The following is a 50,195-nucleotide window of genomic DNA, read 5'->3' as shown; positions in this document are numbered from 1 at the left end:
GTTTACGCTTGCGTAGGGTGACGGTGTCAGTGAGAGAAAAAGCTTGCTGAATGAGGTCAGGAGACAGGAGGTCAGCGAGGCTTTGAACTTCATCGGGGGCAGTGAGATTGATAATACCGAGAGCTTGTGAAAGTTCCATTTAAAAAGGGTCCATGATGAGCATGAACCCTTTTTACACGAGCCACCGGATCGGTCAACTGATCCTTAAACGATCGGCATTAGGCCATCTGGCCCCTTTGTCATCTTTGCTGCAAACCTAAACCGGTCATTTACGGATAGAGAAGGTCACTGCCAGACGCGCTGGCGCGGCATGCGTAGAGGTGTGTGTATGGGAAACTTGCGCCGTTTCAACGCACACCATGGTTTTATATCCGTCATCCGGCATATCAGCCATGCTCACCGACAGTGCAGAACCCGGATTCCAGGCCACCACATCGGCGTTATTTTCATGTGCGACAACCAGCGTACGTTTCAGAACCGGATCAACGATTTCGCTGGTGGCTTGCGGCTGGGTGTAGATGCGGTCAGTCTGGCCCGTGAAGGTCAGATCACCGTCTTCCTGCTTGGCTTTTGCGCCATCGACTTTATCAATAAAGCTGTTGCCCAGGCCTTTAATAGTGACATCGGCGATGTCGCCAATGTTGAAATAGGTGTGCAGGGCGCTGTTGGCTTCGAAATCACCGGTTGATTCCAGCTCGATGTGGCAGGTTGCGCCGAGCGTGAAGCGTGCCGTCAGCGTGAATGCATGCGGCCATAATTCCAGTGTTTCAGGGGAGCTTTTCAGCGTTAAGGTCAGTACCACATTTTCGTCAGTTTCTTTGTGGTCAGTCAGTTCCCAGGCAACGTTGCGTGCAAAACCGTGTGAGGGTTTGCCCGCCGGACCAAACCACGGCCAGCAGATAGGGATACCGCCACGAATCGCAACGCCTTCTTTGAACGCGCTGGCGCTGCTCATCCATAGCACCGGCTCTTCGCCTTCAGGCTGCCATGCCAACAGATGTGCACCTTGCAGGGCAATGGCAGCACGTACTTTCGGATGAGTCACCACGAGTACCGGCAGTTCGTCCACAAGACGCTGGCTGACGGAGGTAGAGATTTGGTTTACGATCGGAAGAGAAAAGAGTTGTTCTGTCATTATCTAAAATCCTGTCAGGGTTAAACAATTACGATTTTGAACCAAGACTACACATGAACCAAACCCGTCTGTTTGATCGCACTCATGTGCTGATAAAAAAGTGCATCCGACAGAAAGCAAAAGGGCGACTTGCGTCGCCCTTCAATCAGTTCATTCACATAACCAATTATTTGGAAACGTGAGCGATCAGATCCAATACTTTGTTTGAATAGCCAGTTTCGTTGTCGTACCAGGAAACCAGTTTCACAAAGTTGTCGTTCAGCGCGATACCTGCTTTCGCATCGAATACGGAAGTCAGTTTTTCGCCGTTGAAGTCGGTAGATACTACGTCGTCTTCGGTGTAGCCCAGAACGCCTTTCAGATCGCCTGCTTCAGAAGCTGCTTTGATTACTGCGCAGATTTCTTTGTAAGACGCTGGTTTTTCCAGACGTGCAGTCAGGTCAACAACAGAAACGTTAGGAGTAGGAACGCGGAACGCCATACCCGTCAGTTTACCGTTCAGAGCTGGGATAACTTTACCTACTGCTTTAGCAGCACCGGTAGAAGAAGGGATGATGTTCTGGGATGCGCCGCGGCCGCCGCGCCAGTCTTTGTGAGACGGGCCATCAACGGTTTTCTGAGTTGCGGTAGTTGCATGAACAGTGGTCATCAGTGCTTCAACGATACCGAAGTTGTCGTTGATAACTTTAGCCAGTGGTGCCAGGCAGTTAGTGGTGCAAGATGCGTTAGAAACGATTTCCTGACCTGCGTATTCTTTATGGTTAACACCCATAACGAACATTGGGGTGTTGTCTTTAGAAGGACCAGTCAGAACAACTTTCTTAGCGCCTGCAGTGATGTGCTTACGAGCAGTCGCATCATCCAGGAACAGACCAGTAGCTTCAGCTACAACGTCAACGTTAACTTCATTCCATTTCAGGTTAGCTGGGTCACGCTCAGCGGTAACACGGATGGTTTTGCCGTTAACAACCAGGTGACCGTCTTTAACTTCAACAGTACCGTTGAAACGACCATGAGTTGAGTCGTACTTCAGCATGTATGCCATGTAGTCCGCGTCCAACAGATCGTTGATTGCTACGATCTCAATGTCAGAACGTTCTTGAGCAGCACGGAAAACAATGCGACCGATACGGCCAAAACCGTTGATACCTACTTTGATAGTCATATATTCCACCAGCTATTTTTTTAGTGAATAAAAGGTTGGTTGTAAAATTACAAAAACCTTGCTGAGCGTCAAGCGGAATCGTGTCAATTATTGCTGTAAGTCAAAGCGACGACCTACTCTTGCTCGCTTATTGCACGTTCCGTTTTTAAATCGGCTCACAACCACATGGGGGCGAAAAACAGAATATAAAGAGCCGGAAGATCAGGAGTGTGATCGCCATCACAAGTTGCAAGCTGGCTAACGCTGATGCCATACAGTTTAGGACAAAACGGGCAGACTCGTTGTTAATTTTTTGTTATTATAAACTGTTATTTAAGTTGATTTTTATATTCGTCAGAGAACGAGAATCATGAGCATTGAAGCCAAATCTTCCCCTACACTTGACCAACTCACTGAAATTCAACGTTATGTCACGCAGGAGCACGGAACAGAACCTCCGTTCTCCGGAAAGTTGCTGCACAACCGCCGCGAAGGGATTTATCATTGCGTGGTCTGTGAGTCAGCGCTGTTCTACTCCGATACCAAATACGATTCCGGCTGTGGCTGGCCAAGTTTTTATCAGCCAGTTAACCCTGATGCGATCAAATATCTCACTGATAATTCGCATAAAATGGCGCGTGTCGAAATCCGCTGCTCCCGCTGTGAAGCTCATCTGGGGCATGTTTTCCCGGATGGCCCGAAACCGACAGGTGAACGTTACTGCATAAACTCTGCCTCAATGAGCTTTACTGATGGCAAAAGTGGCAATAAAACCCGCGGTTAGTTCGCAAGAAAATGGTGATGTAATTTTACCGACAAAATCGATTCAGCTATTATTCAAAACCGTTTGAATAATACAGATGAACACAAGGTGCTCAGATGGAAATTAATCAACTTATTGATGTAATGACGCCGGAAATTTACGCACGTCTCGCGCAGGCAGTTGAACTCGGAAAGTGGCCGGACGGTGTCGCGCTGACGCCGGAACAGAAAGAGCACAGCCTGCAGGCCGTGATGCTGTATCAGTCGCGTCACAATGTTGATGCCCAGCACATGAGCATTGGCACGGACGGGCAGATTGTCACCAAAAGCAAGCAGGAACTGAAACAGCAATTTACGCAGGATACGCTGATTAAACTGAAGCCGGAGTAAGTGGGCGGGTTGCGAAAGTGCTGTTTGCTGATAAAGGCGCTGAAGCGCCTTTATCAGGTCAGACGGGAAGACAAATTCAGCCTGTTACTGCCTCAGAGGTACTGATTTTTGCCCCTGCTTTACGCATCGCTTCAACCGCTTCAGCACTGTCTTCGGGTTGCAGATTGACGCCACGGCAACCGTCGGTCAGCAGTGTCACCTGATAACCTTGCTCCAGCGCATCCAGCACCGTGAATTTCACACAGTAATCCGTCGCCAGCCCCATCACATACACATGTGTAATCTGCGCCGCTTTCAGCCAGTCATTGAGCATCGTAGCAGCACGATGTCCGTTATCGAAAAACGCACTGTAACTGTCGATGTCAGGATTGGTGCCTTTCTGCACCACAAAATCCACCTGCGGCAGATTCAGCCCCGGGTGAAATTCAGCGCCCGGTTCACGCTGAACGCAGTGAACCGGCCACCAGACTTGAGGCAGACCGTTCAGTTCGCCCGACGTCCAGGGCTCCGCGTGGGAATTCACCGCAAAGCTGCGATGTCCCGCCGGATGCCAGTCCTGCGATGCCACCACGGCGATGTCATGGCTTTTACACCATGTCATCATCTTATTGGCAACCGCAATCGTGGCGTCGCCGTCAGTCACGGCCAGCGCGCCGCTGCGACAAAAATCATTTTGCAGATCGACCAGCAACAAAGCAGATTTCATATCGCCCTCTTATTTATTCGGTGAGTTCGCCGCGCAGGTTTTGCTGCATCAGTTCGCGGATTTCCTCGGGAGTGTGTGACTGGCTGAGCAGATAATGCAACTTGGTCAGTGCCGCTTCCACGGTCATATCAAAGCCGCTGATCACACCGGAATGGGCGAGGGCGTTGCCGGTGGCATAGCCGCCCATGTTGACGCGCCCTGAAATACATTGCGTCAGATTAACCACCACAATGCCGCGCTCAGATGCGTCTTTCAGCACTTTCAGCAGGTCGCCTTTTTGCGGGGCGTTACCGACACCGTAGGAGCGCAGGATCAGCGCTTTTACCGGTTGCATCAGGAAGTTTTGTACCACTTCGGCGGAAATGCCCGGGTAGATCGTTACCACGCCGATCGGTTGTGGCGTGATGTGATGCACTTTCAGCTTCGCCGCAGGCACTTCAGGCAGTGACGGCGTGGAAAGTCGGCGGATGTGGATCCCGGCTTCCAGCAGCGGCGAAAGGTTCGGTGAGGCAAAGGCATCGAAACCATCTGCGTGCGCTTTGGTGCTGCGGTTGCCGCGATACAGACGGTTGTTGAAGAACAGGGTGACTTCGTTGACCGGATGATTCGCGGCGATATACAGCGAGTTCAGCAGGTTGATCTGACCATCAGAACGCAACGCTTCAAGCGGAATCTGTGACCCTGTCACAATCACCGGTTTGCTCAGATTTTCCAGCATGAACGACAGTGCAGAAGCGGTGAATGCCATGGTGTCGGTGCCGTGCAGGATAACAAAACCGTCGTAGTCGTCGTAATGCGCCTGAATATCGTCGGCGATGTGCTGCCAGTCTTCCGGCGTCATGTCGGAGGAATCCATCAGAGGCGCGTATTCCTGAATGGTAAATTCAGGCATCTCAGGGCGATGGAATTCAGGCATCAGCGCCAGCTGACGTTGTAAATGGCCGGACACCGGAATGTAACCCTGTTCAGAACGCTGCATACCGATTGTGCCGCCGGTATAGGCAACGTAAATAGATTTTTTAGTCATCGAAGATGTTCTTTTTTAGAAAGGTGAAAGCAACTGCGCTAAGTATAAAGGCTTCGTGGCTGACGTCCCACCCTAAAAAAGCCCGGAGTTCTCAGCAAGAAGCTCCGGGCTGTGCATTAAGGCGATTCTTTATCCCACATTATCCCAAAACGGAACGTTACTTCACATCACCACAGGTCAGGCAGAGTGCGTAACGGTTCTGCGGATCGTTCATGTTGCTGAACAGGTCAGCCTGTGATTTCAGCGCCATGGCCATTTTGCTCACCGGCGCAGGCAGATACGCCTGGATTGCCGCTGGCAACATAGCGTGGACCGATGCGCTGACCTGCGAGAATACCAGGTCGCTCAGGCTTGGCTCGCTGACATACCAGTTCAGTTGCCATTTTGGCAGTTTGGCCAGTTCAGCGGCTTTCTTCACAGCGTCATCGAAATCACCCAGCTCATCAACCAGGCCATTGGCTTTGGCATCTGAACCGATCCACACGTGGCCCTGGGCGATCTGGTCGATCTGCTCAGGCGTTTTGTGGCGTGAATCGGCAACCAGACCGAGGAAGGTTTTATAACCGTTCTCGATATTGAGTTGCATCATCTGCGAGAACTCCGGCGGCAGCGCTTTGGTGGAAGCGATATCCGCCAGCGGTGACGTTGCCACGCCGTCGGTATGCACACCCGCGTAATCGAGCGTGTTCTGGTACGTGTTGATTACACCAAAGATACCGATGGAGCCGGTGAGAGTGCTCGGGCTGGCGATGATGTAGTTGGCTGGTGTTGAAATCCAGTAACCGCCGGATGCCGCCATACCGCCCATTGAAACCACAACCGGTTTACCTGCGGCTTTCGCAGCCGCGAGTTCGGAACGGATCACTTCAGAAGCGCTGACGCTGCCGCCCGGGCTGTTAACGCGCAAGACAATCGCTTTCACTTTCGGATCCAGACGGGCATCACGAATTTGCTGTGCCGTGGTGTCGCCACCGACTGCGCCCGGTTGTTCTTCACCGTCGTTAATTGCACCGGTGGCAAAGATCACCGCGATTTGCGGATCGTTGTTGTCCGGTTTTGGCTTCGGCGAATAATCGTAAATGCTGGTGTAATTAAAGTCTTTGGTGTCTTTGTTCCAGCCAAAGGCTTTCACCATCTCGTTGTCGGCTTCGGTGCGTGACGCCAGTGCATCAACCAGCTTGGCTTTCAGCGCATATTGCGCCATATCACCGCCGGTTGCCTGCATACCCGCCAGCACGCCCGCCGCACCCGGGAACAGTTGTTCGGGCGTGATCTGACGGTTGGCTGACACGGTATTGAGATAGTTGGTCCACAATCCGCCAATCCAGCGGCTGTCTGCCTCACGGGCGTCAGGAGACATATCATCACGGATCAATGGCTCAACGGCAGATTTATAGGTTCCGACGCGGAAGATATTGGTGGTGACTTTCAGCTTATCCAGCAGGGATTTGTAATACAGATTGTTAGTGGCAAAACCGTGAAGATCGACCGCGCCCTGCGGCGACAGATAGATTTTGTTGGCGTAACTGGCCAGATAATATTGTGACTGGTTATAGCTGTCGCCGATGGCGTAAACCGGTTTGCCTGCATCGCGGAATTCACGCAGCGCTTTACCGATGTACTGCAGTGAAGACTGGTCGGTGCCGGTGAAATCGGTCAGCTGTAACACAATCCCGGTAACGTTTTTGTCGTCTTTAGCGGAGCGGATGGTCTCGACGAGATCAAACAGCGAGTTCTCCTGCAAGCGGCTGCTCGACGTGCCCAGCAATTCGCGGCCCCACTGACGGACTTTATTATTGACGGAAGGCTTGTCGACCACTGAGCCGCTGAGATCAACCAGCAGTGCACCTTGGGTCGTTTCGACAGGCTTGTCCTGCACGGCATACCAGATGCCAACACCAGCCAGAATAATGAGAATAAGGAATACGTTGAGAATGAATTCTCTGACGAAATTAAGAAGACGCCAGGTCCACTTAAAAAAACCGGCGATAATTCGCCACAATGTGCGCATGGTCTCTCCAACAAGACAGATAAGTCCCGCTATCCTAATGACCCGCCAGAAAAATGTCAGCTTTAAATCATGTCAGAGTTTGGCAGTGATGCATTATCTGAAAGCCAGTTGACCGTTGGAAAAAGGCGTTACGATTATGTTAACGTAATTCAAATAGCAATTATTCTCAGGAGAATATCATGGACGCTTTGGACTTATTACTTAACCGCCGTTCTGCTTCCCGCCTGGCTGCACCGGCACCGGCCGGTGAAGCGCTGCAAAACATCATCCATGCGGGTATGCGCGCCCCGGATCACGGTGCCCTGCAACCCTGGCGTTTTGTCATTGCTGAAAACGACGGCCTGACCCGTTTCAGTGAGGTGCTGCGCGCGGCCGCCATAAAAGACGGCGCGGATGAAAAAGCCATTGAGAAAGCCACGCAGGCGCCATTGCGCGCACCGCAAATTATTACCGTGATTGCCGTGTGCAAAGAAAGTCCTAAAGTACCGCAATGGGAACAGTTGCTTTCCGCCGGTTGTGCGGTTCATGCCATGCAGATGGCTGCACTGGCGCAGGGTTTTAACGGCATCTGGCGTACCGGCGCGTGGACTGATCATCCGGACGTACGCAAGGCATTCAAATGTGGTGAAAACGATAAAATCGTCGGTTTCCTGTATCTCGGTACACCGCAACTGAAAGCCAGTTTGCAGGTGATCCCGGCCGACAGCACGCCATTCGTCACGCATTTGTAAAATCAGACCGCTCACTTATCAACCGGTTTTGATCGGCCTTTTCCGATTAAACCGGTTTTTTGCTGCCTAAATGAGCGACCGCCGTCGCGGATCCTTGTAACCATCTTACTAATTACGCCGTCAGCGGCTAACATAGCCACTCTGCATGATGAGGACGTAGTGAAATGAAGGGTGGGATAATGGAAATCTTTGTCGCGATTACACCGCAAACAGGTGCCTGTTGATGCGTCTGTTCATTGCCGAAAAACCCAGCCTTGCCCGCGCGATTGCGGATGTCCTGCCGAAACCTCATCGCCGGGGCGATGGTTATATTGCCTGTGGCAACGATCAGGTGGTGACCTGGTGCGTCGGCCACTTACTCGAACAGGCGCAGCCCGATGCCTACGACAGCCGCTTTGCGCGCTGGTCGCTCGCCGATTTGCCGATCATTCCTGAAAAGTGGCAGCTTCAGCCGCGTTCTTCCGTCGCCAAACAACTCAACGTGATTAAACGCTTATTGCTCGAGGCCTCGCAGGTTGTCCACGCCGGTGACCCGGATCGCGAAGGGCAGTTGCTGGTGGATGAAGTGCTGGATTATCTCGAACTGACGCCGGAAAAACGTCACGCGACCCAGCGCTGCCTGATTAACGATCTCAACCCGCAGGCCGTCGAGCGTGCTATTGAGCGGTTGCGCGACAACCGTGATTTTATTCCGCTGTGTGTTTCCGCGCTGGCCCGCGCCCGTGCCGACTGGCTTTACGGCATCAATATGACCCGCGCCTACACCATTCTGGGGCGCAACGCCGGTTACAACGGCGTGCTCTCCGTCGGACGCGTACAGACCCCGGTTCTCGGGCTGGTGGTCCGTCGCGATGAAGATATCGAAAACTTCGTGCCGAAAGATTTCTTTGAAGTAAAAGCGCATATCGTCACGCCTGCCGAAGAGCGTTTTGTGGCGCTGTGGCAGCCCAGTGATTCCTGCGAGCCGTATCAGGATGAAGAAGGGCGATTACTGCACCGTCCGCTGGCCGATCATGTCGTGGCGCGTATTGCCGGACAACCGGCGATGGTCACCGGCTATAATGACAAGCGTGAGAATGATATTGCGCCGCTGCCGTTTTCACTCTCCACATTGCAGATTGAAGGCTCTAAAGCCTTCGGGCTGAGTGCTCAGCAAATTCTTGATATCTGTCAGAAATTGTATGAAACGCACAAATTGATTACGTATCCGCGTTCGGATTGCCGATATCTGCCAGAAGAGCATTTTGCCGGGCGTCATGCCGTGCTGAATGCCATTGGCGTTCACCGGCCTGACCTGATGCCACAACCGGCAGTGGATACCGATTTACGTAACCGTTGCTGGGATGACAAAAAGGTTGATGCGCACCATGCGATTATCCCGACGGCGCGCAGCAGTAACGTCAACCTGACGGATGACGAACGCAAAATTTACGGTCTGGTGGCGCGCCAGTATCTGATGCAGTTCTGCCCGGATGCGGTTTACCGCAAATGTGTTATCGACCTGGATATCGCGGGCGGTAAATTTATCGCCAAAGCGCGTTTTCTGGCCGAGGCGGGCTGGCGCACGTTGCTGGGCAGTAAAGAACGCGACGAGGAAAACGAAGGCACGCCGCTGCCGGTGGTGGCCAAAGGTGACGAACTGTTGTGCGAGCGCGGAGAAGTGGTTGAACGCCAGACCCAGCCGCCGCGGCCTTTTACCGATGCTACATTGCTTTCCGCCATGACCGGGATTGCGCGTTTTGTGCAGGATAAAGAACTGAAAAAAATCCTGCGTGCGACAGATGGATTAGGTACGGAAGCAACGCGTGCCGGGATTATCGAGCTGCTGTTCCGCCGCGAATTTTTGTATAAGAAAGGGCGCTATATTCATTCCAGCGATACCGGCCGCGCGCTGATCCACTCGCTGCCGGACATCGCCGCCCGCCCGGATATGACCGCTGACTGGGAATCCACGCTGACGCGTATCAGTGAAAAGAGCTGCCGTTATCAGGATTTCATGCAACCGCTGGTCGCGACGTTGCAGAATCTCATCATGCAGGCCAAAACGAACCGGGTGTCTTCGGCATTCCGCAGTCTGCCTTCCAAACCGGCGGGCGCTGTGGCGAAAGGCAAAAGCGCCCCTAAACGCCGCAAAGCGAGTACCAAAGGGAAGGAAGCAAACAGTGATGAATAATGTTTTTATCCGTAAAGTTCTGATGGCAGCGCTGATCAGTTCCGCGTTGCTGGCTGCACCGGCGATGGCGAACCGCAGCAATATCGGCAACGGTACGGATGTCGTTGTGCCATTGCCGCCGCAAATCTGGCAGAACAGCGGCAACAACAATAACAGCGCGCCAACCTGCCACAATTGCTGTATCTACAACAACCAGAGTTACAGCGAGGGGGCCGTTGTCACGGCAGACAGCGTGGTCCTGCAGTGTTCCCGTGATCCGAATGTGGTGGGCACCAACGAACTCAAATGGCAAGTGTTGAAGAAATAACGCTTTCTTAAAATGTTCAGACAAAAAAGGCGCGAAACTGGCAACAGTCCGCGCCTTTTTATTTGCCATGATCGCTAACCGGCAAATTTTGCCAGATAAGCTTGTGCCAGCGGGATATCCGCCGGTGCCAGTTCAAACGACAGCACCTCATCCGGCGTTACCCAACAGATTTCAGAGTGACACTGTAACCTAATCTCGCCGGTAAACCCGCTGACCCGCCAGCCATGCAAACGAATTAACCGTTCAGACTGTTGCACAACGCTGGTGGCGATGAAATCTTCCACCGTGGCAGTGATGCCCATTTCTTCCTGCAACTCGCGCACTAATGCAGCAGGCTGGCTTTCCCCGGCTTCGACTTTGCCGCCGGGAAATTCCCACAAACCGGCCTGATCGCCGGACGCATCCCGACGGGCAAGCAGCAATTTGCCCTCGCGCTCAATCAGGGCGGCGACCACATCAATCGTTTTCATGGTCATTACTTCAGGTCGAACGTCGCCCAGATTGGCGCATGGTCAGACGGCCTTTCCATCCCGCGGATATCGTAATCAATCCCGGTGGCGATACAACGCGCGGCCAGCGGCGTGCTCGCCATGATCAGATCAATACGCAGACCACGGTTTTCATCAAAGCCGCGTGAACGGTAATCAAACCACGAGAATTTATCAGCGGTGTCGGGGTTGGCGGCACGGAAGGTGTCGATCAGACCCCAACCTTTCAGGCGATCCATCCACTCACGTTCTTCCGGCAGAAACGAACATTTACCGGTGCGCAGCCAGCGTTTGCGACTGTCTTCGCCGATACCAATGTCCAGATCGGTCGGGCTGATATTCACATCGCCCATCACCACGACCGGATTGTTCACCGACAAACTGGCGGTCAGGTAATCCTGCAAATCACGGTAAAACTTCTCTTTTGCCGGGAATTTAGTCGGGTGGTCGCGGCTTTCACCCTGCGGGAAGTAACCGTTGATGACCGTCAGAATGCCTTGTGGCGTTTCGATATCGGTCATGATGATGCGGCGCTGAGATTCTTCATCATCACCGGGGAAACCACGGCGTACAGCGACGGGTTCTTGCTTGGTCAGCATGGCAACGCCGTAATGGCCTTTTTGCCCGTGATAAAACACGTGATACCCGTGCTGGCTGACTTCTTCCAGCGGGAACATATCGTCATGCACCTTGGTTTCTTGTAAACCAATAACGTCAGGCTGGTGCTGTTCGATTATTGCCGCAAGCTGATGTGGACGTGCGCGCAATCCATTGATATTAAAGGAGACGAACTTCATAGTCGGGAACCATTTGGCGATGAAATCAGAAGGGCGATAGTAGCAGAAAAAGGCGGGATGGCGAAACCAACATGTGCCGGATGCTGTCAGCAGAAATCACTATGAAAGCAAAATCCTTACCCGATCATCATGGCAGTCAGATGTCATTCAGCGAATTATTTTGTCAACTTTTCGTGACAGTCTCTTCTTCCGGTGTACATGAAAGAGTATTATGCCTGCAGCGATTTCCGCACCGGCAGAAAAAGGTCAACACTGATGCGTCTGGAAGTTTTTTGCGAAGACCGCCTGGGTCTCACCCGTGAACTCCTCGATTTACTGGTTTTACGCAGTATTGATTTACGCGGTATCGAGATTGCCTCGATTGGCCGTATTTACCTGAATTTTTCCCAACTGGATTTTGATACTTTTCGCGCCCTGATGGCTGAAATCCGCCGCATCGACGGCGTGACGGACGTCCGTACCGTGTCGTTCATGCCTTCCGAACGGGAGCATCGTGCGTTACGCGCTTTACTGGTTTCCATGCCGGAACCGGTTTTTTCCATTGATATGAAAGGCAAGGTCGAGCAGGCCAATCCGTCGGCGATGGCATTGTTTGAACTTGATGAAGACAAAATCCGCAATGTGACAGCAGCGAATCTGATCACCGGTTACAACGTCACGCGCTGGCTGGAAAGCGAAAATGCCCAGCCACACACCGAACGTATTGTGATCCGCAGCCAGGATTTCCTGATGGATCTCACGCCAATACATGTGGATGACGAAGACGAAAAAGGCGGAATTGCCGGCGCCGTCGTCATGCTCAAATCGGCTGCCCGCATGGGACGTCAGTTGCAGGATCTGACTGTTAACGATGACAGTGAGTTTGACCACATCGTCGCAGTCAGCACCAAAATGCGTCACGTTTTGGATCAGGCGCGTAAACTTGCCATGCTGGATGCGCCGCTGCTGATTGTCGGTGATACCGGCACCGGTAAAGATTTACTGGCGCATGCCTGCCATCTGCGCAGTGCACGCGGCAAAAAACCTTTCCTCGGTCTGAACTGTGCGTCGCTGCCGGATGACGTCGTAGAAAGTGAGCTGTTTGGCTACGCGGCAGGCGCTTATCCGAATGCGCTGGAAGGCAAAAAAGGCTTCTTTGAACAGGCTAACGGCGGCTCCGTGCTGCTCGATGAGATCGGTGAAATGTCGCCGAGAATGCAGATCAAACTGCTGCGCTTCCTCAATGACGGTACGTTCCGTCGCGTGGGTGAAGAGCACGAAGTGAAAGTGGATGTCCGCGTGATGTGCGCCACTCAGAAAAACCTGGTGGAACTGGTGCAGCGCGGCGAGTTCCGTGAGGATCTGTATTACCGTCTGAACGTGCTGAGCCTGACACTGCCACCGCTGCGTGACCGTCCTGCGGATGTGATGCCGCTGACTGAACTGTTCGTGGCGCGTTTCTCGGATGAACAGGGGATGCCGCGTCCGAAACTGTCTTCACAGCTGGCGAATTACCTGACGCACTACGGCTGGCCGGGCAACGTCCGCCAGTTGAAAAATGCCATTTATCGTGCGCTGACGCAACTGGAAGGCGGAGAGCTACGCCCGCAGGACATCGTTCTGCCGGACTTTGACGCTGAAGTGACGATAGGTGAGGAAGCACTGAACGGTTCGCTTGACGACATCAGCAAACGTTTCGAACGCTCCGTGCTGACCCGGCTTTACCGCACTTATCCGAGCACGCGTAAACTGGCGAAACGTCTGGGCGTCTCACACACGGCTATTGCTAACAAACTGCGCGAATATGGCCTCAGCAGTCGTCGTGGCGAAACGGGCGACAGCGACGAGTAATTCCCGGTTCAGAAATTATGCACAATAAAAAAGCAACGGATTACGCCGTTGCTTTTTTTTATCTGCTAAGAAGTGATTATTTCAGCACAGCCAGCGCAGATTCATAGTCAGGCTCAGTGGTGATTTCATTCACCAGCTCGCTGTACAACACGTTATCCTGACCATCCAGCACCACAACCGCACGGGCAGTCAGACCGGACAACGCGCCATCGGTAATGCCCACGCCGTATTCGGATTTGAAATCACCGCCACGCAGGGTGGACAGGGTAATCACGTTGGACAGGCCTTCCGCGCCGCAGAAACGGGACTGTGCGAAGGGCAGATCAGCAGAAATGCACAGCACCACAGTGTTGTCGATGTCAGCCGCCAGTTGGTTGAATTTGCGGACGGACGTGGCGCAAACGCCGGTATCGATGCTTGGGAAAATGTTCAGGACTTTACGTTTGCCCGCGAAGCTGCTCAGGCTGACATCAGAAAGATCTTTAGCGACCAGGGTGAAAGGCTTAGCAACATCGCCTTTCTGAGGGATTTTGCCTGCAACGCTAACCGGGTTGCTTTGAAAGTGTACTGTCTGGGTCATGATTATTTCCTATTTCCATTTGAGTCAAACGGCTTTCAGTTTAGGGGAACAATGCTATGTTGGATATAGATTATTTGTTAATAAGTTGTATGTATTGATTGTATCCCGCAGGGCGCATTTCACTATTGGAGACGCTATGAGAAGTATTCGCTTTTATCCTGAAGCCTGGCCGTTACATACGCCGTTTGTGATCTCCCGTGGCAGCCGCACTGAAGCGCGGGTGGTGGTGGTCGAAATAGAAGAAAGCGGCATTCGCGGCGTCGGGGAATGCACGCCGTATCCGCGTTATGACGAGAGCGAAACCTCGGTAATGGCACAAATCGCCAGCGTCGTTACCGCTATAGAACAGGGTGCCAGCCGCGAAAAACTGCAACAGATACTTCCGGCAGGCGCCGCCCGCAATGCGCTGGACTRTGCGCTGTGGAACCTTGAATCCCAGACCAGTGGACTGAATTTATGGCAACTGACCGGCACTGAACCGCTGCCTTCCATCAGCATGGCGCAGACAGTAAGTATCGGTTCGCCGGAAGCGATGGCGGAAGCGGCGCTGGCCTTGCAGCAAAAGGGGGCGACTCTGCTGAAAATCAAACTTGATGACCGCCTGATTGCCGAACGGCTGGTGGCGGTGCGTGCCGCCGTGCCGAACGCCTCGCTGATTATCGATGCTAATGAAGCCTGGCTAAGTGACGGACTGGCGGCTCGCTGTCAGTTGCTGGCTGACCTCGGCATTCTGATGCTTGAACAGCCGCTGCCTGCCGGTGAGGATTCGGTACTGGAAAACTTTATCCACCCGCTGCCGATTTGCGCTGACGAAAGCTGTCATACGGTTGAAGGCTTACCGGCGCTGAAAAACCGCTATGACATGGTGAACATTAAACTGGATAAAACCGGTGGACTCACCGGTGCACTGGTGCTGGCAGAAGCCGCGCGTGAACAGGGTTTTGAGATTATGCTCGGCTGCATGTTGTGCACGTCACGGGCGGTTCGCGCAGCATTACCGCTGACGGCGGGGGCTAAGTTTATTGACCTTGATGGCCCGACCTGGCTGGCTCAGGACGTCGAACCGGCCATGAAATTTCACTGCGGTGGCATTGACGTTGCCGGTTCGGACTGACTTCGCCCGGCTTTTTATTCACCAAACCCGGCGGTTTTGTGCGCGAAGGCAAATCTGTAATGATTTCTTATAGGGAATTATTACCGGTAATGATAAAACTCGTGAATGTTTCAGGGCGTAGCCCTTTGTCAGTTCAGGAGAATTTATGCTGCAGGGAAATCCATTTCCGCTTTTATCGTATTCCGTATGCGCTGTGCTGGCGGCGCTGACTGCCAGTCAGGCTATCGCCGCTCAGGTTCCTGCCGGTTCCCAGCTCGCGACAAAACAGGAAATTGTCCGTCACATTAAAGACGAACCCGCCTCACTGGATCCGGCAAAAGTTGTCGGCCTGCCGGAAGCGCAGGTGGCGCGTGATTTATTCGAAGGGCTGGTGAATCAGGACGCCACCGGGAAAAATATTCCGGGCGTGGCGGAAAGCTGGCAAAACCAGAACAATCAGGTATTCCTGTTCACTTTACGCAAAGACGCCAAATGGTCGAACGGCGATCCGGTGACCGCACAGGATTTTGTCTATAGCTGGCAGCGTCTGGTGGATCCGAAAGGGTCATCATCCGGCGCGTGGTTTGCCGGGCTGGCCGGCATTGCTAATGCGGATGCGATTATCGCCGGGAAAATGCCGGTGGATAAACTGGGTGTGACCGCCGTCAGCCCGACGCTTTTACGCGTTACTCTGGATAAACCGGTGCCTTATTTCGTCAGTCTGCTGGCGAATTTCAGCCTGTTCCCGGTGCATAAAGCCACTGTTGAAAAATACGGTGATGAATGGACCAAACCGGGCAATCTGGTGGGTAACGGCGCGTATGTGCTGAAAGACCGCGTGGTCAATGAAAAGCTGGTGCTGGAACCGAACCCGTATTACTGGGATCATGCCCGCACGGTGCTGACGAAAGTCACCTTCGTGCCGATCAACAAAGAATCCAACGCCACGAAACGTTATCTGGCCAATGATATCGACATCACCGAGTCCTTCCCGAAAGACCAGTACAAAAAATTGCTGCACGATTTGCCGGGGCAGGTTTACACGCCGTATCAGCTCGGCACTTATTATTACGCCTTCAATACCCGCCGTGCGCCGACCGACGACGTCCGGGTGCGTCAGGCGCTTTCACTGAGTATTGACCGTAAAATTATTGCTGAAAAAGTGCTGGGCACGGGCGAAAAACCGGCGTGGCGCTTTACGCCGGATGTGACCAACGGCTTTAAACCGGCTGAAAGTGAGCTGCAGCAATATTCACAGGAAGAACTGAACGCACAGGCGAAAAGTCTGCTGGCGGCGGCCGGTTACGGCCCGTCAAAACCGCTGCATCTGACGCTGCTGTACAACACTTCGGAAAGCCATCAGAAGATTGCCATCGCAGTGGCATCGATGTGGAAAAAGACGCTGGGTGCCGATGTGAAACTGGTGAATCAGGAATGGAAAACGTACATCGACAGCCGCAACACCGGTAATTTCGATGTGATCCGCGCGTCCTGGGTCGGCGATTACAACGAAGCCTCGACGTTTCTGTCGCTGCTGACGTCCACACATAACGGCAACATCAGCAAATTCAGCAATGCGGAATACGATAAAGTCATCAGTGACGCCAGCCGTGAAACCAGCGAAGCGCGCCGCAATAATGACTACAACAAAGCCGAGCAGATTATTACCGGGCAGGCACCCATTGCGCCGATTTATCAGTACACCAACGGCCGTCTGATCAAACCCTGGGTGAAAGGCTATCCGATTAATAACCCGGAGGATGTGGCTTACAGTCAGGAAATGTACATCCTCAGACATTGATATTTCTGACGTAAAAAAGCGCCCGCAGTGAATAGCTGCGGGCGCTTTTCTTTTATCTCATCTTTCAGTTTTTACGGCTGAACAGACGTAGCAAGAGTGCCGCACCGGCCGCAATCGTTGCCAGCGCCACCACACCCGTCCAGCCACCGGTTGCCAGCGCTTTACTGCCCAGCGCCGCACCGGCTGACATGCCGATAAACACCACGGTGAACAGCAGGGCATTCAGACGACCACGGGCTGCCGGTTCAAGGCCATACACCAGCGTCTGATGTGCCACCAGCGTGGCCTGAATACCTAAGTCAAAACCGATGGCGCTCAGCACAATCAGCGCCAGCTGAGCGTGCGGTGACAACAGCGGTAACAGGAACATCGCCGCAAAAGAAATCATCACCAGTGCAGAACCCATTTGCGTGACCCGCGCCGGGCCTTTCTTATCGGCTAACGCCCCGGCCAGCGGCGCAGCTAATGCCCCTGCTGCACCCGCCAGACCAAATGCCCCGGCCACCGCGCTGCCCAGATGGAACTGTTCGTTAAGCATAATCGCCAGCGTTGACCAGAAGGCACTGAACGCGACGGACAGCAAACCCTGAGCCAGTGCGGCATGACGCAGTGTTTTATAGTTTTTCCACAAGCCAAACATCGAGTGCAGCAGACCGGCATAACTGATACGCGTATCCGGTTTGAAACGCGGCAATACCCGCCAGAGCGCAACGCCAATCAGCGCGACGCTCAGCGCCGCCAGCTGATACATCACCCACCAGCCAAAATATTCGGCCACAAAACCACTGAGTACGCGGGAAAGCAAAATCCCGACCAGAAGACCGGTCATCACCGTGCCGACCGTTTTCCCCCGTTGTGCGGCTGGCGCCAGATGCGCCGAGGCGGGCACGATATCCTGCGCCATGGTGGCACCGATACCGGTGATCAGGCTGGCGACCAGCAAACCGTGAATGCCTGGCACAAAACCACACAGCAACAACGCAGCGGCCAGTAAAATGCTTTTCAGCAGAATAATGGTGCGGCGGTCATGGCGGTCACCCAGCGGAATGAGAAACAGAATTCCCAATGCGTAACCGGCCTGTGTGAGCGTCGGAATCAGACCGACGGATGTGGTGCTGGCTTGCAGATTACCGCCCATAATGCCGAGCATCGGCTGGCTGTAGTAAATCGAGGCGACGCTTAACCCCGCACCGGCGGCCAGTGTAAAAATGATTTTGCCCGACAGGGCGGATCCCTCAACATGGGATGTGCTGGTAAGTTCTGACATAACGTGACCCCTGAATAATAAGTTTGTAGCCGTAAGTGCGTGGAATGCATTCTTCACCCGAATGGTTATAAGTGGTAGCCTGCGGAAAGGTAAAACTGTTATACGTGAGGCGTATGAATACACCCGTCACCAGCGGTATTGACCGTATCGACCTGATGCAAACTTTTGTGCGTATTGTGGAAAGCGGCAGTTTGTCTGCGGCTGCGGCGCAACTGAGCACCAGCCAGCCGACCGTCAGTCGCCGTTTGCAGTCACTCGAGCGCCTGCTGGGCGCGAAACTTATCCTGCGCACCACCCACGCGATGAAGCTCACCGACGACGGCCAGCGGTGTTATGAGCAGGCAAAATTATTACTCGAACGCTGGGTCTCGCTGGAAGATCAACTAAGCGGGGCGGGTGATGAACCGGTGGGGACCCTGCGGGTGCGTGCGCCGCATGCGTTCGGACAGGACCAGCTGATAGCGCCGCTGACCCGTTATTTACAGCGATACCCGAATCTTTCCGTCGACTGGATGCTGAATGACCGCACGCCGGACTTCATTTCTGAAGATATTGACTGCGCCATTCAGGTGGGGAATGTTGCCGATCCGTCGATGGTGGCCATTTTGCTGGCCGAGGTGCCACGTATTGTGGTGGCGACGCCGGAACTGCTGCGGCAGCATCCGGTTACCCGGGTCAGCGAACTGGCAAAATTACCCTGGATTTCTTTCAGCACGTATTACCGCAACGAATTTACGCTAAAACATGACAATGACGGCAGAATGGAAAGTTGCAACATTGCGCCGCGTATGGCGACTGACAGTTTATACGCCATGCGTAAGGCCGCGTTGTCGGGATTAGGGGCGGGCATTGTGTCTGCGTGGATCGTCAAAGAAGACATCGCCGAAGGACGTTTACAGCGCGTATTACCCGGCTGGAACGCCTTGCCGCTGCCGGTTTATCTGGTCTATCCGTATTCCAGTTATTATCCGGCGCGCCTGCGCAAATTCCTCGAAATGATGCGCGGCGTGATGCCTGAACTGGCCGAAATGCAGACACCCGGCGGGTAGAAACACTCGGTTATGTCGCGAAACTGAGAGACTTAGCGCTAAACTTAAAACAGATAACGAAGAAAAAGCGAGGAATGTCGTGGAAGTCATCAAGGGAAAAGAACTACAGGTTTCAGATGCCGTTTATGCTTTCCAGATGGACGGACAGGGCGGCGTGAACGATATCAGTCCGCTATGTGTCGCCAGTGAAGATAAACCCTGCTGGTTGCATCTTGATTACACGCTTCCTGCCAGCGAACAGTGGATCAACAGTACGCCGGTGTTACCGGATACCGTGCGCGAGGCACTGGCCGGTGACAGCGTCCGCCCGAAAGTTATGCGCGTAGGCGAGGGCACGCTGATCACCTTGCGCAGTATCAATCTTAATGCGGATGCGCGGCCCGATCAGCTGGTCACCATCCGCGTCTACCTCACCGATAAAATGATTGTCTCCACGCGGCACCGGAAAGTGTTTTCCATGGAAGAGATGATCGGGGATATGAAGCAAGGCAGCGGGCCGCGGAATACCGGGCGCTGGCTGGTGGAAATTTGCGATGCGCTGACCGATCACACCAGTAATTTCATTGAAGATCTGCACGATAAAATTATCGATATTGAAGATGATTTGATGGAGCAGCAGGTGCCGGAGCGGGGTGCGATGGCGTTGCTGCGCAAACAGCTTATCGTTTTACGTCGCTATATGGCGCCGCAGCGCGATGTGTTCTCCCGCCTTGCCAGTGAACGCCTGCCGTGGATGAATGACGATGACCGCCGTCTGATGCAGGAAATTTCCGATCGGCTGGGGCGCGGGCTGGATGATCTGGATGCCAGCATTGCGCGTACTGCCGTGCTCTCGGATGAAATCAGCTCACTGTTGGCCGATTCACTGAACCGCCGCACTTACACCATGTCGCTGCTGGCGATGGTCTTCCTGCCTGCGACGTTCCTGACCGGTCTGTTTGGTGTCAATCTGGGCGGTATTCCCGGCAATACCTCGCCGTTTGGTTTCGGGATTTTCTGTGCCTGTCTGCTGGCGCTGGGCGGTGGTGTCGCACTGTGGATGAAAAAAAGCCGGTGGCTGTAGAGCATTAACTGGCTGAAAAAAAGCCAAAAAAAAGCCGGTCATAAGACCGGCGTCGTTCGAATTAAATTGTGCTATGCATTAATTCTAAAAATTTGGAAATAAGACAATATGGAGCACAACGCCCATCGCTTGACGTTGCATTCACCTGCGGAATAGATACTGCACCGATTCAGCCATTCTAATGTTGATTTCGCTCAATCTTTTTTAAGGTTTCTCCCCTGCGGAAGGCCTGTACAGGCATTTTTGCTTGCCTGCCTTATTTTCGACATAACAGGAGATTGCTGTGCATACCCGGGAAATGATTCATCAGGCGTATGAAAATACGACCACTAAAACATCCGGCATCTGGAAAAACCACCGCGACACGGGCGAAATCCGCACTGAGCCTTTTTATCACCCGACGCGGCTTGCCATCACCAGCGGTCATCGCGCAGGCCCCCGGATGGCGGGGTTACTGGCAGACTTAGCCACCGCTGCGCAGGGGGATCCGCTGGCCGATGTGGCGCGGGTTAACGGCATGCATTTCACCTTTTTCGCTATCACGCAGGCGCTGTATGACCGCCCTGAAGACGCGGAAGGCCTCGCGGATCTGATCAGCATTTTTGAACAGTATTGCCGTGGCCATGTTATGCAGATCAGCGATTTGCGGCTGGTGGCTTTACCGGATCAGCTTCTGCTGGCGGGATTTCCGGACGCGGAAAGTTTGCGGGTGAGACAGGCGCTGGTTGAGCATCTGCTGAATACGCCGTGGGCAGCCAGGATCAGAGAGCGATTCCCCAACACGGAAATCCCGCAAGTCTTCTGGCACAGCACCTTGCTGCGTTACAGCGCGCAATATCTGCCTGAATCGCTGCGTGTCTGGTTCCATGAAAACCGGCAGAAAGACTTTGGCTCGCTGAGTTTGCCGGTGAACCTTGTGATGACTAATTACAACTGGACGGAGACGTTCACACTAGCCTGATAAACAAAAAGCCCGCACTGCGCGGGCTATAAGATTCACAGTGAACGCTGCGCGGGAGATTATTTAATTTCCAGCACGTTCAGACGTTCAACCGGCACCGCCGCTTCATCTTCATCCGGCTGCCAGCCAACAGGCTGCAGCGGAATATCTTCACGGTCAAACGCCAGATCTCCACCGTCGACTACGGCATCGCCATGACGGATCCCTTTAAAATCGAACAGATTCATGTCATTGAGATGCGAAGGCACCACATTTTGCATCGCGCTGAACATGGTCTCAATGCGGCCAGGATATTTTTTATCCCAGTCTTTCAGCATGTCGCCGATAACCTGACGTTGCAGGTTTGGCTGCGAGCCGCACAGGTTACAAGGGATAATCGGGTATTCGCGCGCAATCGCAAAACGTTCGATATCTTTCTCGCGGCAGTATGCCAGCGGACGGATCACGATGTGTTTACCGTCGTCGCTCATCAGTTTTGGTGGCATTCCTTTCAGCTTGCCGCCGTAGAACATGTTGAGGAACAAGGTTTGCAGAATGTCATCGCGGTGATGGCCGAGGGCAATCTTGGTACAACCCAGTTCTGTCGCGGTGCGGTACAAAATCCCGCGGCGCAGACGTGAACACAGGGAACAGGTCGTTTTGCCTTCCGGGATTTTATCTTTGACGATGGAATAGGTGTCTTCGGTGACAATCTTATATTCCACACCCAGCGCGTCTAAATACTCAGGCAGGATGTGTGCCGGAAACCCCGGTTGTTTCTGGTCAAGATTGACCGCCACCAGTGAAAAATTCACCGGCGCGCTTTGTTGCAGGTTGCGCAAAATTTCGAGCATGGTGTAGCTGTCTTTTCCGCCGGAAAGACAAACCATAATGCGATCACCTTCTTCGATCATACCGAAGTCAGCAATTGCTTTCCCAACGTCACGGCGCAGGCGCTTTTGTAGCTTGTTGAGGTTGTACTGATCTTTTTTATTAACTAATTGATTATCTGACATTTTTTGATGTTCGATTCGTCTGGTGGCGCAGCAGGGGGAAAACCTGCAACGCGAGTTTCTTGTTCAGCATACCGGTCGGGTCGCTTTCATGCTCCAACTGCCGATGATAAAAGGCGGGTTTGTTCCCGCAGTCAGCATCCGGCATGCGTTCGTGTGGCGCGTATGATACGGATTACGCCGTGAAATGTCAGCGCGTTTTATAGCAGCATTCCGGCATGCTCCGCTTGGGGAAAGGGAGTTGCAGGTCTGGAATAAGAGGCGACCCTTATTTTCGGTGTCATAACGACAAATAGACTTTCAGATGTTCATGAGTATTTTCGGTCATCTCCGGCCAATAATCGGCAAATTTTTCAGGCAACAGTTTAGGTTATTTTACCTGTCCGCAGAGGGGAAGCGGGGCTGTTTAAGGGATTTTGTGCCTTGAATGACACACCTGTGATGAAGGTACGGGGGCAAATACAGATGTTTCTCAATGAACAAGCTGAAATGCTAACTATGCTTACTAAACGCATTGTTAAATCAGAATCACTTTCAGGAGAGAAGTATGAACAGGAAAAACCTTATTGCCGCGTCACTTGCCGCTGTATCCATTCTTTTTGTCGCAGGTTGCGCGTCTAATCAGGCGATTAAAACTACGGACGGGAAAACCATCGTCACAGACGGTAAACCTCAGGTAGATGACGATACCGGTCTGGTGTCTTATAAAAATGCCGAGACGGGTAAAACCGAGCAGATCAATCGCGACCAGGTTAAAAATATGAGTGAACTGGATAACTGATTTATCCGGAAATTCTGACAAAGGAGAGAATGATGAACAGGAATTTATTGCCTCAAAAAATGCTTTTGCCTTTAGCCGCTATCCTGTGTGTCGCAGCGCTGTCTGGCTGTACCCGCACGAGTTATGCGATTCAGACCAATGATGCGCGAACCATCATCAGCGACGGTAAACCGAAAGAAGCAGATTCCGGTCTGCTGGAATATACCGACGCCAATGGTGTGAAACAGCAAATCAGCAAAACTGAAGTGAAACAGGTAACAGAACTTCCGAAGTAAATCCGGTGCGTAATCTTTTTTTGTCTGATATTAAAACCCGCTGCTAAAGCGGGTTTTTTATGAACGGATTACCGCAAACCGTTGCCCAAATCTCTGCATTGGTTTTCTCATTGCCCCTATCTTTGCGACGTCACCACATTGCGTTTTAATGCTTTTTTGGCCAGTGCGGCTTTCATGCCTTTTTCTGCGCTGCGGTGCAATATCCAGCCGAACAGCAGAACTGACAGGGCGCACAGCAGGAACAGGAGCCGTCCCCACAACGGATTCGGCACCAGCACCATCAGCAGCAACCCCGCGCCCATGTACATCGAAATACGGCCGATTTTATCGCGCTGCAGGCGGTCGAACTCATCTTGTTCATGGTCGGCATAGACGGGTGTCTCCATGTCAGAAAAGAACTGCTGGCGCTGAGTTTCCCGCACCGTATCGGACTCGCGATAGAACAGGGTGGTCAGACAGAAGAACCCGCCGGTAAACACCAGGTGCGCAAAGATATTCCACATGATCGCCACATCCAGCAGCTCACGTGCCGTCAGGGTGATCCCCAGCAGACGGGCGACATCCGGCGCGGTGAACAGGTTCGCCACCACATAAGACACACATAATCCGAATAATACGGTGACCCATGCCGCCCAGTCCGGCGTTTTACGGATAAACACACCGAGGAACAGCGGCACCACAATCGGTGCCTGCATCAGCGTGCCGACTTTCATCATCAGGTCGAACAGGCTGACTGTCTGCATGGTGTGCATGTATTGCGCCACCAGAATGACCAGTACGCCATTCACCACGCAGGCAATCTGGCCGACGCGCAACTGATATTTGTCGCTGCGTTCACTGTCGCGGTTAATGACCGGCGTCCAGAAGCTGCGTACAAAAATCCCGGAATTACGGTTCAGTGCGCAATCCATAGAAGACATGGTGGCGGCGAACAGTCCGGCCATCAGCAGGCCGACGGTGCCCACCGGCATGGCGCGTTCTGCAAAAATCAGATACACCGCATCGGTCGCGTTTTTGCCCAGTTCCGGATGCGCGGTTGCCGCGTCAGGATAAAGGATCGCCACCGCCCACGGCGGAATGAACCAGATAATCGTACCGACCAGCATCAGCACTAACGCGAACAATGCCGCCTTTTTGGCATTGAAACTGTCTTTGGCATTCAGGAAGCGGTAGGAATCCTGCAGATTGTTGATGCTCTGCACATTCTTGATAAAGAAGAACAGGAAACAGGCCACCAGCAGGGAAATATAATGCGGGCCAACGTCAGGGCCGGTAATGAAGCCGGAAGGAAACTCCGTCACCAGTTTCACCGGGCCGCCGACTTTAAATAACGCCACCACTGCGCAGGCAATGGAAATAATCGCCACCACCAGCGTCTGCACAAAATCACTGGCGACCACGCCCCACGCCCCACTCAGCAGCGAAATCACCAGCACCACGATGCCCGTCACCCATAGCGTCAGAGTGATGTCGTGCCGGAATACCGCGCTGGCAAACACCGCCAGGCTGTTCAGCCATACGCCGGCGCTGAGAATGCTCAGCGGAATGATCATCCAGGTGAAAAACTGTTCGTTACCTTTGCCGAAGCGATGGTTGATTGCCTCGGTTGCGGTATCAACACGCAACTGGCGGAAGCGGGCGGCAAACCACCACCAGGCGATCAGATAGCCGAACACGTTACCGGCAAACACGCTGACGACATTGAAACCGTAGCGGTAAGCCTGACCGGCCGCACCGGTAAATGTCCAGGCGCTGAACTGGATCATAAAGGCGGTCGCGCCGACCATCCACCAGAGCATTCGCCCGCCGCCGCGGAAATAGTGGCTCGAGGAGCCGGACGCCATTTTTTTGAAGGCATAACTGATGGCAATCATTAAGACGAAGTAACCGATCATGACCAGAACGTTGATATCCATTGTCGTTACTCTCTTGTTTGTAGGGTGAGATGTTTTTTGGTTATGTATTGAGCAAGCGTAGAAGAGGGAATTGAAATTAAAAGTCGGACAAATAAGAAATGCTTAGTTTGTTATCAAATTGTGATTCTGGTCACTTGTTTGGCCTAATATCGGCTTTTAAGTCAATTCTGGCTGGCGAAAATGAAGGTTCATTGCTTTATTAGTATGACTAAAGCGTGAAATCTCAACGGGGAAATGGCGCGGAGCCGGGAGAATACATGACGTTAATGCTGTGCAGTAATGGAAAAGGAGTGACGGCCAGCCTGGTGCTGTTGCTGACGCTGATGACGGGTTCTGCCGGAGCACTGGCTGCGGAACCGGCATTTTTGAATACGGCGCAAATGTCTGTTGTCCGCCAGCAACTGCACGATCACCGTGCGGCACCGCAAACGGCGGAGGCGTATCAGCACTTGCTGGCCGCGGCGGATTCCGCCCTGAACAAGCCTGAGCTGAGCGTGACCGACAAAGGCATGACGCCGCCGGGAGGCTCGAAGCATGATTATCTCAGCCTGAGTGCGTACTGGTGGCCGGACGACAGCACACCCGACGGGCTGCCGTGGGTGCGCAAGGACGGTCATGTGAATCCCGCCAGTAAAAACGACCAGAGTGATGGCGTGCGGCTGGCCGATTTTACCGCACGGGTGCAGAACCTGACGCTGGCGTGGTATTTCTCCGGCGAACAGAAATACGCCGATAAAGCCGCCAGCCTGCTGCGCACCTGGTTTATCAACCCGGAAACGCGCATGAACCCGAATCTGAATTATGCGCAGGGCGTGCCGGGCATTTCGCCGGGACGTAACGCCGGTGTGCTGGATGGCCGCTATTTCTCCACCCGAATTGTCGATTCGTTAGTGCTGTTGCGCGGAAATCCGGCCTGGACAGATAACGACGAACAGCAAATGCGGGCGTGGATGCAGGATTATCTGCAGTGGTTGCAGGGCAGTAAAATCGCGAAAAAAGAAGGACGAACGGAGAACAATCACGGTAACTGGTATGTGACACAAGTCTCCGGTATTGCCTGGTATCTGGGCGATAAAGCGCTGACTGGCGACATGGCGAAGCTGATGAAAAGCAAGCTGGATGTGCAACTCAAACCCGATGGCACGCAGCCTGCCGAGCTGGCGCGCACGCGTTCGTTTCATTACAGCTATTTCAATTTGCAGGCGATCAGCATGATGGCGGTGCTGGCGCAGAAAAACGGCATTGACCTCTGGCATTACAAAACACCACAAGGCGGCAGCGTGCTGACCTCGCTGGATTTCATGGCGCGCTTTACCGATCCGTCAGTGCCCTGGCCATACAAGTCACTCGATCAGATCCGTGTGCGTCCGGTGCCGTTGCTGTCCTGGGCGGATAACGCTACGGGTGAAAACCGTTACGAACAATACATCCGCAGCGCGAAATTCACCTTGCCGCCAGCGGTGAAACCGGCTTCCGGCGGATACCACGAAGACCTGACCCGTGGCGCGGTGATGGAGGCTGAACGCGAAACCTGGCTGCTGTCATTGCCATCGTTTGCGGCAGGATATGTCGCGCCACAGCCTCAGGAGATGCATAAATGAATCACTGGCAGCCGTTGCAGATAAGCGCGGGCGAAGCGGATGAACTGCGCGGACAGATTAATGCAGATTCTCCTTTGGGTGCGGCGCTGCGTGCGCAAATCGCCACGCTGGAAAACATGCTCGTGCAGCCGCTGACGATTCCCGGTCACGGCGAGGCAGGTGGCCCTGAGCATACGCAGCACAAGCAAAACTATCTGGGAATCAATCTGGCGGGGCGTTTAGCGCTGATCACCGGTGAGCCACGTTTTGCCGATTATGCGCTGGCGCTGCTGACCGGTTATGCCGATATTTATCCCTCGCTGGGCAGCGCGACCAGCAAAGACAGCAATGCGCCCGGTCGTTTGTTCCATCAGACCCTGAATGAAAATATGTTCTGGCTGTACGCCGTCGAAGGCTACCACTGTGTGATGCCATCGCTTAGCGCGGCTCAGCGGGAACATATCGAAACTAACCTGTTTCAGGTGATGGCAGATGATGCGCTGAACCGGCATAGCCGTGATTTCGATATCGTGCATAACCACGGTATCTGGTCGGTGGCCGCAGCGGCGATCAGCGGTTATGTGCTGGGCGATGCATCGCTGGTAGAAAAAGCCTTATATGGCCTGAAAGGCGACAGTGAAAGTGGCGGATTCTTTGCCCAGCTCAGCCAGCTTTTTTCGCCGGACGGTTATTATATCGAAGGGCCGTATTACCACCGCTTTGCGTTGCGCCCGTTGTTACTGCTGGCGGAGGCCATTGAACGGCGTCAGCCGGATTTACAGATTTATCAGTTCCGTGAGCAGATTATCCGTAAAACCTGTGAAGCCCTGATGCAGACCGCATTCCCCGACGGCGTCTGGCCTGCGCTGAATGATTCCTCTAAAACCATCAATATCCGTGATGACGGCGCGGTGATCGCCGCCAGCGTCTGCTATTCCCGCTATGGCCACAATCCGCAGTGGATTGCTGTCGCACAACAACAGCAAACGGTATGGGTGAGTGCGGCCGCGCTGAAACTCTCTGCTGCCCTGAAAAAAGCCCTGGCAACGCCCGTGGACTGGGGCAGCGCAGAACTGCGTGATGGTCCGCAAGGCACGCAGGGCGGCATCGGGATTTTACGCAGTGACGCAGAAAATCAGGATATGGCGCTGATGTGGTACGGCCAGCACGGCAGCATTCCCCGCCTGCATTCGGCGCTCAATCACGGCCACTTTGATGGCCTGCATCTTAGCCTGTTCAGCGGCGGACGCGAGTTCCTGCGTGATTACGGCTTTGGCCGCTGGGTCAACGTCGAGCCAAAATTCGGTGGCCGCTACATTCCTGAAAACAATAGTTACTGCAAGCAGACCGTCGCGCACAACACCGTGGTGGTTGACGGGCAAAGCCAGAATGGCGGCAACAGTCTTGAAGCCGAAACACGCTGGGGCGAACCGCATTTCTTCGTCACGGGTAATCCGGCCTGTCAGGGGATGAGTGCGCGGCTTAATGATTATTATCCGGGGGTGAACCAGCAACGGACGGTACTGATGCTGAGCCTGCCGGAACTGTCTTCGCCGCTGATCGTCGATGTGTTCCGGCTTACCAGCCATGAGCCGCACCAGTACGATTATTGCCTGCATCATCTCGGTCAGTTTGTCCGCACTGATGCCGCTCTTGATGCTGCCAGCCAGCTGACGCCACTCGGTGAAGATCACGGCTATCAGCATTTATGGGATTGCGCGAGGGCTGATATTACGGCGGGAGATTCGGCCTTATTCAGCTGGCTTGACGGCGACAGTTACCGCACCCTGGTCAGCGCCTTTCCCGACGGTGGCGAACTGATTGTCGCCCGCACCGGGGCCAGCGATCCGAATTTTAACCTGCGTAATGAACCCGCTTTACTGCTGCGAACCCGGGGGACAAACGCCATTTTCGCCAGCGTGTTTGAAACCCACGGCTATTTTGATGAAGCCAGCGAAATGTCCCTCGACGCGCGCGGCAAGGTTGAACGCGTCAGCGTGGTCAGCCATGACGACGTGCAAACCGAACTGAATATTTACTTTGCCGCCAACCGGACACTGAACGTCCGCATCAGCAACCGCGCCGCACCGGCTGCGGAAGATGCGTTCAGCGTGGCGTGGCAATCCGTTTCACCTCTGAACATCCCTGAATCATAAAGGAGTCACTATGTTTAACGATTTGAAAGGTCAGCGTGTTTTGATCACCGGTTCAACCAAAGGTATCGGGCTGGCGGCGGCGCAGGCATTTGCCGCAGCGGGCGCAAAAGTCGGGATTAACGGCCATCGTCATGATGCCAGCCTGGACAAACTGGCGGCTGATATCGCTAAGAACGGCGGCGAAGTGGCCTATTTTGGTGCGGATGTGACGAAGTCGGCCGAGTGCGAAGCGCTGGTGGCGAGTTTTGTCGAACGCTTTGGTGGCATTGATGTGCTGATTAATAACGCAGGCGGCCTGGGCGGACGTCAGGGACTGGAAAGCATTGACGATGATTTTTATGACCATGTGATGGATCTCAATGCCCGCTCGGCGCTGATGGTCACAAAATTTGCTATTCCGCATCTGCGTCACGCGGCGAAACAAAGCGGCAAAACCACATCGGTGATCAGCACCGGTTCGATTGCCGGACGCGAAGGCGGCGGGCCGGGTGCCAGTCTCTACGCCGCCTCAAAGGCCTGGCTGCACAATGTGCACCGCAACTGGGTGAAAGAATTCACCCGGGACAATATCCGCTTTAACGTGATCGCGCCGGGCACCATCGACACCGTTTTTCACGCGGATAAAAGCGCAGAAGTGCGTGAAAAAATCGCCGGCTCCATCGCCATGGGCCGTTTCGGCACCGCTGAAGAACTGGCACCGTCGTACCTGTTTTTCGCCTCGCACGCCTGCAGTGGTTACATTACCGGCCAGATTCTGGATGTGAATGGCGGCCAGATGGCGCCGTAGCGCACAGTTCGGGTGTTTCAGTGTGGCGGGGGCATGCAGCGCGCCGCCACCTGAACTATGATGTCGGCAATCTGCACAGGAAAAAGGGAAGAGCATGACGATGCAGTTTGAAACCGCCGCAGGCATGACCCGTGGCCTGAATACCCATATCGCCCGCGACATCGCCCGCAAAATTCTTTCGGGCGAACTGGCATCAGGCGCGATACTGCCGAGTGAAATCGAGCTGGGCGAACAGTTTGGCGTCAGCCGTACTGCGTTGCGTGAAGCGCTGAAACTGCTGACCTCCAAGGGATTACTGGAGTCGCGGCCAAAAATCGGCACCCGCGTGAAAGAGCGTCCGCAATGGAACATGCTGGATCCGCAGTTGCTGGAGTGGATGCAGGGCATGGAAGCGACGGAAGATATTTATCACCAGTTTCTGGAATTTCGCAAAGCGATTGAACCGCACGCCACCGCGCTGGCGGCGGTGAACGCCAGTAAAGAGCAACGCATTGAACTCTCAAGAATTTATCGCCAGATGTGTCACGTAGCCGAAAACTTCGATGCACAACATTGGGTCGATATCGATACGCAGTTCCACCGGATGATTTTCATTTCCTCCGGAAACTGTTTTTACGTGCCGTTCGGCAACGTGCTGACCACCATTTTCAAATGGTTCTTTGAGTATTCCTCAAAAGAAGGGGGCATGTGCCTCAGTGAACATAAACGTATTTACGAAGCGATCATGGCCGGTGACGAAGGTGCGGCATTTTCTGCCTCGCTGAGTCTGATGAAAGGGCATAAGCACCGGTTGCATCAGACATAACGTTCAGCAAAACCGTTTCATGCCGTTCCTCCCGATGCGCAGATCTCTCTGCGCATTTTTTATGTCTGATGATCCTCAAATGAGCTCACTGATACAAAAATGAAACAAACGTCACGGGCGGTTACGCCCCAGTGCCAGTGGGTTATATAGACTTGTCATAATTATTACGGTTTAATCATTTTATCAGGACATAATATTTTATGGCGCAGAGTGATTAACGATATTTATTTTAGTTATTAACCCGGTGAATATATGAAAATACTCAAGGTCAGTGATTTCTTTCTCTCGGAACATCATGCTTTCAGTTTATTCGATATGAATCGCCAGTCGATGGAAGATGTACACGGGCATGAGTTTGATGAGCTGGTTATTGTCCGCAACGGCAGCGGGTTTCATATAATCAACGACCAGGCGGAATTTATTCATAAAGGCGATTTTTTCATCGTCAGCGCTCATGATGTCCATTGTTATGAATCCACCAATAAGCTGTCAATTACTAATATTTTGCTCCATAAAGAGCGCCCGTTTTATTTTCTCAATAATATTGGACAACTGACTGCGGGGATCAAAGATTATACTGCCTCGATAAAAAAGCGGCGTGCAGGATTAACGGACGAGGAACTGACGAAAGTTATTGAGCTGACCGATAAAATCACCCGACAAAGTGATGCCTGTTACGACAACGCCTACTTTGCCACAGCAGAGTCTTATTTATTTTCGATGATGGTCATCCTGTACCAGTGTGCGACCCGCAAGGAATGCCGGGCCAGCCCGACAGATTCCGGCAAGCGACATCTGCTGAATTATTTACGCGAGAATTACACATGCAGCATCAACTGGGATTATTTATGTGAAGAAAGTGGTGTGGCAAAAAGAACGATGTTCAGATTTATAAAAGAGATGACAGGATTTACACCTGAAAAATTTCAGCAGCGTTACCGTCTGTTAAAAACACAGGAATTATTGCGTACCTCAGATTTAACTGTCGGGAAAATAGCCACCGTGTGCGGTTTTTCCACCCCATCACGTCTGACGGAAGCCTATAAAAAAGAGTTTCACAGAACACCCTCTCAGGAGCGAATGAGAGTCAGTAACAGTGTGATTAAAACACGCTATTAAAAACAAAATTCAATMATAAGAATTAATAATATAAAACCATAACAACACTAAGAATTAAGGATAACTCACGGACTTTTTTATTCACCATTACCTCTGAAGGACATTATTATGTCAACCACTAAACAACCTAATCCCTGGTACGTCGGGGTGGTTTCCGGCATGGCGTCATATATTGATTCAGCCGCGATTGTTTCAAACGGAACGGCCCTGGTTATTTATCAGAAAACGATAGGGACAACATCAGCTCAGATAGGCATACTTTCTGGCATATTAACCCTGAGTATTGCACTGGGTGCATTTCTGGGCGGCAGACTGGGGGATTGTTATGGCCGACGCAAAGTGTTTATTGTCACCATGGCAATGATCATTATCGGTACGCTGCTGCTGGCATTCGGCAATACCTTTCCGGTGCTGCTGACTGGCACATTGTTGGTCGGGTTAGCTACCGGTGCAGACTTACCGGTATCACTGGCGACCATTGCTGAAGCGGCGACGGATAAAAATCGCGGGAAAATTATCGGATTGTCGAATCTGCTGTGGTTTTTGGGGATTGGCACCACGATGGCAATTTCTGCCATGGTGGGCGACTGGGGAAGGCCCGGTGCGCAGATTATGTATCTGCATGTCTGCGTGGTGGCCGTCGTTCTGCTGGCGTTGCGCTGTACGATCCCGGAGTCGCCTTTATGGCTGATTGCCCGAAACGAACGGCGTGCAGGCATTGTCACGGTGCGTGCGCAGAAAGCGTCGTTTAAAGATCTTATCCACGGGAAATATCTGTGGCCGTTTATTGCGTTGTGTCTGTTCTATACTTTTACTAATCTTGCAGCGAATACCGGCGGTCAGTTTGGGACTTATATTGCAGTTAACGTAGTGGGTATTTCCGTCGGGCAACACTCGCTGTGGAACCTGCTGACCATGCCGGTCGGGGTATTTGCCGGGATCATGTTTATGCGCTTTGTCGATACACCGAAACGTATCCCCGCGTTTATTTTGGGGGCATTTTGTTTCGCGGGAGGATTCTTCCTGCCGGTAGTATTTAACTTTTCACCCGTATCCTGGTTCTGTTGTTTATTCTTTACCGCGATAGGCAGTGGTCTGGCCTTCGAAGGGATAATGAAAGTCTGGTCGCAGGAATCCTTCCCGACCATGCTCCGGTCTACAGCACAAGGTATTATCGTCGCTATTTCCCGGTTGTTATGCGGTGTGCTGGCATTCATTACGCCACTGCTGCTTGATGCCGGTCCGCTGGTATTGTATTTCATCTTATCCTCTACGGTGGCTTCCGGTTTATTGATCGGCTGGATCTGTTTCCACGGCAAGCAAAGGAATGAATTTAACAGCGAAGCCGGTACGGTTATTAAAGAACCGGCAACACAATATCCGGCATCCGCTATAAAGCAAATCTAGTTGTTTATTTTACCGCTCAGACAACATTACATGAGGAGTAAGGCATTATGCTCGCAGTGATCAGACTTACAGTAAATCAGGAATCTGCATTGCACGGTGTGCAGGAACTGCCTGTATTAGGCTGGGAAATTGAAAGCCATAACAGAAATGTCCGGCAAACTGCTTACCGGATCCAGATCAGCCAGGATCAGAATTTTGATAATATCCTGCTTCGCGGCGAATGGCAGGAAAGCGAATGTTCAAATAATGTTTCCCTGACGGAATTAATGCTCACATCCTCGCAGCATTATTTTATCCGTGTACAGATACGTGATAATTATGGCGAAACCAGTGCCTGGAGTTCACCTGCGGAGATGATTTCCGGCGTGCTGTATAGCCATGAATGGCTGGCTGATTTTATTACCGCCGAAACGTCGGCAGATAAAGACAATTCCGGCGCAACATTATTGCGAAAACCTTTTGTTCTGAACCGTGCGGAAGATATTCAGTCTGCCTTTATTCATGTCAGTGCACTCGGACTTTATGAATTACATCTCAACGGTCATAAAGTCGGAGAAGATGCCCTGACGCCCGGCTGGACGAGTTATCACCATCATTTACTTTATCAGACTTATGATGTGACGGGACATCTGGAAAAAGGCGAAAACGTTATTGGCGCTATTGTCGGTGCGGGCTGGTACAAAGGCGATATGGGCTTCAGCCGTCATCGCAATTATTATGGTGAACGGAGCGCACTTATTTCCCAACTGGTCATAAATTATAACGATGGCTCGCATGAAATTGTGGTCAGCGATGAAAGCTGGAAAGGGCAGGATTCCGCCATTCTGTTTTCAGAAATCTATGACGGCGAAACTTACGATGCGCGCAGGGAAATCCCCGGCTGGTGCGTGAAAGGTTTCGCAGAGAAGGGATGGCGTCCGGTCAGTCTGGCGATGCATGAAAAATCCACACTGGTGGCGCAGGGAAGCAACAGGGTCAGGAAAATGGGAGAAATTAAGCCTGTTGCGCTGCTCACCACGCCGCAAGGCGACACAGTCATTGATTTTGGCCAGAATCTTAGTGGCTGGGTAGAGTTTACGGTCAGCGGCAAGGCGGGCGATAAAGTCGTGTTACGCCACTTTGAAGTGCTGGACGCAGAGGGCAATGTGTATCTCGATAATCTGCGTTCTGCCCGACAGCGCACTGAATATGTGCTCAAAGGTAAAGGGGCAGAAACCTGGCATCCGCACTTCACCTGGCAAGGTTTCCGCTTTGTGAAGGTTGAGGAATATCCGGCGCAGTTGGATCTGAATAACTTCACCGCCATTGTTTTGCATTCCGATATGGAGCAGACCGGGTCTTTCGCCTGTTCAAACCCGGATCTGAATCAGTTACACCACAATATTCTGTGGGGGCTGAAAGGTAACTTTGTCGACGTGCCGACGGACTGCCCGCAACGTGACGAGCGGCTTGGCTGGACGGGGGATGCGCAGATTTTTTGCCGTACGGCGAGTTATCTGATGCAAACCCGCAATTTCTTCGCCAAATGGCTGACCGATCTTCGTTATGACCAGACGGCTGAGGGCGGTGTGCCGCACGTTATTCCGGATATTCTGACCGGTTACTGTGGCCAGGACCGCCTGTTGTCTGAAGGCGGAACCCATTCTGCCTCGGCCTGGGCTGATGCCGCGGTGATCAACCCGTGGACAATGTACCTGATGTATGGCGATACCAACGTGCTGGAAAACCAGTATGCCAGCATGAAAGGCTGGATTGATTTCATGACCGCGCATGCGGAAAATCACCTCTGGCATTACAAATTACAGTTTGGTGACTGGGTGGCGCTGGATGCCAAAGAGGGCAGTTATTTCGGTGCTACCCCAAACGACCTGACCTGCACGGCGTATTACGCTTATTCCACGCAATTGTTCGCCAAAGCCGCCAAAGCGCTGAATCGTACTGAAGACTATCAACATTACACTGCCTTGCATCAGGCGATTGTCCGTCGTTTTCAGGAGGAGTTCTTTACGCCATCGGGTCGTCTGGCGGCCAGAACGCAAACCGCGCATATTCTGGCACTGTACTTCAATCTGGTCCCTGACGAATTCCGCCAGCGCACCACCGATACGCTGGTTGAATTGCTCAACGAGCACGACGGGCATCTGGTGACCGGCTTCGTCGGCACGCCGTATTTCTGTCACGCACTCAGCCAGAATGGCCGTACTAAAGAAGCCTGGAATTTACTGCTGAAAGAGGATTTCCCTTCGTGGCTGTATCAGGTGAAAGCCGGTGCCACCACTGTCTGGGAACACTGGGACGGCATCAAACCGGACGGCAGCATGTGGAGCGCGGACATGAATTCCTTCAATCACTACGCTTACGGCGCGGTGGGGGAATGGCTCTACCGCGTGGCGGCAGGGATTGAAGCTGATGAGGAACAGCCCGGATTCAAACACGTCATCATCAAACCGCAGACCGGCGGCGGCCTGAGCTGGCTGGATACCCGTTATCAGTCAATCTATGGTGCGATTGGGGTACGCTGGGAAGTGAGTGATCAGCAGGTGATTCTTAAGGTCAGTATTCCGGCCAATACCACCGCCACACTTGTCCTGACGGACGGTCAAAGCTTGCAGGAAACGGATGGGATTGATTTTGTGCGCTGTGCTGACGGGTATACCGCTGAGGTGGGATCGGGGGAATATCGGGTGGAATACCGGTTAGTTTAGTGAGGTCGCTTGTTTGCTCCTCCCCCTGCGAAGGGGGAGGTCGGGAGGGGGTTTAGCAGACAAAACGGCCGTCAAAGCACAGGTTAACTTTTTGATTTGTCTGTGATACCCCACCCCAACCCTCCCCTTCGCAGGGGAGGGAGCCGACCGCGTTTTTTTCTCAACTCACAGTTTAAAAATTCAAGACTCCGGCTCGGTCTTCTTCCCCGCCAGCATGGCTAAAAAGTCATATTTAGCCTGTAACTCTTTCTCTGCCRCCGCATACAACATCTCTGCTACTTCCGGCTGTTGGGAGTTCAGTCTTCTGAACCGTTGTTCATTATTGAGCGTATCGGTCAGCCCGCTGGAAGGCGGTCTTGAATCGAGGGCCAGTGCCGGTTTGCCTTCTTCGACACGACGCGGATCGAAGCGGTACAGTGGCCAGAAACCGGTGGTAGTCAGTTGTTTCATCTGGTCGTGACTGAGCGCCAGATCATAGCCGTGTTCCTCGCACGGGCTGTACGCGATAATCAGTGACGGCCCCGGATAAGCTTCGGCTTCCTGAATGGCTTTGACGGTCTGGTTAAGCTGCGCGCCGAGTGAAATCTGCGCCACATACACATGACCGTACATCATCATGCTCACTCCCAGGTCTTTGCGTGATTTGCGTTTTCCCTGTTCTGCGAATTTCGTGACTGCACCGAGCGGAGTCGCTTTCGACTGCTGTCCGCCGGTGTTGGAATAACACTGGGTATCGAGCACCAGCACGTTGACGTTTTCGGTCAGGCTTAAGACGTGATCCAGTCCGCCGAAACCAATGTCATACGCCCAGCCGTCACCGCCAATCAGCCAGATGGATTTATCCACCAGATAATCGGCATCGGTGGCTAACTGACGCGCATCCGGCGTGTCGATGTCTGCCAGAATTTTACGCAGCGCCGTGACATGCCCGCGTTTCACTTCAGGCGTGGACGTGTCATTGCGCAGGCCACCGAGGACGTCCGCCGGAATATGTTCCGCCAGCGATGCAACCAGACGCAGCACGCGGCGGCGGTGCTGATCCACCGTCAGACGAAAGCCCAGCCCGAACTCGGCGTTGTCTTCAAACAGTGAATTTGCCCATGCCGGACCGCGACCTTCGGCGTTAGTGGTGTACGGCGTTGAAGGCAGATTACCGCCATAGATAGAAGAACAGCCGGTGGCATTGGCGATCAGCAAACGGTCGCCATAAAGCTGGGTCAGCAGTTTGATGTAAGGCGTTTCGCCACACCCGGAGCAGGCACCGGAATACTCAAACAGCGGGGTGATCAGCTGAGACGTGCGGATATCAATGCGTTCCAGCGTGGTTTTATCAATCTCCGGCAGTTTGAGGAAGAAATCGTAATTGGCGCGTTCTTCTTCCAGATGTTCGATGCGATCCGCCATATTAATGGCCTTGATGGACGGATCCTGACGGTCTTTCGCCGGACACACTTCAACGCACAGATTACAGCCGGTGCAGTCTTCCGGTGCGACCTGCAACACGTACTTCTGACCGCGCATGTCGCGGGATTTCACATCCAGCGATTGCAGGGCAGACGGCGCATCTGCCATAAATTCCGGCTGAACCACTTTGGCGCGGATCGCCGAGTGCGGACAGGCGGCGACGCAATGATTGCACTGGGTACACAAATCCGGTTTCCAGATCGGCACTTCTTCGGCAATGTTGCGTTTTTCCCATTGCGTGGTGCCGGTCGGCCAGGTGCCGTCCGGCGGGAACGCGGAAACTGGCAGGGCATCGCCAAGACCGGCCAGCATGGTAGCGGTGACAGTTTTGACGAAATCCGGTGCCGCGTCGGAAACAATCGGCGGGCGTTTGCGCGGATTTTCCGGAATAGCCTGCAGCGGCACGGAGACCAGTTCTTCCCGCGTAGCGGCAAGCGCCATCCAGTTGCGGGTGACGATCTCTTCGCCTTTGCTGCGGTAACTGCGGGCAATCGCGCCCTGCAACTCTGTCAGCGCCTGTTCGCCTGGCAGGATTTGTGTCAGGTGGAAGAACGCCATCTGCATGACGGTGTTAATGCGCGCGCCGAGTTTGCATTCGCGGGCAATTTTGGCAGCGTTAATCACATAGAAACGGGCTTCGCGCTGGATAAGTGTCGCCTGCACTTCCAGCGGTAAACGCGCCCAGACTTCATCAGCGCTGAACGGCGTATTGAGCAGGAAAATACCGCCCGGACGCAGACGTTCTGCCATCTGATACAGGTCGATAAACTGCCACTGATGACAGGCAACGAAATGCGCCTGACTCACCAGATAAGCAGATTTGATCGGCTTTTCACTGACACGCAGATGCGACACCGTCAGGCCACCGGCCTTTTTGGAGTCGTAGACAAAATAACCCTGCGCATACATCGGCGTGCTGTTACCGATGATCTTGATATTGTTTTTGGTGGCCGACACCGAACCGTCACTGCCCAGCCCGTAGAACAGGGCCTCGAGCGACGCGTGCTGCGGCAACGCTTCTTCCACCACCGGCAGGGAAAGGCCGGTGACGTCGTCATAAATGCCGACGGTAAAGCGCGGACGCGGCTGGCTGAGCGACAGTTCGCGGAACACCGACAGCACGCAATCCGGCCCGAATTCTTTCGAGGATAATCCGTAACGGCCGCCGCTCACTTTTGGCAGTGAATCGCGTTCGCCACGGGAATAGGCTTCGGCCAGCGCGGTCATCACGTCGAGATATAACGGTTCAGCCAGCGCGCCCGGCTCTTTTGTGCGATCCATCACCGCGATGCTTTTCACACTTTGTGGCAGCACTGACAGCAAATGTCCGGCGCTGAACGGACGGTACAGCCGCACCTTCAGCACGCCGACTTTCTCACCGCGCGCATTCAGGGTTTCAATCACTTCTTCGGCGGTGCCGATGCCGGAACCCATCAGCACAATCACCCGTTCGGCTTGCGGATCGCCAACATATTCGAACGGCTTATATTCACGGCCAGTCAGGACGGCAAAAGCATTCATCGCATCAATGACGTGCTGGCAGGTGGCGTTGTAATACGGATTGGTGGCTTCGCGGGACTGGAAATAAGTGTCCGGGTTGGCGGAAGTGCCGCGGATCACCGGATGGTCCGGCGACAGAGCACGGGCGCGATGCGCATCAATCTGCGCCTGCGGCAACATCTGCTGGAGCGTGTCATCACTGAGCGGGGCAATTTTGTTGATTTCGTGCGAGGTCCGGAAACCGTCGAAGAAATGAATAAACGGCACGCGGCTGTTGAGACTGGCAACCTGAGAAATCAGCGCGAAATCCTGCGCTTCCTGCACGCTGGCGGCAGAGAGCAGGGCGCAACCGGTCTGGCGTACGGCCATCACATCCGAATGATCGCCAAAAATGGACAGCGCGTGGGTGGCTACGGTGCGCGCAGCGACATGCAGCACGAACGGCGTCAGTTCACCGGCCAGCTTGTACAGCGTCGGGATCATCAGCAACAGACCCTGAGACGAGGTGAACGAGGTCGACAGTGCGCCGGTCTGCAACGCGCCATGCACGGTGGAAATCGCACCGGCTTCCGACTGCATTTCCATTACCGTCGGGACATCGCCCCACAAATTTTTCTTCCCTTCGCCTGACCAGGCACCGGCAATTTCGGCCATGGTTGAACTGGGGGTGATCGGGTAGATAGCAATCACTTCGTTGGTACGATAAGCCACGGAAGCGACTGCATTATTACCATCAGTGGTGATCATGGAATACCTTTTTTGCTTTGCTCACAATGGCAGCCAGCGGAAAAGTCGGTTGCTGGCGGGAATGTTAAAAGCTTAGCAGAGGGCGGATTAATCGATTTATCCTGATTGTGTGCAGGGCTATTTCGGCTGATATTTTAAGCGGTTACTGAATAACCCGAGGCGCTGGGATTATTATTAGCTGTCGTGCAGAAGCCGGTTCGGGACAGCGGCTAAATAGGGGCGTGAAGGGCGCGCGCGTGATGATTAATGAATATCTTTCGACAAATTCAGTCAGCATATAAGCGCCTTATCATTATATTTTCCCGCGAATGCAGCGGGAAAAGCGGTTAATTACTGTTGGTTTTATGCGTTAAAGAAATAACCGGCCGAAATAAAATGTGTCTGAGTGTTTAAATTTGAGATTATTTTAGGAAAAAGTTGATGTTATTTTTCCGAAAGGCTCGACGCAGGCGAAAAACGTCGGATATGATGGCGATTCGCAAAAAAATCCCCGTCATATTCAGGAGCAGGACAGATGATCACTGCGTTTCGCGTGTTACTGGTCGCCGGTGTGCTGGTGTTAGCCGCATGCAGCAGCCACGACGATTCGGCTGACGTTCCACAAAAAGGCAACAGCGTTAATATCGGGCAACGTACCGTTAATATGGATAGCCCGGCGTATGCAGCCTGTTCTATGGCGGGCGGGCAATTACGGATGGCGCCGCAACTTGATGGCAGCCGCGTCGGTATGTGTTCGATGGCTAATGGTCGTCAGTGCTCGGAAAGTGCTTTGATGCAGGGTGTGTGTAAAGCCTGATAAACGCCAGACAGTCGTCTGGCGTTTTTGCAGTTAACGTGGCAATAAATTTACATCCGGTCTTTCAGACGATAAATCAACTGGTGTTTACCCTGTTTCAGGGTCAGTTTGTTTTCCTGCAAGGTCAGCGCCGCGCCGTTATTGAGCACATCGCTGATCACGTGATCCCACTTATTCAGGTTTTCATCCGGGCACATCATCATGGTGGATGCCAGTCCTTTCACGGTCAGCACGTTGTTTTGCAACTGGCCCTGACCCATGAAGTTATTACACATTTTTCCCGAAACGTGCATGTTTGAGCCGAACTCAATGTCCGGAATGCGCCCTTGCGCGGCAGGCACCGTCTGACCATCGACGCTCAGCAACTCAAAACGGTGATGCTGCAAATCGGTCTGTTTAACGGCGGTATTCTGATTCATGCTGCACGCCCCCAGGGTCATCGCGGCGGCCAGAACAAACAGTGACTTCTTCATCTTCTCTCCTGAGAAATATTCCTTTGGCACTCGCCATGTCGATATATTCAACTGACTTATGCAATATTTGTTGGCGTATTATAGCGTGAATGAATGGGAATTTTAAGCCCTTAACTCCCTCCCTCTTCGCAGGGGGAGGGGCTTAAAACCTTGTCCGTCTTTATCCCGTCATCTCCCGATCATAAAAGCGTCATTTTAGCCCGATAGGTTATGCCCATCACCGGTCAGAGAGACTTACAGCGGCATGAGCTATCTATCACTGCATCACATCCGGAAATCCTGGGGGACGAAAGTGGCCCTCAATGACATCAGTTTTGATGTGGAAGAGGGTGATTTTATTGCCTTGCTCGGTCCTTCGGGCTGCGGAAAATCGACGTTATTACGCACCATCGCCGGGCTGGAAACGGCGGAAAGCGGTACGTTGTATTTTCAGCAATCCGATGTCACGTCGCTGGCACCCTCGCAGCGTAAACTGTCGATGGTGTTTCAGCCTTACGCGTTATTTCCGCACATGAATGTGCGCGAAAATCTGCTTTTCGGCCTGCGTGCGCGTGGCGAAGACAAGCGTCATTTTGCATCGCGGCTGGCGGACGTCAGCAGGCTGATGGAACTGGAGCCGCTGCTTGACCGCTTACCTTCGCAGCTTTCCGGCGGTCAGCAACAGCGCGTGGCGCTGGGCCGGGCGGTGATTGCCAACAACAGGCTGTGCCTGATGGACGAACCGCTTTCCAATCTCGACGCCAAACTGCGCCAGAGTATGCGCCGCGAAATCCGTGCAATTCAGAAGAAGCTCGGCCTGACCTTATTGTATGTCACGCACGATCAGACCGAAGCGATGAGCATGGCGGACAAAATCATTTTGCTCAACGATGGCCGCATCGAGCAACACGACACCCCGGATAACCTTTATAACAACCCGACCAGCATTTTTGCCGCGCAATTTATCGGTGCGCCGCCAATGAATATTCTGCCGCTCGAACGCCGCGGGCAGCATCACTATCTCGCCGGTACGCCGCTGCCGGTGGTGGAAAACCTCAACGAAAACGCCCTGAGTCTCGGCCTGCGCGCCGAAGATATTCAGCTGATTTCGCCTGAACACGCCAGCCTGACCGCCCGGGTGGTCAGCCATGAATACATGGGGGCGGACACCCTGGTGGCCTGCGCACTTGCCGGATATCCCGAGCTAATGACCGTGAAAGTCGCGGGCATGAAACGCTTTGCTGATGGTCAGAGGGTCGGTCTGCAATGGACCACGGGCGCACAATATTTTTTCATTACAGCAGACGGAAAACGCTGCTTCCACGCTGAGCAATCCTGTTTGCCGTCAGATCACAGAGTTGCCGTGTAGTTGTCATTTTTTGCCGTTATTCACTTTTATTGACTCATACAACGCCTATTGCCGAAGGGAAAACTATGTCATCTGTTCACCGTTTTTCACGTCTCGCTACCGCCGTTCTGCTCATCTCCTGCACCTCTGCTTTTGCGGCAGATCCGGTGAAATTACAAATGTATTACCCGATTGCTGTCGGCGGGAAAATCAGTCATACGGTGGATACGCTGGTGGAAGATTTCCAGAAAACACATCCTGATATCAGCATTCAGCCGGTGTATACCGGTGATTACGCCACCACCGTCACCAAAGCGCTGACGGCGTTTCGTGGCGGCAATGCCCCGCAAATTGCGGTGATCGGCGATATTGAAGCGTATTCCCTGATCGACGCGGGCGCGATTTTGCCGGTCAGCGATCTGGCGAATGACGCAGACGGTAAAAAATGGATCGACGGCTTCTATCCGGCCTTTATCCGCCACATTCAGGGCAAAGTCTGGAGCATTCCGTTTCAGCGTTCGACGGTGGTGTTGTACTGGAACAAACAGGCGTTTGAGAAGGCGGGTCTGAATGGCGACACGCCGCCTGCCAGCTGGCAGCAGGTGGTCGATTTCGGCAAAAAACTGGTGGTGCGTGACGGTTCTGAAGTGAAGCAGTGGGGCATTGAAATCCCGTCCACGCCGAACGGTTACTGGAATTTCCAGGGGATTGCGGCCACCAACGGCAGCCATCTGGATAATGGCAAAGGCACGGCAGTGACGTTTGACACACCCGCCAATGTGGAAGCCCTGCAATGGCTGACCGATCTGTCGCAGAAAGAAGCGGTGTCACCGAAGGGCACCATCGCCTGGGGCACCACACCGCAGGACTTTATCGACGGCAAAACGGCGATGATGGTCACGACGACCGGCAATCTGACGACCGTGCGTGAGAACGCGAAATTCCCGTTTGGTGTGGCGATGCTGCCGGAGAAAACGCAGCGTGGCAGCCCGACCGGCGGCGGTAATCTTTACGTCTTCAAAAACACCACGCCGGAACAACAGAAAGCGGCACTGGAATTTATCCGCTGGGTTTCTGCCCCTGAACAGGCGGCGCGCTGGAGTATCGCCACCGGTTATGTCGCGACATCGCCTGCTGCGTGGGAAACCCCGGTCATGCAGGATTATGTGAAACAGGTGCCGCAGGCGCTGGTGGCCCGCGAACAACTGAAATATTCGCAGCCGGAACTCTCGACCTATAACAGCGTGCAAATTCAGGAACTGATGAACCACGCGATTGAAGCTGCGGTCACACAGGCAAAAACGCCGGCAGACGCGCTGAGTTCGGCGCAGAAACAGGCTGACCGCCTGCTGAAACCGTATCAGTAAGCGCGAAAGGAACAGCATGAGCACATTTCACGCGGTTCTTCCGGCCACCCGCACACGCGGGTTGTCATTACAACTTTACGGCTATCTGTTGCTGCTGCCCGCGCTGGGTTTTCTGCTGCTGTTTACCCACTATCCGGCGCTGGCAACGGTGTGGGAAAGTCTGTTCAGCGCTGCCCGCAGCGGGCATCCCCCGCAGTTTGTCGGGCTGGATAACTACCGTGCGCTGCTGGACGACGATGTGTTTATGTTGTCGTTACGCAACAATCTGCTCTACGCCCTTATCACCATCCCGCTGTCGGTTGCCCTTGCGCTGCTGATGGCGCTGGCGGTCAACCGCCGTCTGCGCGGCAATGCGCTGACCCGCGCCGCTTTCTTTATTCCTTCGCTGCTGCCGATGGTGGCTATTGCCAATCTGTGGCTATTTTTCTATACGCCGCAACTCGGTTTGCTCAACAAAATGCTGGCGCTCTTTTCGCTACCTGCGGTCAACTGGCTCGGTGAACCGGGCACGGCACTCTACAGCCTGATGGCAGTTTCAGTCTGGCGCGAGGCCGGGTTCTTCATGATTTTCTACCTTGCCGCATTACAGCAAATCGACCCGCGGCTGGCCGAAGCGGCAGAAATCGAAGGGGCATCACGGCGCTATTTCTTCCGCCGGGTACAGTGGCCGCTGCTGATGCCAACCACATTATTCGTGCTGATCAACGCCTCGATGAATGCATTCAGGATTGTCGATCAGGTGATTGCGATGACCAATGGCGGGCCGAACAACAGCACCAGTTTGCTGCTGTTTTACATCTACCGCACGGCGTTCAGTTACTGGGATTTACCGGCTGCGTCGGCAATGACCGTCGTGTTACTGGTGATCCTCGCCGTCATCGCGCTGATTAAATTCAACCTGCTGGATAAAAGGGCGCATTATCAGTGAAATCGTTTTCTTTCAGCCGCCTGATCCTGAATCTCGCCATCTGGCTGGCGGCGTTACTGTGGTTTTTACCGGTGCTGGTCGCGGTCTGGGTGGCGATTCATCCGGCGTCAGTGCAGGGCAGTTTTTCGCTGTTTGCGCCGCTGACTTTTCAGAATTTCATCAACGCCTGGCAGGCGGCACCTTTCGCGCGCTACTTCATGAACACTACTTTGCTGGTGATGATGATTGTGGTGTGCCAGCTGATTCTGGCGACCCTGGCGGCTTACGCGCTGGTGCGGTTTAAACTGAAAGGGGCAGGCTTTATCTTCGCGCTCATTTTGCTGCAACTGATGATAAGCCCCGATGTGCTGATCCTGAACAACTACAAAACCATTGGCGCGCTCGGGTTGCGTGACACGCTGGCGGGCATCGCCCTGCCGTATTTTGCCTCGGCGTTTGCCATTTTCCTGCTGCGCCAGACGTTTAAAAGTATTCCGCTGGTGCTGGAAGAAGCCGCCATTGTGGAAGGCGCCAGCCGGTTTTATATCCTGCGCAAAATCTATATCCCGCTGGCGAAACCGATTTATGTCGCTTTTGCACTGGTTTCTATCAGCTTCCACTGGAACGATTTTCTCTGGCCGTTAGTGATCACCGATTCCGTCAAAGTGCGGCCGGTGACGGTCGGACTGCAGTTGTTTTCCGCGCCGGAGCAGGGCGTGCAATGGGCGCTGATCAGTGCCGCCACCCTGATGACCGTGTTGCCACTGCTGGTGTTATTTCTGATATTTCAGCGTCAGTTTGTTCAATCCTTTATGCGGGCAGGGATCCGTTAAGATCCCGACAGGAGAATGTTATGGCCGTCACCACTTTATCCCCTTTGATATCCGAACGGCAGGCGCTGGCGCTGGGCAACGTGAGTGCATTTTATCAGTTGCCGGACGTTCACGATGCGCTGGTCACTGGCACACGGCTGCGTTTCGGGCTGATTGCCGACCCGCAGTATGCGGATGCCGAACCCCAAAAAATCCGTTATTACCGCAACAGCCTGAATAAACTGGCCACCGCCATCAATGAGCTTAATGATCTCAAACTCGATTTTGTGGTCACGCTGGGTGATCTGGTGGACCGCGACTGGAGCAGCTTTCAGGCCGTTCTTGCCCGTTATGAGGCGCTGCGCCACCCGCATGCGGCGGTGATCGGCAACCACGACGCGCAGGTGATTTCCGAGCATCTCGGGGCGCAGAAACCGGCCATCGGTTTACCGAAAAGTTATTATTCGTTCAGTTTGCCGGGCTATCGTTTTCTGGTCATCGACGGTAACGACGTCAGTTTGTATTGCAACCACGCCAATGCCGATGACCGCCAGTTAGCAGAATATATGCTGGAAGAACTGACAGAATGTCAGCAGTCGCAGGCGCAGCCCTGGAACGGTGCGGTCGGGCCGAAACAGCTTGAATGGATTGAGAAAAACCTGCTTGAGGCGCGTGAGCAGTGCGAGGTGGTACTGGTTTTCGGCCATTATCCGCTGACACCGGTTAACAGCCACAACCTGTGGAATTGTGAAACGCTGGTGGAATTGCTGTGCCGGTACGACGTTCGCGCCTATTTCGCCGGTCACGATCACCGTGGCGGTTATGACCGTGTAGACAATACTGATTTTATTACGCTGAAAGGCATGGTCGACGGCGAAAGCAGCCTGCCATTTTCCTCGGTCACGCTGGCTGATGATGTCCTGACCCTCACCGGCTACGGCCCGGAAATCAGCCGGGTGCTGAGCCGCTGAGTGTGTTTCAGCGCAGATGCAGAAAGTAAAAAGGCTCACCGGAGTGAGCCTTATAATGATGATGCTGATTACGTGATTAAAGCAGGTTCGGGCAGACCACACCTTTCGACAGCTGATCAATATTCAACAGCGTCGTTTCTGAAATGCTGGTCAGTGCGTCGCTGGTCAGGAAGGCCTGATGGCCGGTGAACAGCACGTTGTGGCAGGACGACAGACGACGGAAGACGTCATCAAGGATCACTTCGTTAGAATTGTCTTCGAAGAATAAATCGCGTTCATTCTCGTAAACGTCCATGCCCAGTGCGCCGATTTTTTGCTTTTTCAGGGCATCGATAGCGGCAGTGGCATCCAGTAATCCGCCACGACTGGTGTTGACGATCATCACACCGTCTTTCATTTTGGAGAAGGCTTCTGCATTAAGCAGATGATGATTTTCCGGTGTCAGCGGGCAGTGCAGCGAAATGACATCGGATTCGGCATACAGCGTATCCAGGTCGACATACTCCGCGCCGAGTTCGAGGGCCAGCGGGCTGGGATACGGATCAAACGCCAGAATGCGCATGCCGAAACCTTTCAGGATCCGCATCGTCGCCACGCCAATTTTACCCGTACCGATAATACCGGCGGTGCGCTGATACATGTTAAAACCGATCAGACCTTCCAGCGAGAAGTTGGCTTCACGCGTGCGTTGATAAGCGCGATGGATGTGGCGGTTAAGACACATCATCATTCCCACTGCATGCTCAGCCACCGCTTCCGGCGAATAAGCCGGTACGCGCACCACCGAAATTCCCAGTTCTTTTGCGGCATCTAAATCGACATTGTTAAAGCCCGCACAACGCAGTGCCAGCGTTTTAATGCCCAGAGAGGCCAGTTCCTGCAGCACTTCGCGGCCGCCATCGTCATTCACGAAAAGGCAGACTGCATCGGCACCTACCGCCGTTTTCGCTGTTTGCGGGGTCAGCAGAAAGTCGAAAAATTCCAGTTCATAGCCATAATGCGCGTTGACCAGTTCCAGATATTTCCGGTCGTAATTTTTAGTACTGTAGACAGCCACTTTCATGGTGTTTCTCCGCAGTGAGTTTGAATCTCTGGCGAAACGGCTTCCGCATGTTTTATAAGGAATAAACAGTTTCAGAAACAATTCGCAATATGCCATCAAACTAGCAGAGCGCAGGAAGGCAGACAATTTATCCTGTGCTATTTGATTCAGGTGCTCTGGCATTCCTGTCATCAGTTGTTACGCTAATTATGATATCTTGCGGGCGTTTAGATCATTTAGTGAAGCATAAGACAAGGCAAGTCATGAGGAACGGACTGAAGAAAAGCGCGCAGATACTCCTGAGTATAGTGGTGATTATTGCGCTGCTGTTGTGGGTGTTATGGAAAACCGTGCCGCGCTGGTTGCCCGTTGTTGCCAGCCACTGGTTGCCGGGCGGAACCCAACTGGTGCTGAGTGGTTCTCCGCACTGGTCGCACGGCGTCCTGCAACTGCCGGGCGTGCGCTATCAGGCCGGGGACTGCACGCTCGCGACGGCACGAAATGCCCGCCTCAGTCATAACACCGGCCAATGGGCGCTGAAGCTTGATGCGCTGACGGTCGATACCGCCTGTCTGGCAAAACTGCCCAAAAGCGAAAGTCAGTCAACGCTTTCCCTCGCAGAGATACAGCAACTCCTGCCTGCCGGTGACGTCAGTATCGGCCAGCTTTCTGTAACGCCGTGGCAGCATTACGCCGCCAGTGTGCAGCTCAGTAATCTGGACGGCGTACAACATCTTTCTGTGAATGGCGATGCCCTGAAACTTGACGCCGTGCTTGACGGTAACCGTCAGCTTGCCATCCGTTCATTCAGTCTGACGCCGCCGGGCAGTACGCAGCCGGTGACGCTCAGCGGTAAACTGCTGCTGCCAGCGAATCTCGATCATCTGCCTGAATCCGGCGAACTGCACGCCGAAATGCAAACGGCGCAGGTGCCTCAGCCGCTGGATATTACGCTGAGCTGGCAGGCAACCGACGGTATTCTGACGCTGACCGAAAAGGGCAGTGATCAGCCTCTGGCGATGCTGCCATGGAAACTCAACAATAACGAATTACAGATCACGCAGGGACAATGGCGCTGGCCTTATGCCGCACAACCCCTGGCAGGGGGCGTAAATCTGACGCTCAGCGACTGGTCACCGGCGTTTGATCAGACCCACATTACCGCAAGGCTGAATGTGCTGACGCAGGGCCACAACGGCAAGGCCAACGTGGTGCTGACGCTCGGGCCGGGACGCATTGGTTTACTCGACAGCGATTTAGGTTTCCGCCTGACCGGTCAGGCAAATTTACAGACCACGTCTCTGAGTGCGTCATTGCCCGGTCAGCTCAGCGGCTCGGTGCTTAACCCGACGCTTTCATTGCGCAGCGGTTCGCTGTTACGGGCGTGGGGTAAGCCGACGCCGGAACTGACCATCAGCGATGCGCGCTGGCCACTGGCGGGGGTCAAAGTCTCCGCAGAGGGCGTGAGCGGGCCGTTGCAAGCGATCCTCAAAGCACGTCACAGTTTCTGGGGCGCGTTTGATCTGCATCTCAGCGGGAAATCGCTGGCGTTCTGGCCGGACATTGGGTTGTGGAATTTCAATTACTGGGGCAACGGGCATCTGCCGCCACTGAACGGCCGCTGGGACATGTCTGGCAAAGGCCAGTGGCACGACAATCTGATCAGCATTAATTCGCTCTCGACGGGCTTTGACCGCCTGCATTACGGGCTGGCAGATGTCGATGCGCCGCGCCTTACGCTCGAACACCCTTTGATCTGGAAACGTCCGCCATCCGCCCGCTTCAAACCGCAGTATCCTGATGAGCCAACGGCGTTTAAAGGGGACATCAGACTGGTGGCGAAGAAGATTTCGCTGGCGAACGGCGGCTATCTGCCGCCCGCCACGCTGACGTTACAGCTCAGCGGTGGCAGCCCGGACAGTTTCATCATGCGCGGGATGCTGGATGCCAAACCGATCGGCCCGATCCGGCTCAACGGGCGCTGGGATGGCGAACGTCTGCGCGGGGAAGGCTGGTGGCCGAAACAGCAACTGACCGCGTTCCAGCCGCTTCTCACGCCGGATCTGAACATCAAATTACGTGAAGGAACCTTCTATGCGCAGTCGGCATTTTCGGCCGCGCGCGGGCAGGGATTTGTCGCGGGTGGTCACTGGGTGGTGAAAAACGGGGGCTTCTGGATGCAAGACGGCGACCTGAGCGGGCTGGATTTCAGCCTGCCGTATCGCCTTCAGGATCAGGTCTGGCAGCTCGGCGTGAAAAAGCCGGTGACGCTGCGTATCGGCGAAGTGAACAATCTGGTCAAAATGCAGAACGTGACGGCCGATTTACAGGGACATTATCCGTGGAGTGAACAAACGCCACTGACCCTGAGCAATCTCGGCGTCGATATATTGCGTGGTCATCTCAGCTTGTCGGCGCTGCGTATGCCGCAGCATGATGCGGCCGTGCTGAAGCTGGAAAAAATCAATCTCAGCGAACTGTTTACTGCGCTGAAACCCAAGCAACTGGCGATGTCCGGTGTGATTTATGGTGAGTTGCCGCTGTATGTGGAAAATCCGCAGTGGATCATTCATAACGGTTGGATCAGAAACGACGGCAGCCTGACGCTGCGCCTCGACCCGCAATTTGCCGATGCAATGGCCAGCGGCAATTTCGCCAACAATATGGTCATTGGCCTGCTGCGCTATCTGGAAATCAGCCGTTCCGATGCGCAGGTCAGTCTGGATAATCTTGGTGTGCTGACCATGAAGGCTAAAGTTGACGGTGTGAATTACACCGACACGACGCACGGTGGCGATAAAGAAAAACGTGAAATTGTCCTCAATTATTCCCATGAGGAAAATATCTATCAGCTTTGGCGCAGTTTGCGTTTTGGCGACAATCTTCAGGAATGGCTGCAACAGCAGATGTCTTTGCCTGCTGATGCGCTGTCAAAAAATCCGTCTGCGGCG

The 50,195-nt window shown here is 53.6% G+C and carries 41 protein-coding genes and 2 pseudogenes (1 of these 43 running past the window's edge); 27 read left to right on the top strand and 16 right to left on the bottom strand.

The window, feature by feature from the left end:
• The 3 genes and pseudogenes from AC1DUO_RS01215 to gapA form a co-directional block, all read right to left on the bottom strand.
• Positions 1 to 139, bottom strand: a pseudogene (locus AC1DUO_RS01215) (IS4 family transposase); the annotation flags it as partial.
• Between the two features lie 126 nt (positions 140 to 265).
• The gene (locus tag AC1DUO_RS01210) at positions 266 to 1,135 is read right to left on the bottom strand and encodes a D-hexose-6-phosphate mutarotase (protein ID WP_448311566.1); all 870 of its coding nucleotides are present in this window, start codon (positions 1,133 to 1,135) and stop codon (positions 266 to 268) included.
• A 166-nt stretch (positions 1,136 to 1,301) separates the two neighbouring features.
• Positions 1,302 to 2,300, bottom strand: coding sequence for a glyceraldehyde-3-phosphate dehydrogenase (gene gapA / locus AC1DUO_RS01205; protein WP_013575362.1), 999 nt, complete (start codon positions 2,298 to 2,300; stop codon positions 1,302 to 1,304).
• Between the two features lie 349 nt (positions 2,301 to 2,649).
• Here gapA and msrB point away from each other — a divergent pair, with 349 nt between their 5' ends.
• The gene (gene msrB, locus AC1DUO_RS01200) at positions 2,650 to 3,063 is read left to right on the top strand and encodes a peptide-methionine (R)-S-oxide reductase MsrB (protein WP_013575363.1); all 414 of its coding nucleotides are present in this window, start codon (positions 2,650 to 2,652) and stop codon (positions 3,061 to 3,063) included.
• A gap of 95 nt (positions 3,064 to 3,158) precedes the next feature.
• Positions 3,159 to 3,431, top strand: a complete 273-nt coding sequence (locus AC1DUO_RS01195) for a YeaC family protein (protein ID WP_015689892.1) — start codon at positions 3,159 to 3,161, stop codon at positions 3,429 to 3,431.
• Between the two features lie 76 nt (positions 3,432 to 3,507).
• Here AC1DUO_RS01195 and pncA read toward each other — a convergent pair whose 3' ends face one another.
• The 3 genes from pncA to sppA all read right to left on the bottom strand — a co-directional run bounded on the left by pncA (position 3,508) and on the right by sppA (position 7,175).
• Positions 3,508 to 4,137 (bottom strand): bifunctional nicotinamidase/pyrazinamidase, encoded by a 630-nt coding sequence (gene pncA / locus AC1DUO_RS01190; protein WP_013575365.1) that lies wholly within the window; start codon positions 4,135 to 4,137, stop codon positions 3,508 to 3,510.
• 13 nt (positions 4,138 to 4,150) lie between these two features.
• Entirely contained in the window at positions 4,151 to 5,164 is a 1,014-nt protein-coding gene (gene ansA, locus AC1DUO_RS01185) for an asparaginase (RefSeq protein WP_013575366.1), read from the bottom strand.
• Positions 5,165 to 5,321: 157 nt separating this feature from the next.
• Positions 5,322 to 7,175, bottom strand: a complete 1,854-nt coding sequence (gene sppA, locus AC1DUO_RS01180) for a signal peptide peptidase SppA (RefSeq protein WP_013575367.1) — start codon at positions 7,173 to 7,175, stop codon at positions 5,322 to 5,324.
• A 179-nt stretch (positions 7,176 to 7,354) separates the two neighbouring features.
• Between sppA and AC1DUO_RS01175 the strand changes: the two genes are divergently transcribed.
• The 3 genes from AC1DUO_RS01175 to AC1DUO_RS01165 all read left to right on the top strand — a co-directional run bounded on the left by AC1DUO_RS01175 (position 7,355) and on the right by AC1DUO_RS01165 (position 10,386).
• Entirely contained in the window at positions 7,355 to 7,906 is a 552-nt protein-coding gene (locus AC1DUO_RS01175; RefSeq protein ID WP_013575368.1) for an NAD(P)H nitroreductase, read from the top strand.
• 223 nt (positions 7,907 to 8,129) lie between these two features.
• Positions 8,130 to 10,079 (top strand): DNA topoisomerase III, encoded by a 1,950-nt coding sequence (locus AC1DUO_RS01170; protein WP_013575369.1) that lies wholly within the window; start codon positions 8,130 to 8,132, stop codon positions 10,077 to 10,079.
• The gene (locus AC1DUO_RS01165; RefSeq protein WP_013575370.1) at positions 10,072 to 10,386 is read left to right on the top strand and encodes a DUF1496 domain-containing protein; all 315 of its coding nucleotides are present in this window, start codon (positions 10,072 to 10,074) and stop codon (positions 10,384 to 10,386) included. The genes AC1DUO_RS01170 and AC1DUO_RS01165 overlap by 8 nt, the downstream gene beginning before the upstream one ends.
• 74 nt (positions 10,387 to 10,460) lie before the next feature.
• Here AC1DUO_RS01165 and AC1DUO_RS01160 read toward each other — a convergent pair whose 3' ends face one another.
• Together AC1DUO_RS01160 and xthA are read right to left on the bottom strand one after the other, a co-directional pair.
• On the bottom strand, positions 10,461 to 10,862 hold the full coding sequence (locus AC1DUO_RS01160; RefSeq protein ID WP_013575371.1) for a pyrimidine (deoxy)nucleoside triphosphate diphosphatase: 402 nt from the start codon (positions 10,860 to 10,862) through the stop codon (positions 10,461 to 10,463).
• Positions 10,862 to 11,671 (bottom strand): exodeoxyribonuclease III, encoded by an 810-nt coding sequence (xthA, locus tag AC1DUO_RS01155; RefSeq protein ID WP_112152466.1) that lies wholly within the window; start codon positions 11,669 to 11,671, stop codon positions 10,862 to 10,864. Before xthA ends, AC1DUO_RS01160 begins: the two co-directional genes overlap by 1 nt.
• A 255-nt stretch (positions 11,672 to 11,926) precedes the next feature.
• Here xthA and tyrR point away from each other — a divergent pair, with 255 nt between their 5' ends.
• Positions 11,927 to 13,501, top strand: coding sequence for a transcriptional regulator TyrR (gene tyrR / locus AC1DUO_RS01150; RefSeq protein ID WP_015689897.1), 1,575 nt, complete (start codon positions 11,927 to 11,929; stop codon positions 13,499 to 13,501).
• A 76-nt stretch (positions 13,502 to 13,577) separates the two neighbouring features.
• Here the strand turns inward: tyrR and tpx are convergent, their stop codons facing one another.
• Positions 13,578 to 14,081, bottom strand: a complete 504-nt coding sequence (gene tpx, locus AC1DUO_RS01145) for a thiol peroxidase (RefSeq protein ID WP_013575374.1) — start codon at positions 14,079 to 14,081, stop codon at positions 13,578 to 13,580.
• Positions 14,082 to 14,217: 136 nt separating this feature from the next.
• On the opposite strand from tpx, the gene ycjG reads away from it, so the two are divergent.
• Both ycjG and AC1DUO_RS01135 read left to right on the top strand, forming a co-directional pair.
• Complete coding sequence (ycjG, locus tag AC1DUO_RS01140) at positions 14,218 to 15,195, top strand: L-Ala-D/L-Glu epimerase (protein ID WP_477986250.1); 978 nt, start codon at positions 14,218 to 14,220, stop codon at positions 15,193 to 15,195.
• Positions 15,196 to 15,340: 145 nt separating this feature from the next.
• Positions 15,341 to 16,975 carry an ABC transporter substrate-binding protein gene (locus AC1DUO_RS01135; protein ID WP_013575376.1) on the top strand — a complete coding sequence of 545 codons (1,635 nt, stop codon included), beginning with the start codon at positions 15,341 to 15,343 and terminating at the stop codon, positions 16,973 to 16,975.
• 64 nt (positions 16,976 to 17,039) lie between these two features.
• Here AC1DUO_RS01135 and AC1DUO_RS01130 read toward each other — a convergent pair whose 3' ends face one another.
• Entirely contained in the window at positions 17,040 to 18,242 is a 1,203-nt protein-coding gene (locus AC1DUO_RS01130; RefSeq protein WP_477986248.1) for an MFS transporter, read from the bottom strand.
• A gap of 113 nt (positions 18,243 to 18,355) precedes the next feature.
• Between AC1DUO_RS01130 and AC1DUO_RS01125 the strand changes: the two genes are divergently transcribed.
• From AC1DUO_RS01125 to AC1DUO_RS01115, 3 genes are all read left to right on the top strand, one after another.
• Positions 18,356 to 19,291 (top strand): LysR family transcriptional regulator, encoded by a 936-nt coding sequence (locus tag AC1DUO_RS01125; RefSeq protein WP_013575378.1) that lies wholly within the window; start codon positions 18,356 to 18,358, stop codon positions 19,289 to 19,291.
• 79 nt (positions 19,292 to 19,370) lie between these two features.
• Positions 19,371 to 20,354, top strand: a complete 984-nt coding sequence (gene zntB, locus AC1DUO_RS01120; RefSeq protein ID WP_013575379.1) for a zinc transporter ZntB — start codon at positions 19,371 to 19,373, stop codon at positions 20,352 to 20,354.
• 283 nt (positions 20,355 to 20,637) lie between these two features.
• Positions 20,638 to 21,315: a hypothetical protein gene (locus tag AC1DUO_RS01115; RefSeq protein WP_477986245.1), complete on the top strand. Its 678-nt coding sequence runs from the start codon at positions 20,638 to 20,640 to the stop codon at positions 21,313 to 21,315.
• A gap of 59 nt (positions 21,316 to 21,374) precedes the next feature.
• Here the strand turns inward: AC1DUO_RS01115 and ttcA are convergent, their stop codons facing one another.
• Both ttcA and AC1DUO_RS01105 read right to left on the bottom strand, forming a co-directional pair.
• Entirely contained in the window at positions 21,375 to 22,310 is a 936-nt protein-coding gene (gene ttcA / locus AC1DUO_RS01110) for a tRNA 2-thiocytidine(32) synthetase TtcA (RefSeq protein ID WP_037033926.1), read from the bottom strand.
• Between the two features lie 105 nt (positions 22,311 to 22,415).
• A pseudogene (locus tag AC1DUO_RS01105) lies at positions 22,416 to 22,547 on the bottom strand (site-specific integrase); the annotation flags it as partial.
• 307 nt (positions 22,548 to 22,854) lie between these two features.
• On the opposite strand from AC1DUO_RS01105, the gene AC1DUO_RS01100 reads away from it, so the two are divergent.
• Positions 22,855 to 23,088: a YgdI/YgdR family lipoprotein gene (locus AC1DUO_RS01100; protein WP_015689902.1), complete on the top strand. Its 234-nt coding sequence runs from the start codon at positions 22,855 to 22,857 to the stop codon at positions 23,086 to 23,088.
• A gap of 32 nt (positions 23,089 to 23,120) precedes the next feature.
• A complete protein-coding gene (locus AC1DUO_RS01095; protein ID WP_013575383.1) occupies positions 23,121 to 23,363 on the top strand; it encodes a YgdI/YgdR family lipoprotein in 243 nt (80 codons plus the stop codon).
• A 116-nt stretch (positions 23,364 to 23,479) separates the two neighbouring features.
• Here the strand turns inward: AC1DUO_RS01095 and AC1DUO_RS01090 are convergent, their stop codons facing one another.
• Positions 23,480 to 25,279: a sodium:solute symporter family transporter gene (locus tag AC1DUO_RS01090; RefSeq protein WP_112152469.1), complete on the bottom strand. Its 1,800-nt coding sequence runs from the start codon at positions 25,277 to 25,279 to the stop codon at positions 23,480 to 23,482.
• Between the two features lie 257 nt (positions 25,280 to 25,536).
• On the opposite strand from AC1DUO_RS01090, the gene AC1DUO_RS01085 reads away from it, so the two are divergent.
• From AC1DUO_RS01085 to AC1DUO_RS01055, 7 genes are all read left to right on the top strand, one after another.
• Positions 25,537 to 26,880 (top strand): alginate lyase family protein, encoded by a 1,344-nt coding sequence (locus AC1DUO_RS01085; RefSeq protein ID WP_250981163.1) that lies wholly within the window; start codon positions 25,537 to 25,539, stop codon positions 26,878 to 26,880.
• On the top strand, positions 26,877 to 29,015 hold the full coding sequence (locus tag AC1DUO_RS01080) for a heparinase II/III domain-containing protein (RefSeq protein ID WP_477986241.1): 2,139 nt from the start codon (positions 26,877 to 26,879) through the stop codon (positions 29,013 to 29,015). Before AC1DUO_RS01085 ends, AC1DUO_RS01080 begins: the two co-directional genes overlap by 4 nt.
• Positions 29,016 to 29,025: 10 nt before the next feature.
• Positions 29,026 to 29,802, top strand: coding sequence for an SDR family NAD(P)-dependent oxidoreductase (locus tag AC1DUO_RS01075; protein WP_013575387.1), 777 nt, complete (start codon positions 29,026 to 29,028; stop codon positions 29,800 to 29,802).
• Between the two features lie 94 nt (positions 29,803 to 29,896).
• Positions 29,897 to 30,607, top strand: a complete 711-nt coding sequence (locus tag AC1DUO_RS01070; protein ID WP_013575388.1) for a FadR/GntR family transcriptional regulator — start codon at positions 29,897 to 29,899, stop codon at positions 30,605 to 30,607.
• A gap of 252 nt (positions 30,608 to 30,859) precedes the next feature.
• Positions 30,860 to 31,726, top strand: a complete 867-nt coding sequence (locus tag AC1DUO_RS01065) for a helix-turn-helix domain-containing protein (protein WP_112152472.1) — start codon at positions 30,860 to 30,862, stop codon at positions 31,724 to 31,726.
• A 108-nt stretch (positions 31,727 to 31,834) separates the two neighbouring features.
• Positions 31,835 to 33,133, top strand: coding sequence for an MFS transporter (locus AC1DUO_RS01060; RefSeq protein ID WP_013575390.1), 1,299 nt, complete (start codon positions 31,835 to 31,837; stop codon positions 33,131 to 33,133).
• 47 nt (positions 33,134 to 33,180) lie between these two features.
• A complete protein-coding gene (locus AC1DUO_RS01055; RefSeq protein WP_477986237.1) occupies positions 33,181 to 35,838 on the top strand; it encodes a family 78 glycoside hydrolase catalytic domain in 2,658 nt (885 codons plus the stop codon).
• A gap of 180 nt (positions 35,839 to 36,018) precedes the next feature.
• Here AC1DUO_RS01055 and nifJ read toward each other — a convergent pair whose 3' ends face one another.
• The gene (gene nifJ / locus AC1DUO_RS01050) at positions 36,019 to 39,549 is read right to left on the bottom strand and encodes a pyruvate:ferredoxin (flavodoxin) oxidoreductase (protein ID WP_477986235.1); all 3,531 of its coding nucleotides are present in this window, start codon (positions 39,547 to 39,549) and stop codon (positions 36,019 to 36,021) included.
• A 514-nt stretch (positions 39,550 to 40,063) separates the two neighbouring features.
• Between nifJ and AC1DUO_RS01045 the strand changes: the two genes are divergently transcribed.
• The gene (locus AC1DUO_RS01045; RefSeq protein ID WP_477986233.1) at positions 40,064 to 40,345 is read left to right on the top strand and encodes a putative hemolysin; all 282 of its coding nucleotides are present in this window, start codon (positions 40,064 to 40,066) and stop codon (positions 40,343 to 40,345) included.
• Between the two features lie 50 nt (positions 40,346 to 40,395).
• Here AC1DUO_RS01045 and hslJ read toward each other — a convergent pair whose 3' ends face one another.
• Positions 40,396 to 40,818 carry a heat shock protein HslJ gene (gene hslJ, locus AC1DUO_RS01040; RefSeq protein ID WP_013575394.1) on the bottom strand — a complete coding sequence of 141 codons (423 nt, stop codon included), beginning with the start codon at positions 40,816 to 40,818 and terminating at the stop codon, positions 40,396 to 40,398.
• Positions 40,819 to 41,062: 244 nt separating this feature from the next.
• Here hslJ and AC1DUO_RS01035 point away from each other — a divergent pair, with 244 nt between their 5' ends.
• The 5 genes from AC1DUO_RS01035 (at position 41,063) to AC1DUO_RS01015 (ending at position 46,202) form a co-directional block, all read left to right on the top strand.
• Positions 41,063 to 42,166 carry an ABC transporter ATP-binding protein gene (locus tag AC1DUO_RS01035; protein WP_477986231.1) on the top strand — a complete coding sequence of 368 codons (1,104 nt, stop codon included), beginning with the start codon at positions 41,063 to 41,065 and terminating at the stop codon, positions 42,164 to 42,166.
• 65 nt (positions 42,167 to 42,231) lie between these two features.
• Entirely contained in the window at positions 42,232 to 43,512 is a 1,281-nt protein-coding gene (locus AC1DUO_RS01030; RefSeq protein ID WP_112152478.1) for an ABC transporter substrate-binding protein, read from the top strand.
• Between the two features lie 16 nt (positions 43,513 to 43,528).
• Complete coding sequence (locus AC1DUO_RS01025) at positions 43,529 to 44,440, top strand: carbohydrate ABC transporter permease (RefSeq protein ID WP_037033939.1); 912 nt, start codon at positions 43,529 to 43,531, stop codon at positions 44,438 to 44,440.
• Complete coding sequence (locus tag AC1DUO_RS01020; RefSeq protein WP_037033941.1) at positions 44,437 to 45,252, top strand: carbohydrate ABC transporter permease; 816 nt, start codon at positions 44,437 to 44,439, stop codon at positions 45,250 to 45,252. The genes AC1DUO_RS01025 and AC1DUO_RS01020 overlap by 4 nt, the downstream gene beginning before the upstream one ends.
• A gap of 20 nt (positions 45,253 to 45,272) precedes the next feature.
• On the top strand, positions 45,273 to 46,202 hold the full coding sequence (locus tag AC1DUO_RS01015) for a metallophosphoesterase (protein ID WP_121019373.1): 930 nt from the start codon (positions 45,273 to 45,275) through the stop codon (positions 46,200 to 46,202).
• A gap of 76 nt (positions 46,203 to 46,278) precedes the next feature.
• On the opposite strand, the gene AC1DUO_RS01010 is transcribed toward AC1DUO_RS01015, so the two are convergent.
• On the bottom strand, positions 46,279 to 47,265 hold the full coding sequence (locus AC1DUO_RS01010) for a 2-hydroxyacid dehydrogenase (RefSeq protein WP_013575400.1): 987 nt from the start codon (positions 47,263 to 47,265) through the stop codon (positions 46,279 to 46,281).
• 242 nt (positions 47,266 to 47,507) lie between these two features.
• Here AC1DUO_RS01010 and AC1DUO_RS01005 point away from each other — a divergent pair, with 242 nt between their 5' ends.
• Positions 47,508 to 50,195 carry the 5' portion of a YdbH family protein gene (locus AC1DUO_RS01005; protein WP_119261596.1) on the top strand. 39 nt of this gene lie beyond the right edge of the window, so 2,688 of the gene's 2,727 nt are visible here — the first part of the coding sequence; its start codon is at positions 47,508 to 47,510; the stop codon falls past the right edge of the window.

Source organism: Rahnella sp. P4_A8 (assembly GCF_056402435.1).
Note: the sequence above shows the minus strand (reverse complement) of the source record. Positions and strands in the feature narration are given on the sequence as shown.

What these genes read in the sequence shown, in the direction of transcription:
- pncA (WP_013575365.1), bottom strand. Translation starts at nt 4,137, where the DNA reads ATGAAATCTGCTTTGTTGCTGGTCGATCTGCAAAATGATTTTTGTCGC.
- tpx (WP_013575374.1), bottom strand. Translation starts at nt 14,081, where the DNA reads ATGACCCAGACAGTACACTTTCAAAGCAACCCGGTTAGCGTTGCAGGC.
- AC1DUO_RS01055 (WP_477986237.1), top strand. Translation starts at nt 33,181, where the DNA reads ATGCTCGCAGTGATCAGACTTACAGTAAATCAGGAATCTGCATTGCAC.
- xthA (WP_112152466.1), bottom strand. Translation starts at nt 11,671, where the DNA reads ATGAAGTTCGTCTCCTTTAATATCAATGGATTGCGCGCACGTCCACAT.
- AC1DUO_RS01175 (WP_013575368.1), top strand. Translation starts at nt 7,355, where the DNA reads ATGGACGCTTTGGACTTATTACTTAACCGCCGTTCTGCTTCCCGCCTG.
- AC1DUO_RS01170 (WP_013575369.1), top strand. Translation starts at nt 8,130, where the DNA reads ATGCGTCTGTTCATTGCCGAAAAACCCAGCCTTGCCCGCGCGATTGCG.
- msrB (WP_013575363.1), top strand. Translation starts at nt 2,650, where the DNA reads ATGAGCATTGAAGCCAAATCTTCCCCTACACTTGACCAACTCACTGAA.
- ansA (WP_013575366.1), bottom strand. Translation starts at nt 5,164, where the DNA reads ATGACTAAAAAATCTATTTACGTTGCCTATACCGGCGGCACAATCGGT.
- ttcA (WP_037033926.1), bottom strand. Translation starts at nt 22,310, where the DNA reads ATGTCAGATAATCAATTAGTTAATAAAAAAGATCAGTACAACCTCAAC.
- sppA (WP_013575367.1), bottom strand. Translation starts at nt 7,175, where the DNA reads ATGCGCACATTGTGGCGAATTATCGCCGGTTTTTTTAAGTGGACCTGG.
- AC1DUO_RS01075 (WP_013575387.1), top strand. Translation starts at nt 29,026, where the DNA reads ATGTTTAACGATTTGAAAGGTCAGCGTGTTTTGATCACCGGTTCAACC.
- AC1DUO_RS01160 (WP_013575371.1), bottom strand. Translation starts at nt 10,862, where the DNA reads ATGACCATGAAAACGATTGATGTGGTCGCCGCCCTGATTGAGCGCGAG.
- AC1DUO_RS01015 (WP_121019373.1), top strand. Translation starts at nt 45,273, where the DNA reads ATGGCCGTCACCACTTTATCCCCTTTGATATCCGAACGGCAGGCGCTG.
- AC1DUO_RS01100 (WP_015689902.1), top strand. Translation starts at nt 22,855, where the DNA reads ATGAACAGGAAAAACCTTATTGCCGCGTCACTTGCCGCTGTATCCATT.
- AC1DUO_RS01030 (WP_112152478.1), top strand. Translation starts at nt 42,232, where the DNA reads ATGTCATCTGTTCACCGTTTTTCACGTCTCGCTACCGCCGTTCTGCTC.
- AC1DUO_RS01065 (WP_112152472.1), top strand. Translation starts at nt 30,860, where the DNA reads ATGAAAATACTCAAGGTCAGTGATTTCTTTCTCTCGGAACATCATGCT.
- AC1DUO_RS01045 (WP_477986233.1), top strand. Translation starts at nt 40,064, where the DNA reads ATGATCACTGCGTTTCGCGTGTTACTGGTCGCCGGTGTGCTGGTGTTA.
- AC1DUO_RS01095 (WP_013575383.1), top strand. Translation starts at nt 23,121, where the DNA reads ATGAACAGGAATTTATTGCCTCAAAAAATGCTTTTGCCTTTAGCCGCT.
- AC1DUO_RS01080 (WP_477986241.1), top strand. Translation starts at nt 26,877, where the DNA reads ATGAATCACTGGCAGCCGTTGCAGATAAGCGCGGGCGAAGCGGATGAA.
- AC1DUO_RS01060 (WP_013575390.1), top strand. Translation starts at nt 31,835, where the DNA reads ATGTCAACCACTAAACAACCTAATCCCTGGTACGTCGGGGTGGTTTCC.
- gapA (WP_013575362.1), bottom strand. Translation starts at nt 2,300, where the DNA reads ATGACTATCAAAGTAGGTATCAACGGTTTTGGCCGTATCGGTCGCATT.
- AC1DUO_RS01090 (WP_112152469.1), bottom strand. Translation starts at nt 25,279, where the DNA reads ATGGATATCAACGTTCTGGTCATGATCGGTTACTTCGTCTTAATGATT.
- AC1DUO_RS01010 (WP_013575400.1), bottom strand. Translation starts at nt 47,265, where the DNA reads ATGAAAGTGGCTGTCTACAGTACTAAAAATTACGACCGGAAATATCTG.
- AC1DUO_RS01195 (WP_015689892.1), top strand. Translation starts at nt 3,159, where the DNA reads ATGGAAATTAATCAACTTATTGATGTAATGACGCCGGAAATTTACGCA.
- AC1DUO_RS01130 (WP_477986248.1), bottom strand. Translation starts at nt 18,242, where the DNA reads ATGTCAGAACTTACCAGCACATCCCATGTTGAGGGATCCGCCCTGTCG.
- AC1DUO_RS01135 (WP_013575376.1), top strand. Translation starts at nt 15,341, where the DNA reads ATGCTGCAGGGAAATCCATTTCCGCTTTTATCGTATTCCGTATGCGCT.
- AC1DUO_RS01035 (WP_477986231.1), top strand. Translation starts at nt 41,063, where the DNA reads ATGAGCTATCTATCACTGCATCACATCCGGAAATCCTGGGGGACGAAA.
- AC1DUO_RS01125 (WP_013575378.1), top strand. Translation starts at nt 18,356, where the DNA reads ATGAATACACCCGTCACCAGCGGTATTGACCGTATCGACCTGATGCAA.
- tyrR (WP_015689897.1), top strand. Translation starts at nt 11,927, where the DNA reads ATGCGTCTGGAAGTTTTTTGCGAAGACCGCCTGGGTCTCACCCGTGAA.
- AC1DUO_RS01085 (WP_250981163.1), top strand. Translation starts at nt 25,537, where the DNA reads ATGACGTTAATGCTGTGCAGTAATGGAAAAGGAGTGACGGCCAGCCTG.
- AC1DUO_RS01025 (WP_037033939.1), top strand. Translation starts at nt 43,529, where the DNA reads ATGAGCACATTTCACGCGGTTCTTCCGGCCACCCGCACACGCGGGTTG.
- AC1DUO_RS01210 (WP_448311566.1), bottom strand. Translation starts at nt 1,135, where the DNA reads ATGACAGAACAACTCTTTTCTCTTCCGATCGTAAACCAAATCTCTACC.
- hslJ (WP_013575394.1), bottom strand. Translation starts at nt 40,818, where the DNA reads ATGAAGAAGTCACTGTTTGTTCTGGCCGCCGCGATGACCCTGGGGGCG.
- AC1DUO_RS01165 (WP_013575370.1), top strand. Translation starts at nt 10,072, where the DNA reads ATGAATAATGTTTTTATCCGTAAAGTTCTGATGGCAGCGCTGATCAGT.
- AC1DUO_RS01070 (WP_013575388.1), top strand. Translation starts at nt 29,897, where the DNA reads ATGACGATGCAGTTTGAAACCGCCGCAGGCATGACCCGTGGCCTGAAT.